This window comes from Oceanicola sp. S124 (assembly GCF_000220565.1).
GTDB lineage: Bacteria > Pseudomonadota > Alphaproteobacteria > Rhodobacterales > Rhodobacteraceae > Pseudooceanicola.
Genome location: NZ_AFPM01000037.1, coordinates 1 through 56,263 on the forward strand (window position 1 = coordinate 1; position 56,263 = coordinate 56,263).

General features: G+C 66.8%; 51 protein-coding genes and 2 tRNA genes (1 of these 53 cut by a window edge). 15 read left to right on the top strand and 38 right to left on the bottom strand.

Translation table 11 applies throughout. The features are described from left to right. Positions 1 to 415: 415 nt before the first annotated feature. The 13 genes from OS124_RS0103135 to murA form a co-directional block, all read right to left on the bottom strand. Positions 416 to 490, bottom strand: a tRNA-Phe gene (locus OS124_RS0103135). A gap of 141 nt (positions 491 to 631) precedes the next feature. Further along, the gene (locus tag OS124_RS0103140) at positions 632 to 832 is read right to left on the bottom strand and encodes a DNA gyrase inhibitor YacG (RefSeq protein ID WP_010137877.1); all 201 of its coding nucleotides are present in this window, start codon (positions 830 to 832) and stop codon (positions 632 to 634) included. Next, a complete protein-coding gene (locus OS124_RS0103145) occupies positions 829 to 1,902 on the bottom strand; it encodes a ribonuclease E/G (protein ID WP_010137878.1) in 1,074 nt (357 codons plus the stop codon). The genes OS124_RS0103140 and OS124_RS0103145 overlap by 4 nt, the downstream gene beginning before the upstream one ends. Next, on the bottom strand, positions 1,899 to 2,474 hold the full coding sequence (locus OS124_RS0103150) for a Maf family protein (protein ID WP_010137879.1): 576 nt from the start codon (positions 2,472 to 2,474) through the stop codon (positions 1,899 to 1,901). The genes OS124_RS0103145 and OS124_RS0103150 overlap by 4 nt, the downstream gene beginning before the upstream one ends. A 45-nt stretch (positions 2,475 to 2,519) precedes the next feature. Then, positions 2,520 to 2,738 carry a translation initiation factor IF-1 gene (gene infA, locus OS124_RS0103155; protein ID WP_010137880.1) on the bottom strand — a complete coding sequence of 73 codons (219 nt, stop codon included), beginning with the start codon at positions 2,736 to 2,738 and terminating at the stop codon, positions 2,520 to 2,522. A gap of 88 nt (positions 2,739 to 2,826) precedes the next feature. After that, complete coding sequence (locus OS124_RS0103160; protein WP_010137882.1) at positions 2,827 to 3,699, bottom strand: carbon-nitrogen hydrolase family protein; 873 nt, start codon at positions 3,697 to 3,699, stop codon at positions 2,827 to 2,829. Then, on the bottom strand, positions 3,696 to 4,274 hold the full coding sequence (locus tag OS124_RS0103165; RefSeq protein ID WP_010137883.1) for a GNAT family N-acetyltransferase: 579 nt from the start codon (positions 4,272 to 4,274) through the stop codon (positions 3,696 to 3,698). Before OS124_RS0103165 ends, OS124_RS0103160 begins: the two co-directional genes overlap by 4 nt. Beyond that, positions 4,271 to 4,669, bottom strand: coding sequence for a ketosteroid isomerase-related protein (locus tag OS124_RS0103170; RefSeq protein ID WP_010137884.1), 399 nt, complete (start codon positions 4,667 to 4,669; stop codon positions 4,271 to 4,273). The genes OS124_RS0103165 and OS124_RS0103170 overlap by 4 nt, the downstream gene beginning before the upstream one ends. After that, complete coding sequence (locus tag OS124_RS0103175; RefSeq protein ID WP_040606597.1) at positions 4,666 to 5,127, bottom strand: arsenate-mycothiol transferase ArsC; 462 nt, start codon at positions 5,125 to 5,127, stop codon at positions 4,666 to 4,668. Before OS124_RS0103175 ends, OS124_RS0103170 begins: the two co-directional genes overlap by 4 nt. Positions 5,128 to 5,134: 7 nt before the next feature. Then, positions 5,135 to 5,614 (bottom strand): UPF0262 family protein, encoded by a 480-nt coding sequence (locus OS124_RS0103180; protein ID WP_010137886.1) that lies wholly within the window; start codon positions 5,612 to 5,614, stop codon positions 5,135 to 5,137. A gap of 149 nt (positions 5,615 to 5,763) precedes the next feature. Further along, positions 5,764 to 7,068, bottom strand: coding sequence for a histidinol dehydrogenase (hisD, locus tag OS124_RS0103185; protein WP_010137887.1), 1,305 nt, complete (start codon positions 7,066 to 7,068; stop codon positions 5,764 to 5,766). A 64-nt stretch (positions 7,069 to 7,132) separates the two neighbouring features. After that, positions 7,133 to 7,606 carry a DUF2948 family protein gene (locus OS124_RS0103190; protein WP_010137888.1) on the bottom strand — a complete coding sequence of 158 codons (474 nt, stop codon included), beginning with the start codon at positions 7,604 to 7,606 and terminating at the stop codon, positions 7,133 to 7,135. Continuing rightward, entirely contained in the window at positions 7,603 to 8,871 is a 1,269-nt protein-coding gene (gene murA, locus OS124_RS0103195; protein ID WP_010137889.1) for a UDP-N-acetylglucosamine 1-carboxyvinyltransferase, read from the bottom strand. Before murA ends, OS124_RS0103190 begins: the two co-directional genes overlap by 4 nt. A gap of 318 nt (positions 8,872 to 9,189) precedes the next feature. On the opposite strand from murA, the gene OS124_RS0103205 reads away from it, so the two are divergent. Further along, positions 9,190 to 9,264, top strand: a tRNA-Thr gene (locus OS124_RS0103205). A 227-nt stretch (positions 9,265 to 9,491) separates the two neighbouring features. Then, positions 9,492 to 9,755 carry a hypothetical protein gene (locus OS124_RS0103210; RefSeq protein WP_010137890.1) on the top strand — a complete coding sequence of 88 codons (264 nt, stop codon included), beginning with the start codon at positions 9,492 to 9,494 and terminating at the stop codon, positions 9,753 to 9,755. A 994-nt stretch (positions 9,756 to 10,749) separates the two neighbouring features. Here OS124_RS0103210 and OS124_RS0103220 read toward each other — a convergent pair. The 3 genes from OS124_RS0103220 to OS124_RS23520 form a co-directional block, all read right to left on the bottom strand. Continuing rightward, positions 10,750 to 12,963: a hypothetical protein gene (locus OS124_RS0103220; RefSeq protein ID WP_010137892.1), complete on the bottom strand. Its 2,214-nt coding sequence runs from the start codon at positions 12,961 to 12,963 to the stop codon at positions 10,750 to 10,752. Beyond that, positions 12,963 to 14,222, bottom strand: coding sequence for a hypothetical protein (locus OS124_RS0103225; protein ID WP_010137893.1), 1,260 nt, complete (start codon positions 14,220 to 14,222; stop codon positions 12,963 to 12,965). The genes OS124_RS0103220 and OS124_RS0103225 overlap by 1 nt, the downstream gene beginning before the upstream one ends. Before the next feature lie 387 nt (positions 14,223 to 14,609). Further along, entirely contained in the window at positions 14,610 to 14,798 is a 189-nt protein-coding gene (locus OS124_RS23520) for a helix-turn-helix domain-containing protein (protein WP_010137894.1), read from the bottom strand. 357 nt (positions 14,799 to 15,155) lie between these two features. Between OS124_RS23520 and OS124_RS0103240 the strand changes: the two genes are divergently transcribed. Next, a complete protein-coding gene (locus OS124_RS0103240; RefSeq protein ID WP_010137895.1) occupies positions 15,156 to 15,500 on the top strand; it encodes a type II toxin-antitoxin system RelE/ParE family toxin in 345 nt (114 codons plus the stop codon). Further along, entirely contained in the window at positions 15,497 to 15,778 is a 282-nt protein-coding gene (locus OS124_RS0103245; RefSeq protein ID WP_010137896.1) for a helix-turn-helix domain-containing protein, read from the top strand. Before OS124_RS0103240 ends, OS124_RS0103245 begins: the two co-directional genes overlap by 4 nt. 78 nt (positions 15,779 to 15,856) lie before the next feature. Here OS124_RS0103245 and OS124_RS0103250 read toward each other — a convergent pair whose 3' ends face one another. Genes OS124_RS0103250 through OS124_RS27260 form a run of 3 tightly spaced genes read right to left on the bottom strand, consistent with a single transcriptional unit; the run spans position 15,857 to position 16,637 of the window. Next, positions 15,857 to 16,177, bottom strand: a complete 321-nt coding sequence (locus tag OS124_RS0103250; protein WP_010137897.1) for a hypothetical protein — start codon at positions 16,175 to 16,177, stop codon at positions 15,857 to 15,859. Then, a complete protein-coding gene (locus OS124_RS0103255; RefSeq protein WP_010137898.1) occupies positions 16,174 to 16,473 on the bottom strand; it encodes a hypothetical protein in 300 nt (99 codons plus the stop codon). Before OS124_RS0103255 ends, OS124_RS0103250 begins: the two co-directional genes overlap by 4 nt. Beyond that, the gene (locus tag OS124_RS27260; protein ID WP_168161428.1) at positions 16,470 to 16,637 is read right to left on the bottom strand and encodes a hypothetical protein; all 168 of its coding nucleotides are present in this window, start codon (positions 16,635 to 16,637) and stop codon (positions 16,470 to 16,472) included. Before OS124_RS27260 ends, OS124_RS0103255 begins: the two co-directional genes overlap by 4 nt. Before the next feature lie 188 nt (positions 16,638 to 16,825). Between OS124_RS27260 and OS124_RS26375 the strand changes: the two genes are divergently transcribed. Continuing rightward, the gene (locus OS124_RS26375) at positions 16,826 to 17,044 is read left to right on the top strand and encodes a helix-turn-helix transcriptional regulator (protein ID WP_237708065.1); all 219 of its coding nucleotides are present in this window, start codon (positions 16,826 to 16,828) and stop codon (positions 17,042 to 17,044) included. A 504-nt stretch (positions 17,045 to 17,548) separates the two neighbouring features. On the opposite strand, the gene OS124_RS23525 is transcribed toward OS124_RS26375, so the two are convergent. The 7 genes from OS124_RS23525 to OS124_RS0103290 all read right to left on the bottom strand — a co-directional run bounded on the left by OS124_RS23525 (position 17,549) and on the right by OS124_RS0103290 (position 23,155). Continuing rightward, positions 17,549 to 17,788, bottom strand: a complete 240-nt coding sequence (locus OS124_RS23525) for a hypothetical protein (protein ID WP_010137900.1) — start codon at positions 17,786 to 17,788, stop codon at positions 17,549 to 17,551. 288 nt (positions 17,789 to 18,076) lie between these two features. Then, positions 18,077 to 18,994: a helix-turn-helix domain-containing protein gene (locus OS124_RS26890; RefSeq protein WP_010137901.1), complete on the bottom strand. Its 918-nt coding sequence runs from the start codon at positions 18,992 to 18,994 to the stop codon at positions 18,077 to 18,079. Between the two features lie 14 nt (positions 18,995 to 19,008). After that, positions 19,009 to 19,368 carry a hypothetical protein gene (locus OS124_RS26895; RefSeq protein ID WP_138919409.1) on the bottom strand — a complete coding sequence of 120 codons (360 nt, stop codon included), beginning with the start codon at positions 19,366 to 19,368 and terminating at the stop codon, positions 19,009 to 19,011. 814 nt (positions 19,369 to 20,182) lie between these two features. After that, positions 20,183 to 20,494, bottom strand: a complete 312-nt coding sequence (locus tag OS124_RS0103285) for a winged helix domain-containing protein (RefSeq protein ID WP_010137902.1) — start codon at positions 20,492 to 20,494, stop codon at positions 20,183 to 20,185. A 107-nt stretch (positions 20,495 to 20,601) separates the two neighbouring features. Beyond that, positions 20,602 to 20,796 carry a helix-turn-helix transcriptional regulator gene (locus OS124_RS26385; protein WP_010137903.1) on the bottom strand — a complete coding sequence of 65 codons (195 nt, stop codon included), beginning with the start codon at positions 20,794 to 20,796 and terminating at the stop codon, positions 20,602 to 20,604. Between the two features lie 175 nt (positions 20,797 to 20,971). Next, positions 20,972 to 21,961, bottom strand: coding sequence for a hypothetical protein (locus OS124_RS26900; RefSeq protein WP_138919410.1), 990 nt, complete (start codon positions 21,959 to 21,961; stop codon positions 20,972 to 20,974). Between the two features lie 3 nt (positions 21,962 to 21,964). After that, positions 21,965 to 23,155, bottom strand: a complete 1,191-nt coding sequence (locus tag OS124_RS0103290) for a tyrosine-type recombinase/integrase (RefSeq protein WP_010137904.1) — start codon at positions 23,153 to 23,155, stop codon at positions 21,965 to 21,967. Positions 23,156 to 23,612: 457 nt separating this feature from the next. Here OS124_RS0103290 and OS124_RS23535 point away from each other — a divergent pair, with 457 nt between their 5' ends. The 6 genes from OS124_RS23535 to OS124_RS28145 all read left to right on the top strand — a co-directional run bounded on the left by OS124_RS23535 (position 23,613) and on the right by OS124_RS28145 (position 31,826). Further along, positions 23,613 to 24,248, top strand: a complete 636-nt coding sequence (locus tag OS124_RS23535; protein ID WP_138919411.1) for a hypothetical protein — start codon at positions 23,613 to 23,615, stop codon at positions 24,246 to 24,248. Further along, positions 24,245 to 26,632: a UDP-forming cellulose synthase catalytic subunit gene (gene bcsA, locus OS124_RS23540; RefSeq protein ID WP_237708061.1), complete on the top strand. Its 2,388-nt coding sequence runs from the start codon at positions 24,245 to 24,247 to the stop codon at positions 26,630 to 26,632. The genes OS124_RS23535 and bcsA overlap by 4 nt, the downstream gene beginning before the upstream one ends. A 22-nt stretch (positions 26,633 to 26,654) precedes the next feature. Continuing rightward, on the top strand, positions 26,655 to 28,889 hold the full coding sequence (locus OS124_RS23545; RefSeq protein WP_010137907.1) for a cellulose biosynthesis cyclic di-GMP-binding regulatory protein BcsB: 2,235 nt from the start codon (positions 26,655 to 26,657) through the stop codon (positions 28,887 to 28,889). Then, a complete protein-coding gene (locus OS124_RS0103310) occupies positions 28,886 to 29,959 on the top strand; it encodes a glycosyl hydrolase family 8 (RefSeq protein ID WP_010137908.1) in 1,074 nt (357 codons plus the stop codon). Before OS124_RS23545 ends, OS124_RS0103310 begins: the two co-directional genes overlap by 4 nt. Positions 29,960 to 29,994: 35 nt before the next feature. After that, positions 29,995 to 31,407 (top strand): hypothetical protein, encoded by a 1,413-nt coding sequence (locus OS124_RS0103315; protein WP_237708062.1) that lies wholly within the window; start codon positions 29,995 to 29,997, stop codon positions 31,405 to 31,407. 296 nt (positions 31,408 to 31,703) lie between these two features. After that, positions 31,704 to 31,826: a hypothetical protein gene (locus OS124_RS28145; protein WP_272941938.1), complete on the top strand. Its 123-nt coding sequence runs from the start codon at positions 31,704 to 31,706 to the stop codon at positions 31,824 to 31,826. Between the two features lie 314 nt (positions 31,827 to 32,140). On the opposite strand, the gene OS124_RS27860 is transcribed toward OS124_RS28145, so the two are convergent. The 10 genes from OS124_RS27860 to OS124_RS0103365 form a co-directional block, all read right to left on the bottom strand. Then, positions 32,141 to 32,458, bottom strand: coding sequence for a hypothetical protein (locus OS124_RS27860; protein ID WP_237708063.1), 318 nt, complete (start codon positions 32,456 to 32,458; stop codon positions 32,141 to 32,143). Next, complete coding sequence (locus OS124_RS23550; RefSeq protein ID WP_237708064.1) at positions 32,446 to 35,979, bottom strand: amino acid adenylation domain-containing protein; 3,534 nt, start codon at positions 35,977 to 35,979, stop codon at positions 32,446 to 32,448. The genes OS124_RS27860 and OS124_RS23550 overlap by 13 nt, the downstream gene beginning before the upstream one ends. A 3-nt stretch (positions 35,980 to 35,982) precedes the next feature. After that, positions 35,983 to 36,216 (bottom strand): phosphopantetheine-binding protein, encoded by a 234-nt coding sequence (locus tag OS124_RS0103330; RefSeq protein WP_010137910.1) that lies wholly within the window; start codon positions 36,214 to 36,216, stop codon positions 35,983 to 35,985. After that, complete coding sequence (locus OS124_RS0103335) at positions 36,213 to 37,838, bottom strand: (2,3-dihydroxybenzoyl)adenylate synthase (protein WP_010137912.1); 1,626 nt, start codon at positions 37,836 to 37,838, stop codon at positions 36,213 to 36,215. Before OS124_RS0103335 ends, OS124_RS0103330 begins: the two co-directional genes overlap by 4 nt. Then, entirely contained in the window at positions 37,835 to 38,845 is a 1,011-nt protein-coding gene (locus OS124_RS25910) for an alpha/beta hydrolase (RefSeq protein ID WP_138919413.1), read from the bottom strand. The genes OS124_RS0103335 and OS124_RS25910 overlap by 4 nt, the downstream gene beginning before the upstream one ends. After that, on the bottom strand, positions 38,842 to 39,822 hold the full coding sequence (locus OS124_RS0103345) for a TRAP transporter substrate-binding protein (RefSeq protein ID WP_010137914.1): 981 nt from the start codon (positions 39,820 to 39,822) through the stop codon (positions 38,842 to 38,844). The genes OS124_RS25910 and OS124_RS0103345 overlap by 4 nt, the downstream gene beginning before the upstream one ends. An 11-nt stretch (positions 39,823 to 39,833) precedes the next feature. Continuing rightward, positions 39,834 to 41,111, bottom strand: a complete 1,278-nt coding sequence (locus OS124_RS0103350; RefSeq protein ID WP_010137915.1) for a TRAP transporter large permease — start codon at positions 41,109 to 41,111, stop codon at positions 39,834 to 39,836. Then, a complete protein-coding gene (locus OS124_RS23560; protein ID WP_010137916.1) occupies positions 41,111 to 41,668 on the bottom strand; it encodes a TRAP transporter small permease in 558 nt (185 codons plus the stop codon). Before OS124_RS23560 ends, OS124_RS0103350 begins: the two co-directional genes overlap by 1 nt. A gap of 74 nt (positions 41,669 to 41,742) precedes the next feature. After that, positions 41,743 to 43,089: a hypothetical protein gene (locus OS124_RS0103360; RefSeq protein ID WP_010137917.1), complete on the bottom strand. Its 1,347-nt coding sequence runs from the start codon at positions 43,087 to 43,089 to the stop codon at positions 41,743 to 41,745. A 100-nt stretch (positions 43,090 to 43,189) separates the two neighbouring features. Continuing rightward, a complete protein-coding gene (locus tag OS124_RS0103365) occupies positions 43,190 to 45,457 on the bottom strand; it encodes a FepA family TonB-dependent siderophore receptor (protein WP_168161429.1) in 2,268 nt (755 codons plus the stop codon). Positions 45,458 to 46,155: 698 nt separating this feature from the next. On the opposite strand from OS124_RS0103365, the gene katG reads away from it, so the two are divergent. From katG to OS124_RS0103380, 3 genes are all read left to right on the top strand, one after another. Next, positions 46,156 to 48,330 (top strand): catalase/peroxidase HPI, encoded by a 2,175-nt coding sequence (gene katG, locus OS124_RS0103370; RefSeq protein ID WP_010137919.1) that lies wholly within the window; start codon positions 46,156 to 46,158, stop codon positions 48,328 to 48,330. Between the two features lie 499 nt (positions 48,331 to 48,829). After that, positions 48,830 to 51,094, top strand: a complete 2,265-nt coding sequence (locus OS124_RS0103375; RefSeq protein ID WP_010137920.1) for a sensor histidine kinase — start codon at positions 48,830 to 48,832, stop codon at positions 51,092 to 51,094. Positions 51,095 to 51,120: 26 nt separating this feature from the next. Continuing rightward, positions 51,121 to 51,768, top strand: coding sequence for a response regulator (locus tag OS124_RS0103380; protein WP_010137921.1), 648 nt, complete (start codon positions 51,121 to 51,123; stop codon positions 51,766 to 51,768). 61 nt (positions 51,769 to 51,829) lie between these two features. Here OS124_RS0103380 and OS124_RS0103385 read toward each other — a convergent pair whose 3' ends face one another. Beyond that, entirely contained in the window at positions 51,830 to 53,728 is a 1,899-nt protein-coding gene (locus OS124_RS0103385) for an acyl-CoA synthetase (protein ID WP_010137922.1), read from the bottom strand. Between the two features lie 237 nt (positions 53,729 to 53,965). After that, positions 53,966 to 55,750 carry an ABC transporter transmembrane domain-containing protein gene (locus OS124_RS0103390; protein ID WP_010137923.1) on the bottom strand — a complete coding sequence of 595 codons (1,785 nt, stop codon included), beginning with the start codon at positions 55,748 to 55,750 and terminating at the stop codon, positions 53,966 to 53,968. 325 nt (positions 55,751 to 56,075) lie between these two features. Between OS124_RS0103390 and OS124_RS0103395 the strand changes: the two genes are divergently transcribed. Next, positions 56,076 to 56,263 carry the beginning of a (2Fe-2S)-binding protein gene (locus OS124_RS0103395; RefSeq protein ID WP_010137924.1) on the top strand. 307 nt of this gene lie beyond the right edge of the window, so the window shows 188 of its 495 coding nt (coding positions 1-188); the start codon lies at positions 56,076 to 56,078; its stop codon lies beyond the right edge, outside the window.

Below are 56,263 nucleotides of genomic sequence, written 5' to 3' on the forward strand. Positions count from 1 at the left end.
TAAAGGACGCGCGGACGACGCACCTCCCTTTAAGGGCAAGACGTCCCGACAGGCCCCCAGCCCCGTTGGGCCATTGCATCTGGGCTCGCCTGAGCACAACCACACAGGGCGGGCAGCCCGGCACGACATTGCGGACCAGATATCTGAAGGGCTGTACCGACGGCTTTCGGGGTGTCGCGCGCAAGTTCGAAGCGGTCGCGGTCCACGACGGCTGCATCGACGGTCAGTTTGCTTGCGAGGCCTCATAAAACGGCCTGCGCCTCACGGACCAGTCTCCGCGCCCCCCTTCCACATCGCACACCGCAAGATCCATGTCGCGCGCCTGCCGCCGCTCATCAGGCGGATGTCCCGCATATCCTGCAAGCGTCCAAGGCCTTGGTGCAGGCCACGATGTCCATTCGATTTTCTGGAAAAGTGGTGCCCGGGGGCGGAATTGAACCACCGACACGAGGATTTTCAATCCACTGCTCTACCCCTGAGCTACCCGGGCACGGGCACGGCATCTGCCGTTGGGTGGAGGCGTTCTAGGCGACAGGCGCGGGAGTGTCCAGAGGGTTTTTCACAAAAAGTTCGCTGCACCCCCAAGGCCCGTCACCCGCCACAGGCATGTCCCGCAAGCGGCTGGAAAACCTCAGGAAAGACGGTCCGGTCGCGGTTGCGACGCCAGGGCCTGCTCAGTTGCGTCAAGAGCTGCTTCGACGTCATCGGGATCGGTCGAGGGCATGGCGTAGGTGCCGCTCAGCCAGCGCGCCAGGTCCACGTCGGCGCAGCGGGCCGAGCAGAAGGGACGGATCGCGGGATCGGACTTGCGGTTGCAGATCGGACAGCTCATCCCAGCAGCCTGCCAAGAAGCGCGCCCAAAGGCAAACGGGCCCGCTTGCGCTGCAGCTCGAAATTGCCGAGCGGGGTCCAGCCGGCCAGAACGGTTTCCGCGGCGTCGCTGCGGAATGCGGCGCGCAGGGCGCTTTCGAACTGGCGGCGGTCCTTCTTGCCCATGGGGGCGAGGTCCAGGAAGATCTGGCCGCCGAGACCGCGCAGACGCAGTTGCCGGGGCAGCTCCTTGGCGGTGGCCAGGTTGGCGCGCAGGCCCGCCGCAGGGCTGCCGTCGGCGCCGGTGTTAACGTCGACCGCGACACAGGCGCGGGTCACCTCGATGAACAGCGAGGCGCCGCCCGGCAGGGCCACCTCGGCGCGCGACAGCGCCTCAAGGTCGCCGTCCAGGCCCATCTCGGCAAAGCGCCCCTCGCCGTCCAGCACGGGGGCCTCGGGCCAGTCGCGCCAGGCCAGCTCATGCGGGCCGGGGCCGTCCAGCAGCTTCTCGGGGCCAGACCCCGAATCCGCCAGCACCTGTGCGGCAAGCTCGGCGGTGGCGGCGATATCCTCGGCGATGGCCTCGGGGTCGGCCCCTTCGCAGGCAGACCGCAGGATCAGCCCGGCGGGGTCCTCGCCCTGCATCAGGGGATGGTCGTCCAGCACCTCGTGGGCCACTTCCAGCGCCGCCTCGCGGGCCTCGTCCTCGCGGATCGCGCGCGAGGCGTTGAGACCGGGGGCGCCGGGGGTGACGATGCAATAGCGGCTCTTGAACAGCACCTTGGCGGTCAGCGGCAGGGCCTTGCCCGGCTCGGGGTAGCCGGTGACCTGCACCAGCAGGGACTGACCCGGCGCAAGGCCGCGCACCTGGCGCAGAAAGCCCATGCCCTCGGGGGTCTTGACGAAGACGCCGCCCTGCCCCTTCACCGGCCGGTCGACCACGGCGCGGTAGATCGTGCCGGGGCGCACCGTCTCGGGGTCGTCCAGCAGCAGGTCCGACGGGCGGCCGTCTTCCAGCAGCAGCGCGGCCTCGACCGGCGCGCCGCCGGCGGGATCGGCCAGTTGATCCAGAACGATCTGCAGACCCTTCATGCGTCCCTCCAGAGCGGCCATCCTGCCGCCCTCAGCAAATGCGCCGTCTCGGCCACGGGCAGGCCCATGACGGCAGAGAAAGAGCCGGAAATCCAGGGGATGAAGGCACCCGCGGGCCCCTGGATGCCGTAGCCACCTGCCTTGCCCTGCCAGTCGCCGGTCGCAAGGTAGCCGTTCACCTCGTCATCCGAGAGGCGCTTCATGCGCACGTCTGTGACCACGTCGCGTTCCCAGACCCGGTCGCCGGTCTTGACCGCAACCGCGGTGATCACCCGGTGACGGCGCCCGGACAGCGCGTAGAGGAACTGCGCCGCCTCGCCCGCATCGGCAGGCTTGCCCATGATGCGGCGCCCGAGGGCCACGGTGGTGTCGGCACAGAGCACGATTTCCCCGTCACCCGCCGAAACCGCCTCGGCCTTCTGGCGGGCGATGCGACGGCAATAGTCGCGCGGAAGCTCGCGCGGCGCGGGGGTTTCGTCGATGTCTGGGGGACGGATATCAGCGGGAACGACCCCCAGCTGGGCCAGAAGCTCCAGCCGCCGGGGGCTGCCCGATCCGAGGACGAGTTTCAAGTCAGGCCCTCTTTGTCAGCAGGGACACCGCGCCAGGGCGCGATGTCACTTGAAGCGGTAGTTGATCCGACCCTTGGTCAGATCGTAGGGGGTCATCTCGACCTGCACCTTGTCGCCAGCCAGAACACGGATGCGGTTCTTGCGCATCTTGCCTGCCGTATGTGCGATGATTTCATGGCCGTTCTCGAGCTCGACCCGGAATGTCGCATTGGGCAGGAGTTCCTTCACGACGCCGGGGAATTCGAGAATGTCTTCCTTGGCCATGTGGTCTCCAGTTTTCCGTGAAAGCCGCGTCCAGGCGCGGCCGTGCCGCGTAAATGGTCGCTCTTCGTCAAATATTCAAGGGAATTCTCTAGCGCAGGTCACAAGTTTCAAGAGAGCGGTCGTCGGACTGCTCGTCCCAATGGGCGAGGTTGCGCACACGGCCCTTCTGACGCACATGGCGGATGGCTGCAAGGTCGACTTCGGCGAAGGTCCAGCCGGGTTGGTTCATCACCCCCTCGGCCAGAACGCCCGTGGGCGGGAAGCCCTCGTCGGGCGGGCCGAAGATGCCGCCCATGCCCCAGCTGACGTCGACGGCCTCGACCAGGGGATACTCGCCCACGATCGAGGACATGACCGAGACGCACTGGCTTTCCAACGCCCGCGCCATGGCGCCGATACGGACCCGCCAGTACCCTTCCAGCGCGTCGGTGGCCGAGGGCACCAGCAGCAGTTCAGCGGCGCGCTGCGCCCGGGCCTGGAGGGGGAATTCGCTATCGTAGCAGATGTTGATCGCAAGGGTGCCGATCTCGGTCTCGAAGACCTTCAGCGGCCCGGCCCCCTCGACGCCCCAGGGATCCCGCTCCCACAGGGTCATCACCTGCTTGTCCTGGAACCCCATCCGCCCGTTCGGCGCGTAGAGGTACGCGCGGTTGACGATCCGCACGCCCTCGATCACCGGGCCCGAGGCGCCGAGGATATGCACCCCATGCGCCGCAGCCAGCCGCAGGTGCAGCGCGTTCACATCGCCCATCAGCTCCGAGATATGCCGGCTGGCGGACTGAAGATCCGCGCAGATCGCCTCTCCGCCAAGCGAGGCCAGCTCCATGGCGCCGTATTCGGGAAAGACCAGCAGCGCGGCCCCCTGCCCTGCCGCCTCGGCAACCCAGTCCGACAGCTTCGCCTCGTAGGCGGCCCAGTCGGGGAAGACATCCAGCGGATAGGCGGCGGCGGCAAGTTTCATAGGCTCTTCATCCAGAATTGCAGCTTGTGGGGACTTTGTTCGCTGTCACCGATATCGGTCCAGCGGAACTCGGCCAGAACGCCCGGCAGCGGTGCATAGCCCCGCTTGCGCCAGAAGGGATCCAGCGGGCGATACCCCTCGGGCCGGGCCGGGTGGTCCTCGGGGCGAACCACGCTGCAGAAGGCCGAATGGCGACGGCCGAGCGCCTTTGCATGGGCTTCGCGCGCGTCGAAGAAGGCATGGCCGATCCCCTGTCCCCGGTAGCCGGGCAGCAGGACCGACTCGGCGCAATAGAAGATTTCTTCTAGCGCCTCGGGGCGCCCGGCGAAGGGGGCGGCGAAATCATCAGCATGGGCCTCCATGGCCATGCCGGTGGCAACGCCGACAATACGGTCGCCGTCCCGCGCGGCCACCACGATGGCCGAGGGAGCGAGGTAGTCATTCAGGTACTGCCGCTCGTAGGCCAGGTCGCCATCATAGAGATAGGGCCAGTCGCGGAAGACCGCGATGCGCAGCCGCGCCACGTCGTCCAGCGCCGCTTCCAGCGCGGCGCCGGTCAGGACCTCGACCTTCATTTCGAGACCTGCGCCACCCAGTCGGCGAGGTTGTAATAAGTCGTCACGCGGCAGATCAGACCGTCTTCGTCGATGTCGAAGAAACTGCCTGCGGGCAGGCGGTAGGTCTGCCCCCGGGCCTCGGGCAGGCCCTCGTCGGTGGCGAGATAGGTGCCGTTGACGACGAATTCCGCCGCTGCACGGCGCCCGCTGTCGGAGACGAAGATCACCATGTCGGTGAGATGTTCCCTGTAGCAGCGGGTCATATGGTCGTTGAACGCGGCGAACAGCGCCTTGCCGGTGCGGATCTTGCCCTCGTTCACATGGTGGGCCACGTCCTCGGACAGGCACTCGAGCATGGCATCGGTGTCGTCGGCATTGAAGGCGTCGAAGTAGCGCTGGATGATATGGGTCATGCGGCCTCGGATGGGGGACCGAACCGGTCCTGCAGTTTCGTGATGATCTGGTCGCGGCTCTGCCGGTAGGCGTTCAGCTTCTGCTCGCGGGTCTCGCCGATGCCGGTCGGATCCATGATCGGCCAGTATTCGACGGTCAGGTGAAAGAAACGGGTCAATTCCAGTGCCGCGCGCTGGCTGGCGGGCGACAGCGCCACCACCAGATCAAAGGAGGACAGGTCATCCCCCCATTGCTGCATCTCTTCGAAAGAGCGCGAGCGGTGACGGGCCAGCTCGACCCCCAGCTCCTTGCAGACCGAGATGGCGAAACCGTCGATCTCGAGGTCGTTCTTCACGCCGACGGATTGCACGTAGGTGTCCATGCCGTAGAGCTTCTTCATGATGCCCTCGGCCATGGGGGACCGCACCGCGTTGTGGTCGCAGCAGAACAAAACCGATTGCGGACGTTCCGCTGGCAAGACCTCTTTACCCCCCGAAGTGCAGCACGCAGATCAGCGTGAAAAGCCGTCGCGCCGTGTCGTGGTCGACGATGGCCTTGCCTTCGAGTCGCTCCACCAGCACGCGCGCGCCTTCATCATGGATGCCACGGCGCGCCATGTCGATGGTCTCGATCTGCGCGGGAGGCAGATTCTTGACCGCATCGAAGTAGCTTTTGCAGATCGCGAAATAGTCCTTCACCACCTGCCGGAAGGGCCCGAGCGACAGCAGGAACTGCGCCGCCGCCGCGCCGCTTTCGTCCTGCACGTCGAAGACCAGACGCTTGTCGCGGATCGACAGCCCCAGCCGATAGGGGCCGTCGGGCACGCTGCGATCCTCGCGCTTGGGCAGCGTGAAGGAGTTCTCCTCCATCAGGTCGAAGATCGCGACGCGCCGCTCCTGCTCGATCTCGGGGGTCGGCGGCGGCAGGTTGCGGTCGTCCAGCTCGATATGCGCAATACGGGACATGGTCATTGTTTCCCTCGATCTCCGGCCGAGCTCCCCTCACCCCCGGAGACTATGCTGCATCGCAGAAATGCGCCACAAAATCTTTACAGAAGATTAATCTAACGAAGCGTCAGACTGGCGCAATCCCCGTGTTGCCCCCCGCGATGCGGTCAGCCCTCGTTCAGCTTGTCGAGGCGCGCGCGGACGGAAAGTCCGTGCGCCTCAAGGCTTTCCGAGATCGCCAGCCGTTCCGCCGCCGGGCCGATGGCCTTCAGCGCCGCCGGGGTCATCTGGGCCAGCGTGGTACGCTTGAGGAAGTCCATGACCGAGAGGCCGGAAGAGAATCGCGCCGAACGTGCAGTCGGCAGCACGTGGTTGGGGCCGCCGACGTAGTCGCCGATCGCCTCGGGGGTCCAGCCGCCGAGGAAGATCGCGCCCGCGTGCTGGCATTTCTTCGACAGCTCCAGCGGATCGGCGGTGCAGATCTCGAGGTGCTCGGGCGCAATACGGTTGGACAGGGCGGCCGCCTCGTCCATGTCGGACACGGTGATCACCGCGCCGAAGTCGCGCCAGCTGGCCCCGGCGATGGTGCGGCGCTCCAGCGTTTCCAGCCGCTTTTCGACTGCCGCCGCGACCGCCTGCGCCAGCTCGGGGCTGTCGGTGATCAGCAGGGACTGGGCGCTTTCGTCGTGCTCGGCCTGGCTGAGCAGGTCCAGCGCCAGCCAGTCGGGATCATTGTCGGCATCGGCGATGACGAGAATTTCCGACGGCCCCGCGATCATGTCGATGCCCACCTTGCCGAAGACCCGGCGCTTGGCGGCGGCGACATAGGCATTGCCCGGCCCGGTGATCTTGTCGACCGGCGCGATACTGGCGGTGCCATAGGCCAGCGCGGCAATCGCCTGGGCGCCGCCGATGCGATAGACCTCGTCCACGCCTGCCAGCCGCGCCGCCATCAGCACCAGAGGGTTAACCTTGCCGTCAGGCGTTGGCACGGCGATGGCCAGACGCTCGACCCCCGCCACCTTGGCCGGGATCGCGTTCATCAGCACGGAAGAGGGATAAGAGGCCAGACCGCCCGGCACGTAGAGCCCGGCCGCCGAAACCGCGCTCCAGCGCCAGCCCAGCGAGGCGCCGTCGGGATCGGTCCAGAAGGCGTCCTCGGGCATCTGGCGGACGTGGTAGGCCCGGATACGCTGCGCGGCGGTTTCCAGCGCCTGCTTCTCGGCCGGGGGAACCCGGGCGCAATGAGCATCGATCTCTTCGCGGGTGAAGCAGAGCGTTTCGGGCTCAAGCTCCAGCCGGTCGAACTTGGCCGTCAGCTCGATCAGCGCCGCATCGCCACGGGCGCGGACATCGGCGATGATCGCCGCGACGGCCTCGTCCACATCCGGCGAGTCCTCGCGCTTGGCGCCCAGCAGGGCGGTGAAGCGGGTTTCGAAATCGGCGTCGCGGGTCGACAGGAAATGCGGCATCAGGGTCCCTCCGGGGTTCGGAACTCTCTAGACCGAAGCCCGCCGGGGGTTCAAGACGAGGCCGCTATGCGCCGTGATCGGGCACCTTGCCCGAGGGGGCAAGGTAGGGGCGCGTGACATCCTTCAGCACCGCCTCCAACGCCTCCACCCTCAGGCGGATTGCCCCATCCCCGGCCAGGGTGATCAGCAGCTGCCCCGAGGGCGGTTCCTCGTCGGGGATGAACTCCAGCGAGAGGGTCGACAGGATCATCTCGGGATCGGCCCGGCTGATGCCCTGGCTGGCCACCGTCTGCACGTTCTCGAAGACGAGAACCGAGCGCACCCGCTCGGCCCCGTGACGATCCCGCGCGCCGTCTTCCCAGCGGAAGCGGTTCAGCAGCATGGCAAAGCGGCGTTCGTCGCGCATGAAGCGCATCTCGGTCACCGGCAGCACCGCGTCCTGGATCAGCGCAGAGAGGACCTGCAGGTCCTCCCCCGTCAGGGCGCCGAGGTTCAGCGGGGCTTCGCCGCCATCTTCGAAACGTGCGTCTTCGGTCATTCCTTGATCCGTTCGATCTTGGCCCCGCAGGCCGACAGCTTCTGCTCGACGCTCTCGTAGCCGCGGTCGAGGTGATAGACCCTGCTGACCACGGTTTCGCCCTCGGCCGCAAGTCCGGCAAGGATAAGAGAGACCGAGGCGCGCAGATCGGTGGCCATCACCGGCGCGCCTTTCAGCCGTTCGACACCATGCACCGTCGCCTGGCCGCCGTGCACCTCGATGCGGGCGCCCATGCGGGTCAGCTCGGGCGCATGCATGAAGCGGTTCTCAAAGATCGTCTCTTCCAGCATGGAGGTACCCTCGGCGGTGCAGAGCAGCGCCATCATCTGCGCCTGCAGATCGGTGGGGAAGCCGGGGAAGACCTCTGTCCTGACGTTCACCGCCTTGATGCGGTCGCCGCGACGCCTGACCTTGACGCCCTTCTCGGTCGCCTCGACCGAGATCCCGGCCTCGTCCAGCTTCTCGACGAAGGCGCCCAGCAGGTCCAGCGAGCCGCCGATGCATTCGACTTCGCCACCGGCGATGGCCGGCGCCAGCATGTAGGTGCCCAGCTCGATCCGGTCGGCGACGACCTGGTGGGTCGCCCCGTGCAGGCGGTCGACGCCCTGGATCTCGATGCGCGAGGTGCCCTCGCCCTCGATCTGGGCGCCCATGGCGCGCAGGCATTTCACCAGGTCGACGATCTCGGGCTCGCGCGCGGCATTGGTCAGCACCGTGGTGCCCTTGGCCAGCGTCGCCGCCATGACGATGTTCTCGGTGGCACCGACCGAGGCGAAGCGCATCTCGAACTGCGCCCCCTTCAGGCGGCCGCCGGCCGTCTTGGCGTGCAGGTAGCCGTCCTTCAGCTCGATCTCGGCGCCGAGCGCCTCGAGCCCCTCGATATGCAGGTCCATCGGCCGCGCGCCGATGGCACAGCCCCCCGGCAGCGATACCTGCGCCTGCCCGGTACGGGCGAGCAATGGCCCCAGCACCAGGTTCGAGGCGCGCATCTTGCGCACGATCTCGTAGTCCGCCCAGCTTGAGGTCAGGTCGTGGCTGGACAGCGCCAGCACCTTGCCGTCCTGCATCCGCGAGACTTCCCCCCCGAGGCTTTCCAGCAGCGCCGTCATCGTCTTGATGTCGGAGAGCCGCGGCGCATTGGTCAGCGTCAGCGGTTCATCCGACAGAAGGGTTGCCGGCATCAGAGCAAGGCAGGCGTTCTTTGCCCCCGCGATCGGAATGCTGCCGCTCAGCGGGCCATTGCCCGTCACCAGGATCGAATCCATGCCTCTAGTCCTCTTTCTGCTCGTCGGACCCTTCGGGGCCCTGATTGTCCGTCGTGGCCGCCCGCGCGCGGGCCTGTGCCTTCCTGCGGGCGAGATTCGCCTTCAGGGCGGATTTCAGCCTCTCTTCGCGCGTCAGCGCGTCTTTTGCGACGTCCCGTTTCCTTGCCATAGGCCTTCTGTAAAGCAGCGGGAAAAAAGCGTCCAGTTTGTGCTTGCACCCTCGGCGGTTTGCGTCTAATCACCCGCCCACGGTCGCCGGAGACGGCACCGGGCCAGCGGGTCGAAGCGGTTCAGGAACCAGCGAAAGACCCCGGAGATGCCGCAGTAGCTCAGTGGTAGAGCGCACCCTTGGTAAGGGTGAGGTCGGGAGTTCAATCCTCCCCTGCGGCACCATCAAATCCCGAAAAATTCATTCGAATCAAGACAGTAGCCGCCGCCGTCCTGTCTCAATCCCCCTTTTCACCCACCTTTCGGCGGGCGCGTTCGGCTATTCCCGGACACTTCAAGAGGCTCGATGCCACGGTTACTCTAGTTCCGAAACCTCTTCGGATATCTCCTTGCATTCGAGGAACCTCCCTCCTCCTTCATGCTGAGCTGAGAGAGCAGAAAAGGAGATTCTCATGAACATGAATGACGGTGATATTGTGCTGTGCCCTTTGTGCGACCGGCCAGCCCTGGAGGGGACGCTGCCCTACGCAGAGGAATGGCGGATCCCCATGTGCCTGCGCTGCGAGAACAGCTCAACAACTGAGGGCCTTGCTGGTAGCGCGGCTGCCAGGGTCATTGCCCGCTGCAAGGAACTCGGCCTGCCAGCGCCGAAGCGAAATGACCGCGGCTTCGTCTGCTTGCCAGTTTGCATCATTGAGATCCGGGAAGCTCGCTGAGGCGGCCGGAAAGGTCTCGCTCTGAGGGCGGGCCCTGCCCCAGCCCGCGCTCTGCGGCAGAGACTTGGAGAGGCGACAATCGAATTTTCGATGTCAGGTTTTGTCAGGTTCACGGGCCTTGTGCGCTTATCGGCAGCTTGCTCAGAGCGCACCGCCCGGGCTTCAGCAATTGCCTTTTCGATCTGAGGTTTTCTGAGGTTCTCCTGGGTAACGCTAGAGCGCGTTGCGCGTGGTGAAGATGACGCAATCGACGGTTGGTTGCTCCACTCGCGTGCAGACTGGGAAAAAATCTTCCAGCTTGGCGTAATTGTCCCAAGTCGGGCGGCTGATATCGAGGAAGTTGCATAGGCCGTCGATAGGGTCGATATGGCCTCCGCAACCTCAACATTTATCAACATGCGGCTGCCCTGCTGGGGCGGCTGTCTTCTTGCTGTCCCAGACCCGGTTGCTCATCTGGCAAGCTCGATAATATGGGATCAAGGCTTTATTGCGGGCAAATCGAGCTTTCACGAGGAAGGAACCTCGCGCCATGCGGCATGATTAGATGGGCCGCCCCAGGCTCCGAAAGCTCATCAACCCGGGCACCATTGCTTTCATTTGCTGTCAATCGGCTTCCGCTCCGAGAGTCGAGCTCGCCGCCAAGAAGCAATGTGCAAGCCTGGGTCGCAGAAGGTGGACCATCGTCACCACACAGCGCGAGGCCAGGAGCGCTTGATAGTCCAGAGAGCTATTGTTGACGGCAGGCTCTAGCGCGGCCCTATCAGGCCAGCTATCTTGTGGGCATGGAAAACTCCTTGCAGCTCGTGGCAATCCCACACTTGCCTCTTCAAATCGCAAGTGGAATCTTGATTGCGGCCGCCGTCATTGCCTGCGCCCGGGGTGCGCCGGTCCTGTATCGGCGGGGAAACGAGCTTGCCGGATTTCTCTGTGGTTTCTTCGCTGTGTTCTTCGGGATAATCCTGATTCTCGGCGGGTTTGGAGTCGGCAGCCCCTACTAACGCCCCACCTGATCCTGTGCGGACGCCGCGGCGCCAACACCAGCGCCGACAGAGGCGGGAATGCTCGGGGGGCCGGGCACGATGCCCTTGGTTGCTGCACGGGCTGCGACAGCCCCGGAGAAGTTCCCTGAAGCGTTCACCGCGCCAGAGGTCGCCATGCCCGCGAATGGGCCTCCGGCGGCCCCTCCGGCGAGGCCTGCCATGCTCTGCATCATCTGCTGCGCGAACCGCTGCATCTCGTACCCCGACCCGCTCGGGTTCGTGGCCTTTGCGGGCGGGATCAGCACCTTCATCATGTCCCGGAACTCCGCCATGACGCGCAGCTCGTCAGGCGTGAAGAGCTCTCTGCCCAGCGTCTTGCCCTTGCCGTCCAGAAGCTCGGAGATGTTCGACACGATGCGCTGCGGGCCGTAGGGCTGCCGGCCCTCGGTCGCGGTGGTCACATGGTCCCAGGCGGCCCGGCGGACCGCGCCCCACTCGGGGCTGTCGGGGCCGAGGATATCCTTCACCCGTCGCGCAAGCACAGACGTCGAGCCGCCGCCGATCTTGTCGCTTGCCCCGAACATCCAGCTTGCAACCTGATCCGGCGCCAGATCATCCTCCACGATCTTGCGGATGAAGTTGGCGGGGCCGTCCTTGCCGAGGAAGGTGGAGCGATACTGCCCCCAGAGGGTCCGGGCCTGCTTCACCTGGTCCAGGACCGTGTCGTCACCGGACATGAGCGCCTCGCTGATCGTATCGTCAAGCCACCCATCGAACTCGCGCACGGTGGCGTCCATCGACACCTGGTCCGCACCATTCGAGCCCCGCGCCGCGGCGCGCTGGAGGAACACGAGGCGCTGCCGAGCGCGCTCGATATCAGTGAACGGGATGGCGCCGCGTCTGGAGCCGTCGAAGACGTTCTCCAGCACGTTCATGGCGGCAAGCGTGTTGGGGGTGCCTCCGTCGATGGGGAGGCCCTCGCCTCGCACGGCTGTGGTGATCCTGTCCATCAGGCCGCCGGCGCTTCGACCGCTGATAGCGGCGCCAGCGTCCTCAACGGCCTGGTATGCGGCGCTGCCAGCCTGTCTTGCCGCCTCGGCCTCACGGCGGACCCCGGAAATCACTCCCTCGGCTGCGTCGATCTTCCCGGACGGATTGCCCAGGCCTGCGCCGATGCCGCCCCGGGCCGCCTCCACAGCATTGCCTTGAAGCCGGTCGAAGCCGCCGATGGTCTGAGAGGCCATGCCGCCACGAACACCCGCGCGCATGCCTTCTTCCGCAGCGATCTGGGATACCTCGCCCGTCGCCTGACCCTTCGTCAGAGGGACGCCGAACCGCTCCGCTTGGCCGAGCCGCCCGACCGCAATGGCCTGATCCGCAACGCTGCCCGTGTCATCCACCTTCTCGGCTGCAATCCCGAAGGCCCGCTGCATCTCGTCGGAGAGCGTCTGAGCATCATAGCCGAGCTGGGCGAGGCGCTTCTTGCCCGCCTCGGTCAGGGCCCCGGTGTTGCGGTTGAACATCCGGCGGTTGGTGAAGACGGCGCGCAGGGCCTTGCCGCCCATCCGTTGCGCCACCTGCCCCAGCTTGCCCACACCGAAGCCGACAACAGGCGCGAACACAGCCCCGACACCCGCGCCCACGCCTGCCGTTTCCGCCCGTGACCAGACCCCGGCCTCGCCAGAGTTGAAGCCCTCGACCGCGCCGCCAACTGCGCCGCCTGCCACCATCTGAGCGGCACGGCCTCGCGCGGTCGGGGCAACGGTCGTCAGCGCTTTGGGCAAGGCCTTGGTCGCACCTGTTGCGCTGAGCGCCCGGGCGCCCGTGACGGTGCCGGCGACAGCGCCGCCGATTTTCGCCGCTGTCGAGGCGATGGGGTGCTCCTCGTCGTACTCGCCCATTTCCGAGCGGATTGCTTCCAGAGCGGTGCTGTAGCGCTCCCCCATGCCCTTGAGGAAGCCTTCGTCATACTGCCACCAGTCGGCGCTGCCGTTGCCGTCGGGCTGGACTCCAAGAACTGCGGAGAGCCTGGCCAGGTATTCGTCCCCGGCCCCGAGCAGGAAGCCCTGAGTGAGGGAGCCTGAGATGCCTCCGGCGTGGCCCACTTCCTTTCTGGCCTCCGGCACCTGCATGCCCTTCAGTGCGTTCGCGATTGCCCGCGCTGCCTCAGCATCGCCAGCCGCATGCGCGTTCTTCAGTGCCGATACGGCTCGTTCAACATCGGTCATCAGTCAGCATACCTGTCGATGAGGGACTGGACGTCCGTGGAGAAGCCTTGCCCGCCGACAGTGGTGGCGCCTGCTCGGCGATAGATCTGAAGCGGGTTCTCCAGCTCCGACAGCGCGCGACGGGCATCTGCCGGGGAGATTTCCCGGTTTGCCACCGCTGCTGCGATCTGGGCTTGGGCGGCCTGGTAGCTGGCGATGCCGCGCATCGTGCGCATGATCTGAAGGTTGCCCTCCCGCGTGTTGATGAGACGCGGCAGGGAGGCCTTGAAGAGTGCCAGGTCGGCATCGGACATCGTGCCCGAGCCCGGCGCCCTCTGCCCCGGTACGAGCTGATTGATGATGGCTTGCGCCGCCTGCAAGTCCGACAGGCCCTCGGTGTTGATGCCGAAGTTTCCGGCCACCGTTTTGAGGGCCGCTTCGAGGCCTTCCGGGGTGTTCTCGTTGCCCAAGATGGCTTCCATCTGGTCGATCTGCGCCATCCGCGTCGGGATGTTCACCCCCTCCTGGAGAAGGCCTGCGAACATATCGCCCTGCGCCTTGTCGAGCGTCTCGTAGAATTTCTCTCCTTCCGATCCGCCCATGGTATTGTTGACCGTGACGCCTTCTCCACGCAGCGGCGTCCCCTCAGGCAGGAAGCCCGCTGCGATATCTGCCTGGACCTTGCCGGGGCTGGATTGCGGCTTGGGCGGCTCGGGCGCATCCCGGTAGTCTCCGAGGATTTCCGAGGTGCGCGGGTTGACCAGTTGGCCGTTGATGACGATGGGGTCCGGCTCCCGGCTGTTCTTCAGGATATCCGCGAAGGTCATGTAGCGGTTCGCCAGCGCCTGACGGTTCCCGAACTGCCCGACAAGATCCGGCTGGTTCTCGCCCATGAAGGTGTCCCAAGTCGCCTCATCGGGAAGGCCGAGGCCCATCTTCACCGCATCCTCGATCTCCTGCGCCGCGGCGCTGCGACGTGCTGCCGAAAGGCTGGCGGCATACTTGGCCGCCGTCCTGCGCTCCTGGGCGTCGAGAATGTCCATCTGCTGCCGGGTCTGCTGGATGCCAAGGGCGGCGCCGGGGTCATAGGCGGCCAAGGCGTTGATCGACCCCTGATCACCTCCGATTGCGCCCGCTCCGTATTGCTGAAGCGCGTTGCGGTAGTTCGAGGTGTGGCGAGTGTCGTTCGCCATGCTGGCCGCCTGGATGCCGCCCGACAGCGCATTCAGCGCGTTGACCGGCTGGCCAGCGAGGATGATGCTCGGGTTCATGTCTGCCATCAGTAGAGCCCTCCCTTAGTGGATCCGGTCAGTGCGCGGATCAAACGGCGCCTTCATCATCTGTTCCCACCGCAGGAACTCCCGCCAGCCACGCTGGAAGAGCTCGGGGAACAAGGGGGAGGCGCCGCCTGATTGGCGGGCTTCTTCGCCGGAACGGCGTTCGCAATCTGGGTGTTTTTCGGACATTGCCTGCAATCCAAGTCTGACGATGAAAGTCAGCAGCAGTGTAAGCTAAAACCAGCAGATTTCCCACAGTATGTTGTCTATATGGACCCTTTTTGATCGCAAATGTTCCTGCCTTGAGGCCCTCTTTGCCAGGCTCTTCCCTAGACCACCGCGCCAGGCGGGAAGATTTTCTGGGAGTCTGCACGCGAGCGAAGGTTGCGTTCAGGTCGCGCTCGCATCCGCACTATCGCCGGTGATGAAATCGACCACCTCGGCGGTTTTGGCGAAGGTCATCGCGCCCCTGCGGTAGAGCTTGATGTGCCCGGCTTGAGCCCAGCGGTAGAGCGTGGCGCGCGAGATGCCGACCACAGCCTTAGAATCGGCAGGGCGGAAGGTGACAGGGGTGGTCATGGGTTTTCCTCGATGGCTTTGGTGTTCCGGTGAGCAGGGCTGGAGACGCTGAGCTGCGAGCAAGCAATTGCTTCTCTGTTTCGGCGTCACCGCTTGGAGAAGCCCTGTTTGTCACTCAGGTCTTGGGATATGGCCACCGCTTCGACGAGCGACCCGCCTTCCAAGTGCGGCCAGCTGAGGGGCTTCCGATATTCCGGGGGGCTGCCCCCATTCCGTTCTGAAGCGGGCAAGTGATGAGCTAATTGCGTTGGGCCACGTAGCGCACGTCGAGGCTCGCGCAATTGCAAGCTTGTCGAGGTGTGACCCAATGGGTCAACTTTTGGTTGACCGATGTGACCCAATGGGTTACATATCCATATGCAAACCGTGATTGAACTGGCTGCCTACCTGGGTCGCGCGAAAGACCTTCTTACGGAGGCCGAGAGAGCAGAGGTTGTGAACTTTCTCGCCGCAAACCCGGAGGCCGGGGACGTCATGCAGGGCACCGGGGGCGTCAGGAAGGTCCGCATTGCGATGCAGGGGCGCGGCAAGAGTGGCGGCGCCAGGGTGATCTACTACTACCACGACGAAACGATGCCCCTGTTTCTCTTCGCGGTCTACGCCAAGAATGAAAAGGACAACCTCTCGAAAGGCGAGAGGAACGACCTGAAGAAAGCCGTTCACGCCATCACAACGGCAGCCAAGAAAGGAGCCAGAGAATGAATGACCTTGCCCAAGACCTCATCGCAGCCGCCGAGGAAGCCGCAGCATTCATGCGCGGCGAGGAAACCGGCGCCGTCGTGCATCAAGTCCCCAGCCCGAAGGAAGTCCGCCAGAAGGCCGCTTTCACGCAGCAGGAGATGGCCCCTCTCTTGGGAATGAGCCTCTCCGGCTACCGCAAGATCGAGCGCGGAGAACGCTCCATCAGTGGTGCCGCAGCCATTCTACTCAAGGTCCTCGACAAAGAGCCCGACGCGGTGAAGCGGGCGCTGGCCGACTGATCCTTTCCAGGAAAGCGGCCCGCAAAATGCAGGCCGCCCCGTTCGCTGTTTCGATTATGGTCTGCGGCCTTGTCGCGCTCAGACCAGAGTCACGCCCTTCCGGCGCCAGCCGAACTCGGGGCGGTAGTTCTGCAGCGCCCCGAGGCCCTCACGGCCCGTCGCCCAGACACCGGTCGGCTTCCCGTCAAGCCAACGTAGCTGGATGCCCTGCATGTGGGTCACGCCGTCGGGCGCATGTTCCAGAAGAACCTCGCGGATCGCCTCGATGTGGTAGGCCAGTTTCGTGTTCAGGTCGTCCCATGCCCAGTCTTCGGGAATGTTCTGGACTTCAACGGCCGGCGCAGCGACGGGCGCCAGAGCAAGGGCCGCGCTGGCGGCGAAAAACTCGCGGCGCTTCATGCTGCACCCCCCTCGGCTTTCCAACCACGACCATGGCGATAGTTCGCGGTCATGTCGCCTTCCTGCCAGGTGCGCATGTCGGCGGCGCCGGGGAAGGCGGTTGCGATCAGGAACGCCGGGGTGATGACAACCTGCTGCACGTCCTTCGCGCCATCCGGGGCGCTTTCGGACAGGAGGCGCACCAGCTCATCGGCATGGTGCTGGATCTGGTCGGTGACGCTCGGCTCGGCCGACTTGGAGGGCCTCGGTGCGATGGCGAGAGCCGTTGCGGAAGCGATGAAGGCGCGACGTTTCACACTGCACCCCCGATCCGGCTGAGGGCAGCCCGCAGGTAGCCCCGGGCTTCGATCAGGTTCTGTTCGCGCGGGCTCGGCGCGCAGATCGCGTCCAAAGCCAATGCGATACAGTCATGGAGTTCGCCAAGCGGTTCACGCGCGATGGGCGGGGTATTGGTCGGCATAGTCTTTCCTTCCTGGTCTCGGAGTGAGGTTCCCTAGGCTCATGAAGAACGAGCAACGGCGCGCTCTGAACATCCCATAGACGAAACGCTAACCGTGTTATACATATGGAACATGGTTAGCCCCATGTCAACAACACTGTAACCGTTTTAGCATACAGGATAGTCGAATGACCCCAGAACAGGTGAGAATGGCTCGTGCAGCGTTGGGCCTCGGCGTCCGGGAGTTGGGCGAGGCTGCCGGGGTTTCTTTCACAACGATAAGCCGCTTCGAAACCGGCAAGAGTGGGCTTCACTTGAGCACCGCACAAGCGATCCGTTCTGCTCTTGAGGCCCGAGGGGTCCAACTTCTGGAAGCCGGGCAGCCTGCTACTGGACCAGGGGTAGCGCTCGGCAAAGCAGCTGATTAGCACAACCCTGTGCAGCATTTCTTGCCTGACGCGGTGAAACCGAGTTTATGGTGTTGACCGGATCCCATGGGAGAAGGTCATGAACTGGAAAGACTGCGCCGCACTCGTAGAAGCTGATTTTCCGGGTTGGCGGCTCCGCTGGCCGCCACATGGTGTCAACGAGTTCGACTGCTCGAGCGCTTTCACCATCTCGGATATCTGGGGGGCTATCTCTTGGGCATGGACGTGGCCCGGTGATTGGGTCCTATCTCAGCCAGGTATTCGAGAGTTCTTCGAGATCGGCGGCGCTACAGCCATAAGTACCACAGGATCGACTGTCTTGGGATGGCTGCTAATCGTGGTGTTTGTGAGCTGCGTTCCGCGAGCTTAGGCGCTGTTTCATCTCCAACTCGCCTAGGTATGGGGCCCGACACCACCCCATTCGCCTTCGCGCAAGTCTCAGGGTCACCTCAGGGTCTTAGGGTCATCTTAGGGTCCAGGACCGCTGCGGCTGGCTGCCAAGCCTCAGAGGACCAGATCCAGCACGGGCCCCCAACCTTCGCGGGCGCAGACCTCGGCCTCGAAGATTGCCGCTTCATAGGTGGGCCCATCCCAGAGCGACACGCGCCCCCCATCTGCCTCCACCGCATCCACGAAGAACCAACGCTCCCCGATGTGCTTGAACAACATTCGCTTGCCTTGGGCGCTGTGATGCTCTTGCGAACTGATGATGCCCGAGGCGATCTCAACGTGTCCTGGTGTCATTTCAATGTCCTTTCGGTCTGCTCTGAGACTACGGCTTCCGTCACCGTAATCGCTGAATCGATGTCAGGTTTTGTCAGGTTCTCGGCGCCCGTCGCCCTGGCCGTCCTTTCGCTCTAACCGGCCCGGATTGCCGCCTCCAAGGTGTCGGCTCGCGCGCGCGTATTGGTAACTCAGCCTCGCGCGCGCGTGCGCGTATTGGTCGCGCAACGTCTCGACTGAGCCTGACCGACTTGGGAAACGGTCCGCGTATCAGATTGAGGCACGGGTCAACTCGAGCGATTTGCCGTCTCACGAATGCCCCTTCGCAAGGCGCCGGCGCCAGTTCCCTGCTGTCTGAGGGCTGCACCCGATGCGCCGCGCTATCTCGCGGTCCGGGAGGTCAGGGTGAGCGCGCAACATGGACACGATTTCCGTTTGCCGCTCTGCTCTGCTGGCACGCCGCGTGTTTTTCCCGCGCGATCGGGTGAACAGCTCGAAGTCTGCCTGCAACGTCGCAGCAAGCTCCTGGTCGAAACCGGGGTCGCGAGCAATCTCGCTGTGGGCGACAGCAGCAATCCACTTCAAGCGCGCCCTTATGCCGGCCTCAGTCGGATCCGACATGCCGTCCAGAAGTGCAGTGAGGGCCGATATGCGGGCGTAGACGTGGTCTCCCTCGGAATAGTCCGGGAAGAACGCACAGCGGGCATCAGTGAGCCCTTCCAGGCCCCTCAGTTCATCGAGGGCCCCCTGTGCGGTCTCCGGGAACGGCAGGGCGGCGCCCATAGCCTGCCACATGGCCTCCGTTGGCCGGCCGCTGACCCAGCCATCGAACCCAGAGAAACCCTTCGTCTTGTCCGCGAGGGGCGCCAAGGCCTTCCGAAGCGCCGCCTCTTCAGCCGTCTCGGCAAACACGGCCTCTTCTGAGCCGAATTCACGTAGAAGCTCCTCGCACCGCTTCAGGCGTGCGGCTTCGCGCTGGGCTCTCTCGGCTGCACTGCGAGCCTTCCAGCCTGGCTCCTTCGCCTCCATCCAATCATCGAAGCCGTCGAACATTCCCTTGGGCTTCGCGGCGGGTTGTTCGTCCAGTTTGGACAGGGCGTCGCTTAGTGAGAGCCCGGCGCGCTGGGCCAACATCTCTGCCCGCCCCCGCGCTGCGCTTCTCTCTCCTTCGGTGGCCCCCCTGGCCATTAGGGTTTGGAGACGACGGAGCTTCTCGGTGTCCAACATGGATGAACTATCTTTCATGCGAGCCACTGCTCTTCTACTCGCGCCGAGCGCGGCTGGGTGGAGATGCGGGTGAAGGCCAGACCGCTTGCGGAAAGGTGGCGGTGGTCAGCGTTCGGGTGGCACTTCCTCGAGCGTTCTCCGGGCGCCGAACGGCCTCCGGGCTTGGGAGAGGTCTGGATGCAAGTTCCTGTACCCCCTGGTAGATTAAGGATGTCATCAAAATGAAGACAGGAGAGGGGGCAAAAAGTGCCGTTTCCGTCATCAAAACGATGACAGTGCGTCATCAAAACGATGACAGGAGAGGCCGTTTCCGTCTCAAAAATGATGACAGCACCGTCATCGAAATGATGACGGGGTTTTGTTTTTGCCATCATCGGCTTCCGCCTTTGATTGGAACCACGTTGGCGGTGGACTTCCGGCCATTACGGCCACCTGGGTTGTTCGAGGGAATGGTCTTCACTGGGAAGTCATGTCCTTCGACCCAATCCCGATACAGGCGACGACCGGTTGTGTTCCCCGGCGTTGCGAGCTCGGTGATTTCATAGGACGGGGACTTGGCTTTCCCCCCAACCCCGAGGCAACCGGGTTCGGTCTGCACAAGAAAGCCCTTCTTTTGGAGGTCCTGAAACGCGTGGGACGCAGTGTTCCTGCTCACCCCAAGACACTCTGCGGCTTGGCGAACCGACAACCTCAGTCGGCCATTGTTGTTCGCGCTCACCCCTCGCCACTCAAGCCTGATCCAAGGGTAGAGCGCCTGAGCGGCAGTCCCCAGTGCTTTCCACGCAGCGGTTTGCATCAGGGGGCGCACCATCTTCGTAAAGTGCTCGACCTTCTCCTCGTTTCGCTTGTCACGCCCCATCGCCAGCGCCCCATTTTTTAGGGCGCCGTGGCTCCGTTTTTCCATCATGCTCGGTCATGAGAATACCCTTCGATCTGTGGTAAGGGCAGCTTCGCCTCAGCGGCATGGACCTCCAATGCACGCCGGTTTCGTTGGGGTTTCGGGCCGCCCACGACGGGCAGCAGCGAGGCAATGAAAGGCCGGGCCGCGTGACGGTCCGCCTGGTCGAAGGGCAGGGAGGGCTGAGGGGCGCCATCAATCAGCATCCCCGTAGATGAGAGCGGCCAAGAGTCCCGCCGCGGATTTGCTCAAGCCATGGCGGTGGCGAAGGCGGGCAATGCGGAGCGCCATCATTCTGCGGCCTCCTGCTGGGGGATGGGGCGGATCTCGCAGCCCAGCCACCAGCGCTTGTGGCGGCCTGGATGTTCCCCTTCATGAGGTTCCCAGGTGTCGTGGATAGGAATGCCGTACTTGCGCTTCGCCGTGAAAACGTAAGCAGCCCATCGGGGGCCCAGGGCCTCCCGCCCGGTGCGTCCCGTGCGGCCAGCCTTCCGCAGTTCTTCGATGCACCAGCGAACCCGGCCATGCAGGACTACGGTCTTGGTGGTGCCACTTTCATCAGTGAATTCATAGGGGGTCTTGCCCCAGCGTTTCTGTGCCATGCTCGGCCTCGTGCATATTGAAACACGAAGGGCGTTCGGCTATTGTTCTCAAGCATCCAAGCGCCGAAAACAAAGTCCCGCCGCCGCCCCTCGGGGTGGCGGTTTTGTTAGGCGGCAGCTCGTGCCGCCTTTGCGTTCTCGATGACTTGAAGGATTTCCGACTGAGGCCAGCGCGACAGTGCGCCGAGCTTGAGGGGCTTCGGGATCGTGCCGTCAGCAACGCGACGATGAAATGTCGGCACGCTGACTTGCAGCAGCGAGGCAGATTCCCGGACGGTCAAAAGGGGGTCGGTGATGTTCATGGCTCTCGGCTCGTATACTTGTTGATACGAGGTGAAGCATGAAGATACCTCTCCGAATTGTTAATGTTTAAAATCAATACCTTATGCGGATCGTCTGTTTTCGCATAGGTGGCTGAGCGGTTGCTTGTCTGCCACGAGGTCGCATAGGCGACTTTAGGCCCGCTACCTTAACCGCCTATGCGGTTTTCGCGGGGAAGAGTTGATGATAGCGCTCCTTTAGTGAGCTGCCCGCTTCACCACGGCGGATCTCGTCTAGGTAGTCTCTTGCTTGCCCTTCTCCCTGCGCCCAAAGCGTTGGGTTGGCCGATTTTGCTTCTGGCAAAGCGACGGTGAGCAGATCTTTAGGGCCAAGTATCGGCGCGATGGCCGGGTTTTCGGCTGCAACTTTTTCAAGTGCGTCCATCAGCGCAGCCCTCCGTTTCCTTCTGGCCCGGGAGGAGCTTTCACTGCCCTTTGCTCCAGCATTCCTGCGCCTTGCCATGGCTTTACTTGCCTCGACCTCAATCCCGGCCTCAAGAACCTCCAGGTCACGGAGAAGGTAGCCCGCAGAGAAAGCTTCACCGGTGATGAAGTAGTGGTATCGACAGGCTGCCGCGATGTAGACCGGAGAAGTCTGAGGAAGGTTCACCCAGCAGTACTCATATTCCGCGGCAGCTGCCCAATTCGCGCCGAACTGTAGTTGGAGCTCTTGGGTTCTTTCCTTACCAAGAGAGTCGAGAACCAGTTGAGAAGGACGAAGGCCAGCTTCGTCCGTCACACTGGATGCCGCCAAGATCGAAAAGGGAAGCCTCAAGTCTTCATCGCCAACAGTGAGAAAGCGTGAAAACAAAACGTCACCGCACATCGCTTGCCGCACAAACTCTTGGCGCGTCATCTCGCGGGCAAAGAGTGAGAAAGCCCCTTCTTCTCCAGGCACTTCAGATCCCAATGGATATCTGTTGGCAAATGCAGTGGCTTCCTGCTCATTTGAGAAAGCTGCAACAAAGCTCGTTTCCGGCAGGTAGCCGGTTCTGGTGCCGACTTTGACGTACCATGGAGCGGCCGTCTCATCGTCGCGGCCCTCGAGGTCGCCGCGATAGAGCCTTGCGACCGGAGAGCCCGGCGCAAAAATCTGGATGCCTGTTACGAGACATTTCCTTGCTGCATCCTCAATGCTCTCGGTCATTCGTCATGCCCCAACCGCTTTTAGTAGAACTCCGGACTGGCCGGTCACATGTTTCGCCCAGCGCCCCATGAGAATGCGCCTTTGCTCTAGGAAGTCTGTTCGCCGGTAGGCTCGAACCACGGCGCCGTCAGTCCGGTGCCCCAGGCAGGCCTCTGCCACCTCGTGCGGTGCGTCCGTCGCCTCAGCCAGCCAATCCCGGAGCGAGGAGCGGAAGCCATGCGGCCGTTCCACCATGCCGCGCCGCTCCATCATCCGGGACATGGTGGCGTCCGAAATCACCCCTTTTCGGGTGCTCGGGAACAGGTAGCCATCTCGAGAGTGGCGCCGGGCTTCCTCAATGACCGCCATAGCCTCGGGCGGCAGGGGCACCCGGAAATCGCTGGTCATGCCCTTCCGGCCCTTCATGTACTCCCCCGGCACAGTCCAAATGTCGCCGCCCAGATGGTCTTCATGAAGGAAGCGCAGAGGACGCGACCGCACGCCGGTCAGGATGAGCAGACGCATGGCAAGGTGCGTAACGGTCCCGTCGCTCAGTGTCTCATAGAAGCCTGGCACGTCCTGCCAGTGAACAGCGGGGATGTTCTGCACCTCGTGACGCTGTTGCCCGAGAAGGGCTCGGGCCTTTTCGGTCGCCTGCAAGTCCACGTCCAACCCCAGCGCGGCGGCGTGTTTCATGCAGATTGCCAGCCGGTTCATAGCCTTCCGCGCCGTGTCAGCCTTTTCGTGCCAGATCGGGGCGAGGCAATCACGAATATCCTTCTGGTCCAGATCCGCCACGGGCACCTTGCCCAGCTTCGGCAGCACGTAAAGCTCCAGAGGGCTGAACCAGCGCCCGGCCTTCCCGTCGCCCTTCAGTTCGGCTTTGCGGCTCTCGAAGGCATCCGCCGCCACGTCACTCAGCATGTACAACTTGCTGGACGCCTCACGCCGGGCACGTTCGCGCTCCTTGATCGGGTCCAAGTTCTCGCGCACCTGGGCGCGGGCCTCATCGGCCTTGCGCCGGGCATCCGCCAGCGAAACAGCCGGATAGGCTCCCAGCCCCATTTCACGCCGCCTGCCGTGAACGGTGACGCGCAGCACCCATTGCGCACCGCCGTCCTCGCGCTTCACCAGCCACAGGCCCGCGCCGTCCGCGTGCTTGCCAGCGGGCAGGCTCGGGATGGCTCGGGCACTCAGTCGGTTCATGGCGGGCATTGCAGGGGCTCCATGCGCGAGAGAGCATTTCAATCCCCCTCTCTATCCACCCCGAGATATAGTATTCTCCAGGCGCCCTTGATACCCCCTGATTTCATTTGATCCATGTTTTTATGAGCATATGGGAATGCCTGAGTGCGCATGAATGCCGCTGAAATCCAGATATTGAGGAATTCATCGCCCCCCTGCGGCACCATAATTCGCCACAAGATCGCCATGATGAATGCACGGCTGCAACAGTGCCGCGCGAAACCGTAGCATGTTGTCCACGCTTGGTTATCGAGCGGGTTCAGAGCATTGCGTCACCCCGGGTCAGGGCATAGGGTGACGCGAGGGTCTGCTGAAGGCGCACGGCTTCCATTCAGAAGAGGTTTGCCTTTCGCGGGACCGAGGCAAGGTATGGTGGTAGATGAGCAGGTATTCCAGCAGTAGAGAAGCCGCGACCAGGGGTCGCATGATGCGCGCCCTGCTGGCAGGCGCCCTGGCCTTTGCGCTTGTGGCCTGCGACGATGCCTCCTTCCCGCAGATCCATATCCAGCGCCGCCCGGTCGAGACGCCCTACGCCCAGCAACCGCTTTCCGCGGCCTGGATTCGCGCCGAGAAGATCCAGCTGGTGCTGGAACGCACCGCCGGATCGGTGACTGAACAGCGCATCCTGCTGAACAACCCGACCTCGCTGCGGGGCGAGAACGTCGTGCTGCTGCTGGCCGATCGCTCGTCCCATGCCATCGAGACGCGGTTCCAGCCGACCCAGATGCTGGATGAGACCGAGGGCACGCCCTACCCGTTCGAAGCCTTCGACAAGCTCTCCTTCAAGACCCGCGAAGACTCGCTTGGCGTGATGAACTGGGCGCGCTGGACCAACCATGCCGGGCTGAACTGCGTGCTGGCCTTCCGCCGCATCGACAAGACCGACCGCACGCTGGTGTCCGGGGCCGTCATCATGGACATGATGCTGCGCAACTGCGTCATCGGCAGTGAGGACGAGGCGCTTGAGCCGATCGGCCCGGATGCGGTCGCCTTCGCCGCGACCCGCGCCCCGCGTGGCGCGGCGCCGCAGATGCTGTCGCCGCTGGCAGCGCCGCTGCCATGAGCGGCGCCTCCGCCCCGAAATCCGCCACGAGGATGCTGCTGCTCGGGATCTGGATCGTCCTGGCGATCCCCTTGCTGTTCCTCGCCTCCATTCCGATCTCGGTCGGCACCCAGGGCCTGCTGGCGCTGTTGACCTGTGCCATGATCTACGGGCTGAAACCGATGGTCGGCTCGAAGATCTCGGTCCGCATCATCGTCATGTCGATCGCCGGGGTCTTCGTTCTGCGCTACTGGCTGTGGCGCCTGCTCGAGACCCTGCCGTCGCTGGACGATCCGATCTCGCTCGCGGCGGCGCTGGTGCTTTTCGGCGCCGAGACCTTCACGGTCGTCCTGTTCTTCCTGACCGCGTTGATCACCTCTGACCCGGTGACCCACGCGCGCCCCGAGCCGATCAAGCTGACCGACGTGCCCTCGGTCGACATCCTCGTGCCAAGCTACGACGAAAGCCCGGAGCTGCTGGCCGTGACCCTGTCGGCGGCCAAGCGGATCACCTACCCTGAAGGCAAGAAGACCGTCGTCCTGTGCGATGACGGCGGCACCGACCAGCGCTGCAATTCCAAGGATCCCGCCCTGGCGGCCCGCTCGCAGGAGCGGCGCAAGACCCTGCAGGCGCTCTGCGCCGAGCTGGACGTGGTCTACTCCACCCGTGCCAAGAACGAGCATGCCAAGGCCGGCAACCTGAACGCGGCGCTGCAGAACCTGACCGGCGAGCTGGTGCTGATCCTCGATGCCGACCACGTCCCCACGCCCGAGTTCCTCGCCCGCACCGTCGGCTATTTCGCCGAGAACCCGCGCCTCTTCCTGGTACAGACGCCGCACTTCTTCACCAACCGCGACCCGATCGAGCGCAACCTTGCCCTGCCCGAGGACTGCCCCTCGGAGAACGAGATGTTCTATTCCGAGATCCACCGGGGTCTGGACCGCATGGGCGGTGCCTTCTTCTGCGGCTCGGCCGCCCTGCTGCGCCGCCGGGCGCTGGACGAGGTGGGCGGCATCTCGGGCGAGACCATCACCGAGGATGCCGAGACCGCGCTGGATATCCACTCGCGCGGATGGGAAAGCATGTATCTCGATCACGCGATGATCGCCGGGCTGCAGCCGGAAACCTTCGCCTCGTTCATCCAGCAGCGCGGACGCTGGGCCACCGGCATGATCCAGATGCTGATCCTGAAGAACCCGATGTTCCGCTCGGGGCTCTCGCTGACGCAGCGCCTGTGCTACCTCAACTCGATGAGCTTCTGGCTGTTCCCGCTGATCCGCATGATCTTCCTGCTCAGCCCGCTTCTCTACCTCTTCTTCGGGCTCGAGATCTTCGTCGTCGATTCCAGCGAGGTCTTCGTCTACATCCTGCCCTATCTGCTGATCGGCTTCATCGTGCAGAACGCGCTGTTCTCGGATGTCAGGTGGCCGCAGATATCCGAGGTCTACGAAATCGCGCAGACCCCCTACATCCTGCTGGCGCTGATCGAGACCGTGCGCAATCCACGCGGCGCGACCTTCAAGGTGACCGCCAAGGATGGCACGCTTGAACATGCCTTCCTGTCGCCGATCTACCGTCCGCTCACGCTTCTGGTCGGGGTGCTGCTGGCCGGGCTGCTGGCCGGGGTCTACCGCTGGTATGCCTTCCCCGGCGACCGCTATGTCGTTCAGATCGTCGGGGCCTGGGCGCTCTACAACTTCATCCTCGCTGCCTTCTCGCTGCGCGCGGTCTTCGAGCGGCCGCGCCGTCTGACGCGGCCCCGCACGGCGGTCTCGACACCGGCGCGGCTGACGCTTGTCCCAGCCGAGTCGGACCAGTCACCGGCGCCGTCCGGCGAACCGCGCGAGGCGACGATCCTTTCGGCCAGCCCCGAGAGGATCCAGCTGCAACTGACGGAAAGCGGCCAGGAAAGCTGGACGCCCGAGCAGGTCGGCGCCGAAGTCGTGCTGCTGCCGATCCTGCCCAAGGCGGCAGATCTCGAGGTTCCGCTGACCCTGACCCTCGCGGGGGTGCGCCCCGGCGTCGAAGGCACCCGGGTCGATCTCGCGGTGCCCGCGGACAGCATGATCGGCGCGGCGCGGCTGACCGCGCATGTGGTCTACGGCGACAGCCGCCGCTGGCAGTTCTTCCGCAAGTTCCACGCCCAGGGCAGCACCCTGGTCACCGGGCTGCTCTACGTGCTGGCCAAGAGCGCCCTGTCGGTGCCGCAGACGATCTACGACTTCCTGCGCGAGTTCTCCAAGCACGAGGCAGTGCCCGTGGCCGATGACGACACCCCCTTCGAGGACGCCTTCACCGGCGCCGCCAGGGAGACCGATGCGGCCCCGGCCCTCGCCGGCGCCCCCGGCGCACCGGTTGCCGCCGCGGCCAATCCGCAGGACGAATACCTCAGGATCGAGGACTAGCACCATGAAGAGGACGAGGGCCATGAAACAGACCACCGCCTTGCTTCTCTGCCTGCTTCCGGTCCTCGGCCTTCAGGCGGGCGGGGTCTCGGCGCAGCAGATCCTCTTCGACAGCCCCGGCGTGTCCGGCCGTCCCGAGCTGTCCCCCGCCACCCGGGCCCCCGCCGAACCGTCCCGCGCGAATGAGCGGCAATGGGCGGCCCCCGCGGCCGAGGAGGCCGATGCCGAGGTCCGTACCCGCGATGTCCTGTTGCCGCTGCGCCCCCGCAGTCCGCAGGGCGGCGAGACCGCCGGCCACCGGATGCAGGGCGAATACCCTGAAGAGGGCTTCTGGATGTTCCTGCCCCGGGCGCTCGGCGAAGCGCGGCTGGACCTCACGACCCTCAGCTCGATCAACCTGCTGCCGGGGCGGTCCCGGGCGACAGTCCTGGTCAATGGCACCGAGGTCGGCACGCTGGAGCTGGACAACTTCTCGGCCGCCGGCACCGATGGCCTCGATCTGCCCGCCGGGCTGCTGAAGGCCGGTCGCAACCTCGTGGAGCTGAAGCTTGAACAGGTCCACCGCGTCATGTGCGGGCCCGATGCCTCTTTCGGGCTGTGGACCGACGTCATCGCGCATCAGAGCGGCATCACGGTGCCCAGGTCCGAGCTTGGCCGCGATCCGCTGAGCTTCATTGCAGCCGCCGCCGCCCAGCTTGGCCAGGGCAGCACCTTCTCGCTGACCAATGCGGACAATGCCAATGTCATCGGCGCATCGCCTTCCGTCGCGAAGGTAGAGAAGCTTTTCGGCGGCCTGCCCCCGGAAATCTTGGTCGAGGACTACTACACCGTCTCTGCGACCAATCCCCAGCTGGCACGGGTCACGGCCCTGCCCCAGCAGGTGACCATGCCAGAGCTGCCCGCCTTCCGCATCGGCGGTGACGGCGCAATCGTGCTGCTGACCAACAGCGGCGAGGCCGAGAAGATCGCCACCCTGCTGACCGATGCCCTCGGCCCGGGCGAAACCGGCACCGCCCCGCCCCTGATCAGCCCGGGCGCCAGCCGCACGCTGGCCTCAATCGGCATCCCCACGGTCGAGGGGCATGGTCACTACATCCGCAAGTCCGTATCCTTCCGGCTGCCCTGGGACTGGCTGGTCCTGGCTTCGCAACGGGCGCAGATGCGCCTGGACTATGCCTTCGACACCGATCTTCCGAAGGGCTCGCTGCTGCTGGTGAAGATCAATGAGCAGACCATCCGCCTGCTGCCCCTCGACGATGTCGAGGACGCCGGGCGCCGTCTGGATCCGCTGCTGATCACCTTTGCCGCCAACCAGCTGCAACCGGGGGCCAACGAGATCTCCTTCGAGGCCCTGATTCCCGGCGAACCCTCGGATGCCGCCTGCGTTCCGCGTCAGGCGCCCGCCTTCCAGGTCTTCGACAGCACCAGCCTGAACATTCCGGAAAGCCCGCGGATGACCGTGCCCCGCATCGACCGCACCCTCGCGGCGGTCGATGTCTCGCGGATCTCGATGAGCGAGGCCGCAGCCCGGACCCTGCCCCTTGGCCTGCTGGCCCAGGTCGCCTCGATCTACGCCCCCGACGAGACGGCGCAGCAGGTTCCCGGCCAGCCGCCCCGCACCGGCTCCATCCGGATCGGCATTCCCGCCGACCTGTCGCAGATCCCGGGCGACATCGTCAGCAAGAACGTCCTGCAGCTGGAAGAGGTGCTGCTGTCGGCGCCTACGCCCGACGGTGGCGGCGTTGACCCCTGGGCCACCCTCGAGACTGAAAGCTGGCTGTCCATCCTGCTGGACCGGCGCAAGGCCGCCGACCGGCTTCGCGAGCTGAAGGGCAAGATCGCCGCCCTCGGGCGCGGCCCGGAATCCGACCTGGACAGCTGGCTGCTAGGCCGATCCGCCGAGGCGATGCTGATCCAGCCGACGATGGAGAGCCCCGAAAACCTCTGGCTGGTGGTACGGCCCAACACCGATACCGAACGGCTGGTGGCGTCGCTGGTCGACATGCACCGACGCTCGGAAGGGCCGAAGGGCCAGGTCTCGCTGTTCGGCTACGACGGCAAGTGGCAGGTCTGGAGATCCGCCAACCGCCCCCTCACCCTGCATGAGCCGCTGACCATCACCAATGCCCGCGCGGTCGTCGGCAACTATGTAACACTCTCACCCGGTCGCTACATTGCCCCACTATTCCTGCTCGCCTTTGTGTGCGCACTTTCGGCAATGGGACTTCTGATCGTGAGCCGACGGAGAAAGAAATGAACCGGCGCAGCGTACTTTCGGGAATGGCAGCCCTGGCCGGGCTGATCGGCAGCGCCCCAGCCTCGCTGGCGCAGAACCCGGGCCTGGAAGCCAAGCTTCAGGACGTGTGGCAGGCCTGGCGCGACGCCAACCTGGATGCCACGGGCCGGGTCATCGACCAGTTCCAGAGCAACGCCAGCCACTCGGAGGGCCAGGGCTACGGCATGCTGCTGGCCGCCACCATGGGCGATCAGCGCAGCTTCGACCGGATGGAGACCTGGACCCGCCTCAACCTGGCGATCCGTCCCGACAACCTGATGGCCTGGCGCTGGTTCCCGGATGAACCGATCCGGGTGCCCGACCTCAACAATGCCAGCGACGGCGACCTGTTCCGCGCCTGGGCCCTGCTGCGCGCCTCGCAGCGCTTCAACGTGCCCAGCTACCGCGAGACCGCCCGCCAGATCGTCACCGACCTGATTGCCACCTGCATTGCCCGCCATCCCGGCGGCGAGGGCTTCGACCCACTGCTGCTCCCCGGCGCCGAGGGCTTCGGTACCGCCGAGGGCTTCATCTACAATCCCTGCTACGCCATGCCGCTGGCAATGACCGAGCTGGCAACCGAGTTCGACGCCCCGGTGCTGGCACAGGCGGCCCGCGGCGCTGTCGAGGTCTCGCGCAGTCTCGCCCAGACCGGCGTCGTGCCCGACTGGGTCGAAGTCACCCCGGCCGGGCTGCGCGCGGCGGAAGGCTTCTCGTTTGACGCCGGCTATGAAGCGATGCGGATTCCGCTCTACCTGATCTGGTCCGGCCTCACGGATCACCCTGCCATCCTGCGCTATGCCGAGGCGCAGGAAAGGGTCAGCGCCGGCCTCGTCGCCACGGTCATCGACCGCGACACGGGCGCCGCCCTGTCGACCAGCGACGACCCCGGCTACAAGGCGATCTCGGCCCTGGCCACCTGCACCGCAAGGCGCAGCGTCGGCTCCGATATCCCGCCGTTCTCGGCAAGTTCGCCCTACTATCCTGCCACGCTTCAGCTCTTCGCCATGGTGGCGCAGATCGAAGCCTCTCCGATGTGTATTCCGATATGAAACCTCTGCTGCACTCTTCCCGGCTCGCGCTTTTGGTGGCGTGCAGCCTTCTCGCCTCTCCCGCGCTGTCCCAGGCGCCGAGCGATGCCGACCTGCAGGCCCTGCGGTTCTACCTGTCGGAAGACAACCAGCAGGCCGTCAACTCGGAGCTGCGCCGCCTGCAGCTGCAGTATCCCGACTGGGTGGTGCCCGAGGACCTCGGCCAGATGGAACAGGGCGTTCCGGGCGAGAGGATCGACAGCATCTATCGTCAGATCGAGGCGCGCGATTTCGACGCCGCCCGCGCCACCATCGACGAGATCAGCCGCACCTATCCAAGCTGGTCGCCCTCGTCCGAACTGCTGGAGACCCTGGCCAGCTCCGAGGCCCAGGAGAACTTCAATACCGCGGTCGATGCCGGTAACGCCGAGGTGGCCATCCGTATTGCCCGGGGCAACCCCGCGTTGCTGCGCTGCGAACGGGTCAACAACGCCTGGCTTCTGGCCGAGCAATACCAGGCCACCGGCGACGTGGCCTCGGCCTATGGCGTCTACCTGGGCATCGCGCGCAGCTGTACCGATCCCGACATCCTCGTCGCCACGCTTGAGAAATCCGCCGCGATCAGCAGCCTCGACCAGCTTGCCGAGGTGGCCGAGCAGGCCCGGGGCCAGGCGCCCGGCAGCGCCGAGCGCCTGAGCGCGGTCGAAAGCCGCCTGCGGGCCGGCATCCTGGCCCAGGATCCCGACGCGGTCACGACGACAGCCACCGGCAACGGCACCCCGCCGCCCGAGGGGGCGGAATGGCCCGAGGGGATCAGCCCCAAGGTCAGCCTGCGCCCGCTCAGCCGGGGCGAGACACCCGCACCGCCGGCACGTGCAGCCAGCGGCGGCTCCGGCACCGGCGGAGGCAGCGCCGCCCCCGCGGCCTCGTCGCGCAGCACCGCTGCGGCACAGCGCGGAGACTGGGCAGGCTGCCTTGCCGCCAGCGCCTCGGCCCGTGACGCGGCCACGGTTGCGCAACGCGGCTGGTGCGCCCTGAACGCCGACCGTCCGATGCAGGCGCTGTCCGATTTCAACGATGCGGCCAACCGCGGCGGTTCGGCCGCGGCCCGCCGGGATGCCCGCTACGGGCAGGCGATCACCATGCTGCAGCTCGACATGGTCGATCAGGCCTCGGCCATCGCCGCAGCCACCCCGTTCACCGCTGAACAGCGCCTTGAAGTCGAGAGCCTGATCCTCGACAAGCGCGGCGTCGCCGCCTACGACCGCGGCGACTATGCCCGCGCCATCGCCTATTTCGACGAGCTGGAGCGGATCACCGGCGTCGTGCGCCGCGATCTGGCGATGTTGCGCGGATATGCCTACCTGAACTCGGGCAAGAAGGAACGGGCCAAGGCCGAGTTCCAGCGCCTGCATGACCAGATGGCCACCACGGCGTCGCGTCGGGCCCTGTCGGACGCGCTGCAATAGGCTTCGGGCCCGGCGAATCACGACTGCCCTTTCTGTCCCCCGCGCCCTGCACAGCGCGGGGGATCGTCGTTTCAGGCCCCCGCCCGGCGGAAATGAGGCGCAATTGCGGCACTCTCATGGCCCCTTAAAGATGCCCCTATCCCAAGGGATAGGGCCGCCCAACCGCCTGTCCCAATCCGCGCCGGAAGAGATATCCCGCGTCCCCCAAAGCGCCCCGGATTACCCCCCCGCAGCCCTCCCCCCTCAGGGTTAACGACGGTATGGTTAACTCACACTTTCACAGAGGAAACAGCGACATGAGCAAGCACGAAATCGAACTCGCCAGCCAGCAGAAGAACCGCCGCTGGGTCCGCGCTCAGGCGCTCGAACTGCTCGCCGGTGCCGCCATCTTCCTCGCCGTGGTCCACTACCTGGCCTGATCCCGGGCTACCGAAGACCGCCGACCCCGACTTTCCGTCGATCGGGGTGAACGGCACCGGATCCGGCCAAGCAAGGCGGCACGGGTCAGGACCATCAGACGAAACCGCGCAGATCGGCCCGCCGCTTCCGGGGCTGACGCGCAGCCCCCCACCCCTCAAGATCCCATTCGCGCATCCTCCTGCCCTGCCCGTGGTCCGTCTCTGGTCCGGCGTCCCTGCCGGCCCCGGCGACGACCGGGACGCAGCGAACGGCAGGCAATCCCCGCCCCTACGCCTCCCCCGGCAGGCATCCCCGCCCGGGGTCAGCTGCGGGGTCAGCCCTCTGCCGCGCGCATTCGCGCCTGCAGCAGCGGCGCCAGGCGCCCCACCATCGCGGCGCTCACCATCTGCCCGTGCAGGCAGGGCAGCCCCGCCAGTTCCAGCTCGGCGCACAAGGGTTGCCACAGCTCGGGCCGTACCCCGCTTTCGCCGTGATCCAGCTCGGCCCGCACATGCAGCAGACGTCCCTCGAGGCGCTGCTCGTGATGGCCGTGCACCAGCCGGTTGACCTGCTGGACCGAGCGGATGACCCCCTCAAGCGCCGCCTCGGGCAGTTGCGCCAGGGTGGCGCCGCGCCGCTTCAGGAAGGCCATGATCTCTGCGCGCGAGCGCACCTCGGGCTGGGGCCTCGGGGATCGACACCCGACATCGCCAGAAGGGCGCGCAGCGCCGCCTCGGGGCCGGGGTCGGGCTGGTTGCGCCAGCATTCGGCCGGATAGGCGTCCAGCAGGGCGACCAGTCCGGTCGCCGGTCCCGCCGTTCCGGCCGCCTGCAGCTGCACGGCCACCTCCTGCGCGATCAGCCCGCCCAGTGACCACCCCGCCAGATGGGCCGGGCCATCGCCGCACAGCGCCGTGATCCGGGCCGCATAGTCCCGGGCCAGCGCCGAGAGGCTGTCGGGCACCCCGGCCCCGGGATCCAGCAGCGGCGATTGCAGGGCGATCACCGGGCGTCCGGGAAGACTTTCGGCGAGGCTGCGATAGCACCAGCCGATCCCGCCCGCGGGGTGGATGACGAAGAGCGGCGCGCCCTCTCCGCTGGAGAGGTGCAGCACCGGGCCAAGCGCATCCGAGGCCTCGCTGGCCGCCGCGATGCGCCGGGCGAGGTCCGACAGCACCGGGGCCTCGAAGATGTCGGCCAGGCCGCAGGGCCGCCCCGTGCGCTCCTCAACCGAGAGCGAGAACTGCACCGCGCGCAGGCTGTCCCCGCCCATGCGGAAGAAGTCGGCCCCCGCGCCGGGGATCTCCGGCAGGGCCAGGATCTCGGCATAGAGCGCGGCCAGCTCGGCTTCCAGCCCCGGCGCGGCGGCCCGGCCCCGGGCCGTGAAGCCGGGACGCGGCAGCGCCTTGCGGTCAAGCTTGCCGGTGGCGCCCAGGGGGAACTCGGTCAGCGCGAGGATCGCGGCGGGCTGCAGCGCCGAGGGCAGCCGCGCGGCCAGGGCCTCGGCCAGCCGGTCGGTGTCGACCTCGGGGGTGACCCAGGCCAGCAGCCGCGCCCCCTGCCCCGGCGCCGCTTCGGCCTGCACCTCGGCCTGCGCAACGAGGCCCGTCGCCAGGATCGCCGCGGCGACCTCTCCGGTCTCGATCCTTACGCCACGGATCTTCACCTGGCCGTCGGCGCGCCCCTCGTAGGTCAGTTCCCCCGCGGCGGACTGGCGCACGATGTCGCCGGTGGCATAGATGCGTTCGCCGGGGTGGAAGGGATCGGGCAGGAAGCGCTCGGCCGTCAGATCGGGCTGGCCCAGGTAGCCCTCGGCCAGCTGCCTCCCGCCCAGCCAGAGCTGCCCCGGCGCCCCGTCGGGCACCGGCCGCATCCGGGCGTCCAACACGTAGCAGCGGGTGTTCCACACCGGGCGCCCGATCGGCACCGAGGCACCGGCCTCGCGGCCCGTCGCCTCTTGCGCGGTGACATCGACGGCGGCCTCGGTCGGGCCATAGAGATTGTGCAACCGGGTGCTGAGGCGCGTCAGGCAGAGGCGGGCGAGGTCGGCGGGCAGCGCCTCGCCACTGGCGAAGAGATGGCGCAGGCGCAGGCCCGCGCTGTCAGGACAGGCCAGGAAGAGCGCCAGCATCGAGGGCACGAAATGCGCCACGCTGACCTCCTCGGCGCGGATCAGCCGGGCCAGCTCGACCGGGTCGCGATGCGCGCCGGGCGCGGCGATGACCAGCGGCGCCCCCGAGAGTACCGGCAGGAAGAACTCCCAGACAGAGACGTCGAAGGTCGCCGGGGTCTTCTGCAGGATGCGGTCGCCGGGGCCGATGGCATAGGTCTCGCGCATCCAGAGCAGACGGTTGACGATGGCCCGGTGCGAAACGGCAACCCCCTTGGGCCGCCCCGTCGATCCAGAGGTGAAGAGCACATAGGCCAGGTCCTGCGGCGCGATGCGGACCGCCGGGGCGGTGCCGCTTTCGGGCCAGTCTTCGGGGGACAGCACGCTGTCATGGGGGAAGTCCGCCCCGGCCAGCACCAGCACCGGCGCGGCGCGTGCCAGCATGTCGGCGCGGCGGGCGCTGTCGTCCTCGGGATCCAGCGGCACATAGGCCGCCCCGGCGCGCAGCACCGCAAAGAGCGCCACCAGCAGCTCGAACGAGCGCGGCAGGGCGACGGCCACCCGGCTGCCGGGCCCCACCCCACGCGCCGCCAGCGCGGCGGCAAGAGCGGCACTGCGCCTCTCCAGCGTGGCGTGATCCATCGACTGCCCGCCGAAGATCAGCGCCGGGGCGGCCGGGTCGCGGCGCAGCCCCTCTTCGATCAGCGCGGTCAGGGTCGTCTCGGGCACCGGATGGCCGGTGGCGTTGCGCGTCTCGACATGCAGCCGCGTCTCGGCACCGGTCAGGGTCGGCACCTCGGCCAGCGTCCCGGCCCCAAGTGCGCGGCGCAGGAAGGCATGCAGCCGGTCGAGGCAGGCGCGCACCTCGTCGGGCGCATAGAGCGCCGGATTGGCATCCAGTTGCAGGCGCAGCGGTCCGCGCCCATCCCCCCGGAAGGCGAAGGTCAGGTCATCGACCGAGCCCGCGCCGGTGATCTCGAGCCGCGCGGCAAGGCCAGGTGCGCGAGGCGTCGGATCGAAGGGCAGCACGTTGATCAGCGGGCCATGCAGCCGCCGGCCCGCGCCGATCAGCCCGAGGTCGCGGCGCATCGCCTCGCCCCGGTAGAGCCCATGCCGCCGCATCTGCGCCAGTTGCGCGGCGACACCGCCGATCCAGTCGACCAGCGGGGCGTCCTCGTCCACCCCGGCGAGAAGGGGCACCACGTTGACCTGCGTCGAGACCAGCGTGCCCAGCCCCCCGCCGCCGCGGTTCATCAGCGGGATGCCAGGGGCCGAGACCCCCTCGGTCATCCGGGCGCAGAAGGCGGCGGTCAGGGCGGTGACGCAATCGGCCCAGTTGGTGCCCGCCGCCTGCGCCAGTGCGCGCAACCCCTCGGGCAGCGCCGCATCCGAGATCACCTCGGCGCGCAGGAAGTCGCCCTGCGCCACCGCCGCGCCGGGGCGAAAACCGTTGGCGCCGGGATGGTCGCGCAGCTGCTCGGCCCAGAAGGCACGGTCGGCGGCCTCCTGCGGGGCGCCACGGTAGGCGGCATCGGCCTTCAGGGCCGCGTCATAGCCGGCGACGGCGCGCGGCTCGGGCCCCTGCCCGACGGCATGGGCATAATGGGCCGCGATGCGCCGGGTGAGAAGGGTATTGGCATAGCCGTCGGCGACGATGTGATGCAGGTGCTGGCTGACCGCGTGACACCGGGGAGAGATCTGCCAGAGCGTCACCCGCGCCAGCGGCCCCTCGCCCAGATCGAACCCCGCCGCGCGCTCGGCGGCGATGCCGGCCTCGGCCTCGGCGCGGCTCACCTCGCGGCGCGACACCTCGGGCGCGGGGCCTGCAAGCGCCACCGGGCGGCCCTCGGCGTCAGCGGTGAAGCGCAGCCGCAGCGCCCCGGCCTCGTCAACCGCGCGCCGCACCGCCTGCCAGAGCGCCTCGCGATCCGCGGGCCCCTCGAGCCAGAGCACCTGCCCGGTGGTGAAGGTCGCCGGATCCGGGCTGCGGGCCTCTGCGTACCAGACGCCCTCCTGCGCCAGGGTCAGCGGTTGCGGCACCGCGACGGCCTCGAGCGCCGACATGGCTCAGGCGCCCTGCAGGCGGTCGACCACCGCCCACCAGTCATCCAGCGTCGTGCCGTCGAACAGCTCGGTATAGTCCAACCCGGCGACCTGTTCTTCCCACAGCGAGGCAAGGTCCATGGTCTGCATGGAGTCCACGCCGAGATCGCGCAGGTCGTCGCGATCGGTGACCTCGTCCAGCTGAAGCCCCGCGATCTGCGCGATATCGGCGCGCATCCTGTCCTTGGTCAGGGTCATGCCTGTTCCTCTTCGTCCATGTAGCTCTTGCGCAGCGCGGCCCGCAGGGCGCGGCGGTTGATCTTGCCGACGGCAGTGGTGCCAAGGCTTTCGACCAGCCGGATCTCGTCGGGGATCTTGAAGGCCGCGATCTGCCGCCCCCGGATGAACCGGCGCAGCTCGGCCGGGCGCGGTGCCTGCCCTTCGCCCGGCAGGACGAAGGCGCAGATCCGCTCGCCAAGCTGGCTGTCGGGGATCGAGACCACGACGGCGTCCAGCACCTCGGGGTGGGCCAGCAGATGGTCCTCGACCTCTTCGGCCGAGATCTTCTCTCCGGCGCGGTTGATGTGGTCGGTGGCGCGCCCCTGCACCTCTAGGTGGCCCGAAGGCAGCCGCCGCACCACGTCGCCGGTGCGATAGAAGCCGTCCTCGGTGAAGCTGCGGGCATTGGCCTCGGGCGCGTCATGATAGGCGCGGATCGTGTAGGGGCCACGGGTCAGCAGGTTGCCCGGCGCGCCCTCGGGCACGTCGCCGTCGAGGTCATCGACCACCCGCACCTCGTCCAGCGCCGAGATCGGCCGACCCTGGGTGGTCACGATCACCTCTTCGGGGTCATCCAGCCGGGTGTAGTTGACCAGCCCCTCGGCCATGCCGAAGACCTGCTGCAGGGTGCAGCCCAGCACCGGGCGGACACGGCGCGCGGCCTCGGGCAGGAACTTCGCCCCGCCGACCAGCAACACCTCGAGCGATCCGATCTCGGGGCGCAGCCTCTCGGCGGTCTCGATCCACTTCAGCGCCAGCGGCGGCACGAGGGCGGTGATGGTCACCCCCTCTTCGGCGATCAGCCGGAAACCGGTCTCGGGGCGCGGATCGGGGGCCATGACCACATGTCCGCCCGCGTGCAGCACGCCCAGAACCCCCGGTGAACTCATGGTGAAGTTATGCGAGACCGGCAGCACCGTCAGGTAGACAGAGGCCGGCGAGAGGCCCGAGATCACGGCGCTTTCGCGCACCGAGTAGAGATAGTCATCATGGGTGCGCGGGATCAGCTTGGACAGCCCCGTGCTGCCGCCCGAGATCTGCAGGAAGGCCACCGCCTGCGGATCGGGATCGGCGGGCAGCTCTGCCGCACCGGAGGACAGCGCGGCCAGCCCCTCGCCACCGCCGGTCTCGCAGATCAGCACATGGGCAAGGTCGGGCAGATCGGCGGCCAGCGCCTCGGCCATGGCGGCATGATCATGTCCGGCGATGCGCCGCTCGGTCAGGATGGCGCGGACCTGTGCGCCGCGGGCAAGGTGTTCCAGCTCGACACGGCGGTGCGCCGGCAGCGCGAAGACCGGCAGCAGCCCGGCAAGGAACAGGCCGAAGGTGGCCGAGAGGTACTCGGGCACATTGGACATCTGCACCAGCACCCGGTCGCCCGGCGTGAGGCCGCGGGCCAGCAGGCCACGGGCCAGGGCCTCGGCGCGCTCCAGCAGCTCGGCGTAGTTCCAGCGCGCGCCGGGGCCGCTGACGGCGGTACGGCCGGCAAAGCGGGCGGCGCGGTCGCGCAGCATCGCGGGAAAGGTCTCACCGGTCCAGAGACCCTCGGCACGGTAGCGTGCGGCGAAGTCATCGGGCCAGGTCTGGGTCACGGGGTTCATTGCAGCCCTCCTGCCAGCAGGTCGCCCGTCAGCACATCCTGAAGCGAGCGGACAAAGGTTTCACCATGGCTGGCACCGTCATAGAGACGCCGCTCGCCGGGGATGCCGACACCACGCAACGCGGCCGCGAGCTGATCCAGCGCATCTTCGGGCAGCGCGTCGCGCATCCGCACCAGCCGTTGCGCATCCTCGGCGGCGGGGCGGCTGGCGCGCTGGCGCTCGGCACTGCCGGAATGCAGGTCGAGCCGAGGCAAGAGCGCCGGGCCACCCGCCGCGATCCGCGCGAGGCAGCGGTGGAAATAGGCCCCCTCCTGCCACCAGAGCGAGGGGCTGGCGGCGACGAAACGGGCAAAGGGCGCCCCGCGGAACAGCGCCGCCTCGAGCACCAGCAGCCCGCCGAAGGAATGCCCCCAGAGCAGTCGCCGCGCCGGGTCGAGCGGCGCGATGGCCTCGACCTGCGGCAGGATCTCGGCCGCGAGCCGGTCGAGGTACTGCGCCGCGCCACCACCGGCACGGCCACGCGGATCGGTGACCGGCTCTCCGTCGGGACCGGGGGGCGTGTAGGCAAGGGCGCGCTCGCGGGTGGCGAAACGCTCGTCCCGGTCGTGACCATGGGCGATGATCGCCGGGCCGCCTGCGGCCGCAAGCCGTTCCAGCAGCGCCTCGTCCAGCTGGGCGGCGACGGCATGGCCATCCATCAGGTGCAGCGCGGCAAAGCCGCCCTTGGGCACCGGCCCGCGCGGCCAGGCGATGCGGATCAGGTGATCGGCCATGCCATCGGCGCCAGCCCCCCCGCCTGCGCCTTCACCTCCGCCTGTGCCCCCCGCACCGCCTGCACCGGAGAGCGCGAAGGGCAGGCGCAGCTCGGCGCTGTGGTAGAACTGCGATCCTGTCTCCAGCACCGTCGACACCTCCATCTGCTGTTTCGGCTTGGCCTGCAGCCGCAGTGGCAGCCCCGCCATCCCCAGCGATGCTGCCAAGCCCGAGACGACGGTTCGCCGCCTCACCGGCCTGCCTCGGCTTCCAGCGCCGAGAGCATGGGCGCCTTGTCGCGCCAGCTTTCGTACCACTGCGGGCCCGCCGCACCGAACCAGGCCTCGTCGACCTGCTGCACCGGGACGCCGGCGGCCTCGATCTCGGCCAGGTAGGTGGCGTCGATCTCGCCGTAGCGCACCACCATGGCATCCACGGCCTCGGCGAAGACCTCGTCGATCACCGCACGGTCGGCGGCGTCGATGCCCAGCCAGCTGCGTCCCGAGGCCACGGCGGCCATCGGGAACATCATGTGATCGGACCGGATCACCTGCCCGGCATGCCTGTAGTAGCCCGCATTCCAGGTGCCTTCAAAGTCGATCTGCATGCCGCTGACCTGGCCATTGGCGAAGGCGCTGTAGAGCTCGGGCAGCGGCATCGGTGTCGGCGCCGCGCCCAGCAGGCGCCAGAAGTCCAGCTCGGGCGCCAGCGGCACGGTGCGGATCTTCTGCCCGGCCAGGTCGGCGACCGTCGCGGCGGGCTCGGCCAGGGCGATCTGGCGCAGGCCGGCCATGCCCCAGGCCAGCCCGTGCAGGCCGAAGTCGGTGAAGCCGTCCAGAAGCTGACCGGCCACCTCGCCCGACAGCAGCTCCCGCGCCGCCTTGGCGTCGGGCGCGATGAAGGGCGCGAGGAAGATGCCGTAATCGGGATTGCGGTTGGCGAATTCGCCGACGGTGAACATGCCGAAATCCAGCGAACCGGACTGGAGCTGTTGCAGCATCCGCGCTTCGTTGCCCAGCTGGCCGCCGGCCATGACCAGGATGTTGACCCGCCCCTCGGTGCGCTCGGCCAGGGTGGCGGCGATCTCTTCGGCGGTCAGGGTCCACTGGTGCGACGGCGGGGTGATCAGCCCCAGCCGGTAGTCCCGCGCCTGGGCGGGATCGGTGCCGGCCAGCAGGGCCAGCAGGCCGGCAGGAAGGGCAAGCGCCCGGAACCCGGAAGAGCACGTCATGTCGTATCCTTTCAGAAGATCAGCGAGACCGCGCCGGTGGTCAGCTCCGGCACGAGGATGAGAAGCACCAGCACCGCGAGGGTGCAGGCGAGATAGGGGGCAAGGCAGCGCACCAGCCGACCCGGAGCCACGCCTCCGAGGCGGGCGGCGGTGAACAGCCCGGTGCCGACGGGAGGCGTCAGCAGGCCCATGGTCAGGTTGACGCAGGTGACGATGCCGAACTGCACCGGGTCGATGCCGTAGCTCTGCTGAGCGACGGGCAGGAACACCGGCACCACCAGGATCAGCGCCGGCATCGGATCCAGCACCATGCCCGCCAGCAGCAGGCCGAGGTTCAGCAGCAGCAGGAAGACCAGCGGATCCGAGGTCAGCGCCAGCAGCGTTTCGGCCATGCGGCCCGGCAGGTTCTCCCATGCGGCGATCCAGCCCCAGAGCGAGGCGGCGGCGATCAGCATCAGCACCATGGCGGCGGATTTCGTCGCCGCCAGCAGCACGCCGGGCAACTGGCGCGGCGAGAGGCTGCGATAGACCAGTCCGCCGACCACCAGCACGGCAAGGATGCCGAAGATCCCGGCCTCGACCGCAGTCGCAAGGCCGGTGGCGATGGCGCCGATCATCGCGGCGGGGATCAGCGCGGCGGGCAAAGCCTCGGCCAGGGTGCGCACGGGCCCATGGGGCACCAGCGCGGCCAGCTGATCGGGCGCGGTGGCGGGGGGCGCGCTGCGGGCGGTCAGCACCATCATCGCGCCCAGCATCAACAGGCCCGGCACCACCCCGGCGACGAACAGATGGCCGACCGGCACCTGCGCCAGCACGCCGAAGACGATCAGCATCATCGAGGGTGGGATCACCGGCGCCAGCATCCCCCCTGCCGCGACGAGGGCGGTGGCGCGCTCGGCCGGGTAGCCCGCGCGGCTCAGCGCGGGCACCGCCAGCCGGGCCATCAGGGTGATCTGTGCCACCGAAGAGCCCATGACCGCCGCCAGCCCGGCATTGGCCAGCAGGGTGACCTGCGCCAGCCCGCCACGCAGCCGCCCGAACCACAACACCATCAGCGCCAGCAGCCTGTCGGCGGCGCCGCTGACGCTCATCAGCTCGCCGAGGACGAGGAAGACCGGCAGCGCCAGCAGCCCGTAGCTGTCCACTCCGGCGAAGATCTGCGCCGGGGCGTCACCAAGCAGCGCCAGCTCGCCGCTGGAGGCGATCTGCACGAAGGCGCCACCGAGGATGGCGAAGGCCACCGGCACGCCGAGCAGCAGCAGCAGGACAAAGAGCAGCAGGCTGAGCATCAGCGCGCCCCCTGCGCCAGCCGGATCAGCCGGGTCAGCACATGCAGGCAGGCGCCGAGGCAGAAGAGCGGCAGCGCCAGCCAGAACCAGAGCCGGCGCAGGCCCAGGGTCGCCGTCGGCTCGGAGTAGAGGAAGTTGGGGAACATCGGCGGCTCGGCCCCAAGCATCGGCGTCAGCAGATCAAGCGGCGCGAACCAGCGCCAGACCAGCACCGACAGCGCCAGCAGCACCGCCAGCAGGGCGAGGTCCGAGAGGATGGCCGCGACGCGGGCAGCCCGGGGCGGCAGCATCCCTGCCAGCAGCGGGATCTCGACATGCTCGCGGCTGGCGATCAGCGCCGAGGCGGCGGGGAAGGTCGCCGAAGCCATCAGCAGTGCGGCCGCCTCGTCCGTCCAGATCAGCGGCATGCCGAGGCCCCGCGCCAGCGCGCCGAGCGCCACGACGCAGAGCAGCGCCGCGACAAGGCATGTCGCGACGCAGAGCTCCGTCCTGAAGACGAAGCGGTCGATCCGGTCCGGAAGGGACCGATCCGGCGGGGGCATCCCGAGGTCACTCATCAGTTCAGCTCATCTGGTCACGGGCAGGGGGCTGTCACGGGCCCCCTGCCCGTCTTTCGGCAACGGGCCGCGGCCTATTGCTTCGGCGTGATGGCGCGCAGGATGTCGCCCTCGGGATCTTCCTCGCCGCGCGACTTGTTCACCGCCAGCACCGTGCCGTCTTCCAGCACGTCGAGGTAGTTCGGGAAGGTGCCGCCGTTCAGCACCGCTTCAACCTCGCCGGTCTGGCCATTGAGCGCGGTCAGCGTGCCCGACATGCGGTTGGACGAGAAGACCTGGCCGTTGAGCGCATCGAAGGCGAGGTTCAGCGGGAAGCTGCCCACCTTGGAGTCGAAGAGCACCTCGCCCTCGGCGCTGAGGCCGACGACATTGTCGCTCTGGCCGCCGGCGACGTAGATCGTGCCGGTGGCGGGGTCGACGGTGACGCCGGTGCCGCTGATGATCGGCGCGGCCAGCAGGGTGATCTCGCCCGTGGCGAGGTCGATGCGGGCCACCTCGGGGGTCGAGCGGGACACGGTGTAAAGCTGGCCGTTCTGTGCGTCCAGCTCCAGCGCCATGGCACCGAAGGTGCCGCGGCGCACGTCAGAGCCGACGTTCAGCGGCTCGACCGCGTCGAGGGTCTCGGTGTCGAAGACGACGATCTCGCCGGTGAAGGAGGTCGAGACATAGGCGCGGTTGTTGGCGCTGTCGATCACCACGTCGCGCGGATGGCCGACGGTGTCTTCCGGGAACTGCTTGACCAGCGACAGGTCGTCCTGGGCATAGACCGCGACGGTGTTTTGCCGGGTGTTGGTGGTCCAGACGTTGCCATGGGCGTCGTCGACCGCGATGCCGTAGACGGCGAAGACACCGCGCGAGGCATCATCGGGGGTCACCTCGGCCAGCACCTCGAGGGTGTCGGCGTCCAGCTTGGTGATCTGGCTGACCTCGACCGGCGGGCGGCCGACGGCCGACGCGGTGAAGATCGTGCCATTGGCCGCGCTATGCGCCACCTGGTAGAGGCCGCGGGCGAACTGGGCCGTCTTCTCGTCGTAGGCCTCGGCGCCGGTCAGCGCGAGATCGGGCGAGACCTTCAGCTCGACCACCGAGGCGCTGTCGGGGCCCTCGGTCTGCACCACGATGGGATGCAGGCCAAGCGCCGCATCGGCGGGCAGCTCGAAGGACCAGGCAATCGCGCCCTCGCCATCGGCGGTCAGGGTGGTCAGCACCTCGGCGCCGCGCAGCAGGCGGACGTCCTGGCCGGCAACGAAGCCCTGGCCAGAAACCGAAACGGTGGCGCCGGGCACGACCGCACCACGGTCAGGCCCGGAGAGGCTGACATTGGCGTCGAAGGGTGCGGGCGTATCGAAAACCTGAGCCATCGCGGCCCCCGGCAAGGACAGGATCAGCGCCGTCACAGCAGCGCGGGAAAGAGAAGCCATGGAAAAACTCCGATAGTTCGGTCCTCGAGGGGACACTGGGAACAGGCGGGGGAAACCCCTCGCCAGGGGACGGGCCGCCGGGACGCGGCCCGCCACAGGCTCAGAAGGTCTTGCTGAGGCCGACGTAGTAGGCCCGGCCCGGCTCGTTGTAGGTCTCGGCACCGAAGCCGGTGCGGTCGACCGAAGTGTCGAAGAGGTTGGTCACGCCACCGGTGATCACCAGCCCGCTTTGGGTCTCGTAGCGGGTCGAGACGTTGACGATGGTGTAGGGATCGACATCGCGCAGGTCCTTGGCATCGACCGGATCGCCGGTGGTGACCGAGTATTCCGCCGCCTGGGTACGCCCGTAGTGGGTCAGCGCCGGGATGACGGTCCAGCGGTCATTCACCTGCCATTCCAGCGAAGCGTTGATCGTGTAGTCGGGCACCAGGCTGAGACGGTTGCCGGTCGACTTGTTTTCCGAGATCGGCATCCAGGTGAAATTGGTGCTGAGCGCGAGGGTCTCGGAGAGCGGCGCGGTGAAGCTGCCCTCCACGCCGCCGACCACGGCTTCGGGGATGTTCTCCCACTGGAAGATCTGGCAATCACGGATATTGCCGTTAACCTCGCAAGCGCCTGGGATCACGCCTGCCACCTCAGTGCCTGCCTGAATCTTGTTGCGGTAGTTGTTGTAGAAGGCCGTGATCGCCGCTTCGAAGCCATTGGCACCGGAATAGGCAAGACCCAGCTCGTAGTTCATCGAGGTTTCGGCTTCGAGATCAGAATTGCCCAGTACGTAGCAGGGCCCGGTCACGCCCTCGGGGCAGCCGTTGCCGCGCGTAGTGTAGATGTAGTTCGGGCTCAGCTGGTAGACGTTGGGTGCCTTGAAGGCACGCGCGGCACCGAACTTGGCAGTCCAGGCATCATTGATCTGGTACGAGGCATTGATCCCGCCCGAGATATTGCTGCCGAAGGTATCCGCCCAGTCCAGGCGGGCACTGGCCGCGATGTCGAGACGGTCCGTCGCCATCCAGTTCGCTTCGCCGTAATAGGCCAGATTGGTCTGGGTCAAGATCGGATCACGCTGAGATGCATCGCTGACCGTATCGCCATAGTCGAAGTCGATGTCGCCGCGCGCATCGATGCTGCCCTGATCGTCGATCCGCTCGTAGCGCAGCTCTCCGCCGAGGGTATAGGTCACCGGACGCCCCAGAAGCTCTCCCCAGATGTCGAACTCGGTCTTGGCCGTGACGTTGTCGAGCAGCGTCGTGGTCGGCTCCATGTTCTCGTTGATCTGGCCTTCGCCGCCCCCCGAGGCACCCTCGCCAAGACGCCAGTTGTCGGTGTGCTCGTACTGGATGTAGCTGAAGCTCTCGCCCCAGCCGTAGCTGCCATAGTGGGTCAGCGCCGCGGTGCTGCGCTGCATCACGTTGGTTTCCGTGCCGACCAGCGAGGTCGTGTAGTCGTTGGATCCGCCCAGCTGGGAGTCGTTGGCGAAGATGTTGCCCTGACGCGAATAGCCGAAGTCGAAATCGATGCGGTTGAAGTCATCCGGCTCCCACCGGAGCTGCATCTTGACGTCCTTGTTGACCACGCCCTCGCTGCCTGCGTAGACGCGGCAGGGGGTTTCGGCGCCGTTGCTGTAGCAGGTTTCATCGGCCGCGGCCTCGGCGTTGCGGTCCGCGCTGTCGCCGTCGGTCTTGTTGTAGTTGCCGGTCAGCTGGAAGGTCAGGGTCTCGGACAGGGGCTTCGCCCAGAGGACGTTCAGCCGCCGGGTATCCCCTTCCAGGTCGCTCTCGGGGGTGTCGTACTGGGCCGAGACGGTGAAGGTATCTTCCTGCGGGGCCTTGGTGATGATGTTCACCACGCCGCCCGCCGCGCCCGAGCCGTAGCGCGCAGCCGCCGGGCCGCGAATGACCTCGATGCGCTCGATCATCTCGGCGGGAACCCAGTTGGAATCGCCGCGGGTGTCGCGCTCGCCGGCGCGGCCCATCTTGACCGAGTTGCGCGACAGCACCGGCTTGCCGTCGATCAGGATCAGGGTGTTTTCCGGGCCCATGCCGCGGATGTCGATCTGGCGCTGGTTGCCGCGTTGGCCCGAGGCCGAGGCGCCGGTAAGGTTGACGCCCGGCATCTTGCGGACGATCTCGCTGATGTCGTTGGTGACCGGCTGCTCCGAGATCTCCTGCGCGCCTATGGTCGAGGTGCCAAGCCCCTGCAGCACCTCATCCTCGTAGCTGCGCACCTGGATCGTATCGAGCGTGTAGGTCTCGTCCCCGTCCACGATCAGGATCTCTTCGTCGCCGCTCAGATAGAGCGCAAGCCCGGTCTCCGCTTCGCTCTGTGCCCAGGCTGCGCCGCTTGTCGCGACCAGCAGGGCAGACGTCATCATAAGACGCTTTACGCCATTCATAGCCGATTATCTCCATGGACTGATTTTCGGCTGGCAAGGCTGGGGCCTGCTGGCGGCAAGGCGGCCGGAGTGGCCGCGTGTGGTCCCCATCCCGGTGGTCCGGCCGAGCGCCTTGCGGCGCGCGAGCCCGTATGCGGCTGCCCCTGAACATAGCCGCGGGATGGATTGCGCGCTTGCTTGCACGCGACCAGGGGGAGGACAAGCAATCCCGATAAAATTTGTCAGTTAACTCTGACAACTGACCGCGGCGTGTCCCCCGCGCCACAGAAGGACGTGCCGGATAACCCTGGGTTATCGGCGTCCATAACCAATCTTCATGACGCGTGCTGGCGCCGCCCTGCCCCTCAGATCCCCGGGCAGGTGAGTCGCCCCGGCAGGGGTCTCCTCGCTGCCAACGGCTGGCCGGGTCGCGGGCTCTCGGCCCGGCTGCCCGGCCTGTCGCGACAGGCGTGCGATAGAGGCAGCAGAGGCACAGACCCCTCAAGCTATAATCAAATCCTATTTAGAACTTTTATAAATTCAATTGTAAGTTATTGCTGGCCGCTGGTATCGGTTGGCTCAGATGAGGAGGAGGGATCGGGCCACGCCCTCTCGCCTGCGCCCTTCTTGCGAAGGGCGGCAGGCCGCAGGCCCGACCCAGCAACGAGATTCGCAGCCTAACCCGGAGAAGACCAATGGATGGAAATGACGTGAGCTCTGCCGGCAAATGCCCGGTGATGCACGGTGGACAAACCAAGCTCGGCACGACGGTGACCGACTGGTGGCCGAACGCGCTGAACCTGGACATCCTGCACCAGCACGACACCAAGACGAACCCTCTGGGGCCTGATTTCAACTACCGCGAAGAGCTGAAGAAGCTGGACGTGAAGGCGCTGAAGGACGACCTGCGCGCCCTTATGACCGACAGCCAGGACTGGTGGCCCGCCGACTGGGGTTCCTACGTCGGCATGTTCGCGCGTGTGGCTTGGCATGCCGCCGGCTCCTACCGCCTGGCCGATGGCCGGGGTGGTGCGGGCACGGGCAACCAGCGGTTCGCACCGCTGAACTCCTGGCCGGACAACGTCAACACCGACAAGGGCCGTCGCCTGCTCTGGCCGATCAAGAAGAAGTACGGCAACAAGATCTCCTGGGCCGACCTGATGATCCTCGCCGGCACCATCGCCTATGAAAAGGCCGGCCTGAAGACCTTCGGCTTCGCCTTCGGTCGTGAAGACATCTGGCACCCGGAAAAGGACGTCTACTGGGGCGCCGAGAAGGAATGGCTGGCGCCGTCGGACAATCGCTACGAAGACGTGACCAAGCCCGACACGATGGAAAACCCGCTGGCCGCCGTCCAGATGGGGCTGATCTACGTCAACCCGGAAGGCGTCAACGGCCAGCCCGATCCGATGAAGACCGCCGCCCAGGTGCGCGAGACCTTCGCCCGCATGGCCATGAACGACGAGGAAACCGCGGCCCTGACCGCCGGTGGCCACACCATCGGCAAGTCGCACGGCAACGGCAACGCGGATGACCTCTCGGCAGATCCCGAAGCCGCCGACCTGGAAGCCCAGGGCATGGGCTGGATGAACACCAAAGGCCGCGGCATCGGCCGTGACACCGTGGTGTCGGGCATCGAGGGCGCCTGGACCAAGAACCCCACCCAGTGGGACATGGGCTGGTTCGAGCTGCTCTTCGGCTACGAGTGGGAACTGGTGAAGTCGCCCGCAGGCGCCTGGCAGTGGGCCCCCATCGACATCAAGGAAGAAGACATGCCCGTCGACGTGGAAGACCCGTCGATCAAGTGCATGCCGATGATGACCGATGCGGACATGGCGATGAAGGTCGACCCGACCTACAACGCGATCTGCCAGAAGTTCATGGCCGATCCCGAGTACTTCTCGGAAACCTTCGCCCGCGCCTGGTTCAAGCTGACCCACCGCGACATGGGCCCCAAGGCCTGCTATCTCGGCCCGGATGTGCCCGCCGAGGACCTGATCTGGCAGGACCCGATCCCCGCCGGTGAGACCCAGTACGACATCGGCCACCTGAAGGCGAAGATCGCGGCCTCGGGCCTGAGCGTCTCCGAGATGGTCTCGACCGCCTGGGACAGCGCCCGCACCTTCCGTGGTTCGGACAAGCGCGGCGGTGCCAATGGTGCCCGCATCCGCCTGGCCCCGCAGAAGGACTGGGACGGCAACGAGCCCGAGCGCCTGGCAAAGGTGCTGTCGGTTCTCGAACCGCTGGCCGCAGCAGCCGGGGCCTCGCTGGCCGACACCATCGTTCTGGCCGGCAATGTCGGTGTCGAACTGGCCGCAAAAGAGGCCGGCATGGATCTCTCGGTGCCCTTCGCGCCGGGCCGTGGCGATGCCACCGCCGAGCAGACCGATGCCGACAGCTTCGACGCGCTCGAGCCGCTGGCAGATGGCTTCCGCAACTACCAGAAGGCGGACTACGTGGTCTCTTCCGAAGAGATGCTGCTGGACCGGGCCCAGCTTCTGGGCCTGACCGCAGCCGAGATGACTGTCCTGATCGGCGGCATGCGGGCAATCGGCACCAACCACGGTGGCACCAAGCATGGTATCTTCACCGACCGCGAAGGTGCCCTGACCACGGACTTCTTCGTCAACCTGACCGACATGGCCAACTCCTGGGTTCCCAGCGGCAAGGGTGTCTACGAGATCCGCGACCGCAAGACCGGCGCCGTAAAATGGACCGCCACCCGCGTCGACCTGGTCTTCGGCTCGAACTCGGTGCTGCGTGCCTACGCCGAGGTCTATGCCCAGGACGATGCGACCGAGAAGTTCGCCCGCGATTTCGTCGCGGCCTGGGTCAAGGTGATGAACGCCGACCGCTTCGACCTGGCCTGATCCCGCTCCGGCCCCGATGAGGGGCCGGGCCTCCCCAACCCGGGGGCGCAAAATATTACCGGGAGCCGTTTTGGGGAACGGCTCCCGGCACTTCTATAAAAATGTCTTGGTGCTGAAAAATCCGGGCCGCGACGGCCGTTTGCCTACTGTCGGGATGGAACTGGCCGTATCGCCACTCTGGCACCGGATTGCGAAAGGGTCGGCGGCATCGGCCTGCGGACAGGCCCTGGCGGACGTGCGGCGCAAGGCGTCGCAGGGTTCGTCACCAACTGCATGAAGCTGCTTCCCCAAAGACGTGTTCAGGTCCGGTCCGTGAAATGACGGGCGATTCCGTACCTGCCCCGATCATTCCCCCGAAGCCCGCCCCGGTCAGCCCCCCGAACGGGGGATGACGCACTGCGACCACAGCCCGGCCCCCGCCCGACCGCTCCGGGGGGTGACAAGCCGCGGCAGTTGCGCTTTCGTGGTTCGGCGCCCGGGGTCCGGGCCGGGAGTTTTCATGTACAGGTACGCCACGCCGGTTCTGCTGACCCTCGCAGTCGGTCTTCTCAGCCTCTTCATAGCGGTCGCCGCCATCCTCGCGGCGCTGCAGACGCCACAGCTTGGCCTGCGGCTTGCGATCCCCGAACAGCGCGCGGCGCAGGCCCCCGGACTGCTGATCGAACGCGACTGGCTCACCGAGGGCGCCCTGTTCGAAGGCAGCCGCCTCAGGGCGATCAGCGCCACCGACCGCGGCACCGTCGCCCTGGGACCGCAGACCCTTGTCGAAGAGCCCGACACCCTTGCCGACTTCGCCGCCATCTCGCTGTTTCGCGAAGAGCAGCAGACGCTCTGGCATATCCTGCATGCGCCGCGGGTCGTCCTGCACCTCGTCCTGCCGGATGGCCACGAGCTGCGCCGCAGCCTGCGCCCCGAGCCCGGTCGCGATCTCGCGACCCTGCCGCCGGTGTTCTGGGTCCAGATCCTCAGCGGACTGCTTGGGCTGGGGCTGGGCGGATGGGTCTGGGCCCTGCATCCGACCCGCATGCCGCAGCTCATGCTGCTGACCATGGGCATCGGGCTGCAAATGGCAGCCACCTCCGCCGCCATCTACAGCACCCGCGAGCTGGCGCTGCCCGAAACCGCCTGGGTCTGGCTGAGCGGCGCCAACCAGCTCGGCGCGCTGATCCTCGGAGCCGGGATCCTCGGCCTGTTCCTGTGCTACCCGCGCCGCATCGCCCCGCGCTGGATGACCCTCGTGCTGCTCGGCGCGATCCCCTTCTGGACCCTTGCCAACCACGCCGGGCTGATGCCGTCGAACGCCATCGGCTACCAGTTGCCGACGGTGACGATCGCCGCCGCGACCCTGCTCTGTGCCCTGCTCCAGATCCGTGCCACCCGGGACGACCTGCCGGCCCGCGCCGCGCTCTGGATCGTGGGGATCTCGACCGGGATCGGCGCCGGCGGCTTCGTCCTGACCCGCAGCCTGCCCGGACTTCTGGGCCTGCCCGAGGCGATGTCCCAGGGCTATGCCTTCGCCCTGCTCGGCGTGCTCTACCTCGGGCTGGCGCTGTCGGTGCTGCGGTTCCGTCTCTTCGACGTCGAGCGCTTCGCCTACCATACGCTGTTCTACATTTCGGGCGCGGTACTTCTGCTGGCAGTGGATGCCACGTTGATCCTGCTGCTCTCGCTTGATCGCCTGCCCGCGCTCGGGCTGTCGCTGTTCCTCGTGGCGGTGATCTACCTGCCGCTGCGCGATGCCGCGGGCCAGGCGCTGCGCAGCCGGCGCCGCCGCAGCCAGCCGATCTCGGCCCTGGTGCGCGCCGCCGACGAGGTCGCCTTCGCCCGGGATGACTCCTGCCGCCGCCGCCGCTGGGAAAATCTTCTGGCCCGGGAGTTCGGCCCCCTCGCCATTGATCCCCTGCCCTTTCCCGGCCCGGAAATGCCCCTGCTGGACGAAGAGGGCATCGCGCTGCTGGTGCCTGCCGTGCCCCCCCTGCCCGCCTATCGGCTGCGCTGGCGCGACGATGGCCGCCGCCTGTTCTCCGGCGCGGACCTTGGGCGGGCGGAAGAGGTCTGCACCATCCTCGGCCAGCTGCTGGAGGGCCGTCGTGCCTACCGCGCCGGAGCGACGGAAGAGCGGGCCCGCATCGCGCGCGACATCCACGACAATATCTCGGTGCACCTGCTGGGAGCGCTGCACAGCGACCGCCCCGAGCGCAAGAACGAGCTGGTCCGTGAGACCCTGGCCGATCTGCGCCGCATCATCGAGGATGGGGACGACACGCCCGAGCAGGACCTGGCCGAGATCCTTGCAGAGCTGCGTCACGACCTGGCCGAACTGCTGGCGGCGAACGGCATCGCGCTGGACTGGCCCGCCGCGCCCGGCCCGGCGATCCGGCTGCCGAACCCTCTGGCCCATGCCCTGCGCTCGTTGCTGCGCGAGGCGGTCAACAATGCCCGCCGCCATGCCGGTTGCCACCTCGTGCGAGTCCGGATCGGCACCGATGACGCCCGCATCCTGGTCTCTGTCGCCGATGACGGCAGCGGCCTGCCACCCGCGGTCGCGACCCAGTTCGCCATCACCGGAACCGGCCCCGAAGGCTGGGGCCACGGGCTGGGCAACATGAGATCGCGGGTTGAAAAGCTGGGCGGAGAGATGCAGATCGGCGTCAGCCCCGAGGGCGGCGTGCTGATCGAGGCCTCGCTGCCCTGCGAGGCCGCAGGCCACCCTGCGGGGACGCAGCCCCTGCACCGGACACCCAGGACCCGGGCCGCAGAATGAACGACGTAGGAAGGAGGCCCGCCGAGATGCGACGTGCCCTAGTGCTGGAAGACGTGCCCGAGACCCGCAGCTGGCTTTGCGCCATCGCCCGCGAGGCCTTTCCCGGCATCGAGGTGACCGAGGCCGGAAGCCTGCGCGCCGGTCGCGAGGCGCTGCGACGAGAGGCCCCGGACCTTGCGCTGATCGACCTCTCGCTGCCCGATGGCACCGGGCTGGACCTGCTGGCCGAGCTGCGCCAGAGCCATCCCGAGGCAACCTGCGTGATCGCCACCGTCTCGGCCGACGATGCCAACGTGGTGGCCGCGCTGGCGGCCGGGGCGCAGGGCTACCTGCTGAAAGACCACCCGGCCGAGCTGCTGGCCAGTCAGCTGCGCCAGATCAGCCATGGCATCCCGGCGCTTTCGCCGGTGATCGCCCGGCGCATCATGACCCATTTCCGCAATACCGGCCCGGTGGACAGCGCTGCCCGGCTGACGCCCCGCGAAAGCGACGTGCTGGCGCTGATCGCGCGGGGCCTGCGCAACGCCGAGGTGGCGCAGAACCTCGAGATCGCCGAGACCACGGTGGCCGGCTACATCAAGACGATCTACCGCAAGCTGGGCATCTCGTCCCGCGCCGAGGCCGCCTGGCACGCCACCCGCATGGGCCTGGCACCGCAGCGCGAGGACCGCTGAACGAAAGACCCCGGCCAGCGCGGGCTGACCGGGGCGAGTAGGTGTCTTCAGTGTCGCGGGCTCAGGCCGGCTCGACCACCTCGGCCCAGTCCCAGGGGGTGGCGAAATTGCCCAGCAGGGTTTTCAGCGCCACCTCGTCGACATCGCCGCGCCGGGTGATCAGGGCGGTCAGGCCACGCTTCTTGTCATCCACGACCGAGGTCACCTCGGCGGGGATTGCGGCCTCGGACAGGGCCTCATTGAAGACCCGGGCGATGGCAGTCTTGCGCAGGGCGGGCTTGAAGACCTTGCCGACGGCGGTCTTGGGCAGTTCGTCCAGCACTTCGATGTACTTCGGGATCGCGGCACGTTCGTGCACATGGACCTTGCAATGGGTCAGCAGCTCCTCAGGAGAGACCTCTGCCCCGGCGACCAGCTCGACATAGGCGCAGGGCAGTTCGCCGGCGCGCGGATCGGGCTGGCCGATGGCCCCTGCGAAGGCGACGGCGGAATGGGCCAGCAGGGCTTCCTCGATCTCGGCCGGGTCGATGTTGTGGCCGCCGCGGATGATCAGATCCTTGGCCCGCCCGGTGATGAACAGGTAGCCATCGGCATCCAGCCGGCCAAGGTCGCCCGTCCGCAGGTAGCGGTCGTAATGGAACAGGTCGCGGTTCTTGGCCTCTTCGGTATAGGTCGAGCCGGCGTAGACACCGGGATTGGCCACGCAGATCTCGCCCACCTCGTCGACGGCGCATTCCCGCGGCTCGCCGTGCGAATTGTCCAGGATGCGGACATCCGTATAGGGGAAAGGCACCCCGACCGAACCGTTCTTGCGCTCGCCCTGGTCAGGGTTGCAGGAGACGAGGCAGGTCGCCTCGGTCAGCCCGTAGCCTTCCAGCACCTTCAGACCGGCGGCGGCCTCGAAGCGCTTGAACAGCTCCACCGGCAGCGGTGCCGAGCCCGAGAAGCACAGCTTCACCGTCGAGACATCGGCATTCACCGGGCGCTGCATCAGCGCCGAGATCGCCGTCGGCACGGCGACTATGAAGGTGGTCTTCCAGCGTTCGCAGAGTTTCCAGAAGTTGTCGAAGACACCGTCGCCGCGATAGCCCGCCGGGGTCGGGAAGACCACGTGGGCGCCCGACATGCAGGCCCCCATCAGCATGACGTGGCTTGCGAAGACATGGAACAGCGGCAGAGGGCACATGATGCTGTCCTCTTCGCTGAACAGCAGCGTGGCGCCGATCCAGCCGTTGTAGACCAGCCCGGAATGCAGGTGGCGGGCCACCTTCGGCATGCCCGTGGTACCGCCGGTATGGAAATAGGCGCCGATGCGGTCGGTCTCGCTGTCGGCAAAGGTCAGCTTCGCGGGATGCTTCGCCATCTCCTGGGTGAAGCTCTTCACGTCCGCGTGGTGCTTGCCCGGCATCTTCGGCCGGATCAGCGGCACCAGCCAGGATTTCGGCGGGCCGAGATAGCGGTTCAGGTCGACTTCCAGCACGGTATGCACGCCCGGAGCATGGCGCACCGCCTCGGCCACCTTCTGCGCCACGTCGGTCTTGGGGAAGGCCCGCAGGGTGACCACGACCCTGGCCCCGGTCTCGCGCAGGATGGCCGCGATCTGCTCGGGTTCGAGCAGCGGGTTGATCGGGTTGACGATGCCGGCGGTCATGCCGCCCAGTGTCGCCACCACCGTTTCCAGCGCATTGGGCATGACCAGCGCGACCACGTCGCTTTCGCCGATACCGAGCGAGCGGAAGAGGTTCGCCGCCTGGCCGATCTGATCGTGAAGCTGCTTCCAGGTCAGGGTCTGGGCCGGATCGCGCGGGCCGGATTCAAGCTGGTAGCTGACCGCCTTGCTGTCGGGATAGCTGGCCGCCGTACGCGCCACCATCTGGTAGACAGTTGTCGGAACGTCCCGGGCTTCCCAGGGCATTTCCTCGGTAATCCGCTTGGCATCCGCCACGCCGCCGAAGCTCATCTTCTCTCCTCCCATCTGCTTGCGCGCCTCCCTGCGCTCCACGCTAGATTTTCCGAGACCTGCCCGAAGGCAAGCATGACGCTGCGTTGACCTCCCAGAACGCAGCGTATCCAAGAGCCTATCACGGCAGGAGAAAAAACAAGACCGAATGTGAAACAGGTCATCGGCGGCGTCCCACGGCAGGGCGGGACACCCGAGGGACGGCGCGCGGCAAGAGGCAGGGCCGCGCGATGCCGCTCAGGCGGGCCCGGAACCGTCGGTGAATTGCAGACGCGCCAGCCGGGCGTAAAGTCCGCCCTCGGCCACCAGTGCGTCATGGCGTCCCTGGGCGACGATGCGCCCCTCTTCCATGACGATGATGCGGTCGGCCTGTTTCACCGTCGCCAGCCGGTGCGCGATGATCAGCGTGGTGCGCCCCTGGGACACGGTCTCGATGGCGCCCTGCACCAGGCGTTCGCTTTCGGCGTCCAGCGCCGAGGTCGCCTCGTCCAGCAGCAGCACCGGGGCGTCGCGCAGGATGGCGCGGGCAATGGCGATGCGCTGCTTCTGACCGCCCGACAGCATGACGCCGCGCTCGCCCACGGGGCTGTCGAAGCCTTCCGGAAGAGCCTCGATGAAGCTTTCGGCGGCAGCGGCGCGGGCAGCGTCCAGCACCTCTTCGTCACTGGCGCCGGGCCAGCCGAAGCGGATGTTCTCGCGCGCCGAAGCGGCGAAGATCACCGGATCCTGCGGCACGAGGGCAATCGAGCGGCGGAAGTCGGCACGGGTCATGTCGCGCAGGTCGACCCCGTCCAGCAGCACCCGGCCCGCGTCAGGGTCGAAGAAGCGTAGGATCAGCTGGATCAGCGTCGACTTGCCCGCCCCCGAGGGGCCGACCACGGCGACCGTCTCGCCCGGGCGGATGGTCAGATCGACCTGGTCCAGCGCGGCCGTTCCGGGGCGCGAGGGATAGAAGAACGAGACCCCCTCGAAGGTGATCTCTCCGCGTGCGGGATCGGCCGGCGGCACCGGCTGAGCGGGATCCTTCACCGCATCCTCGACCTGCAGCAGCTCCACCAGCCGCTCCGTTGCCCCGGCTGCGCGTTGCAGCTCGGACCAGATTTCCGACAGGGCGGCGACCGAGCCGGCGACCATCACCGCGTAGATGACGAACTGCACCAGCCCGCCGGTGGACATCTCGCCTGCCCGCACGTCGTTGGCCCCGATCCACAGCACGCCCACGACACCCGCGAAGACCAGGAAGATGACGATCATGGTCAGCACGGCGCGGGTCAGGATGCGGCGCATGGCCGAGCGGAAGCTTTCCTCGGTCACCTTGTCGAAGGCGGCACGGCTCTGGCCCTCGTGGGTGAAGGCCTGCACGGTCTGCACCGACAGAAGCGCCTCGGAGGCATTGCCGGACGAGGCGGCGATCCAGTCCTGGTTCTCGCGGCTCAGCTTGCGCAGCCGTCGGCCCAGGGTCAGGATCGGCACCACCACCAGCGGCACGATCAGCAGCGCCAGCCCGGTCAGCTTGGCCGAGGTCAGCAGCATCATGACAAAGCCGCCGAAGAAGATCAGGATATTGCGCAGCGCGACCGAGACGGAGGAGCCGATGACCGACTGGATCAGCGTCGTGTCGGTGGTGATCCGGCTGAGCACCTCGCCGGTCATGGTCTTCTCGAAGAAGGCCGGGCTGAGGCCGATGACCCGCCCGAAGACCGCCTTGCGGATATCGGCCACCACCCGCTCGCCCAGCCGGGTGACCAGCGTGTAGCGCAGCCCCGTGCCAAGGGCGAGCAGCGCGGCGATGCCGATGGCGGCGGCGAAATACTGGTTCAGCAGCTCGGCCGAGCCACCCTCGAAGTTGTCCACCACCCGGCGCACCGCCAAGGGCAGCACCAGCGAGACCGAGGCCGTCAGCACCAGCGCCAGCAGGGCGCCGATCAACATGCCGCGATAGGGGCTGAGGAAGGGCCAGAGTTCCCCCAGGGCGCCGACACGTCGCGAGGTCTCGCGATCCTGCAGGCTGGGGTCGGTCACGGGGCTACGGGCCAAGGGCTGCTCCTTCGATCTTCCCCGGAGGTGCGGAACTGCCGCCGGGCCAAGGGCTTCATGCCGCCCCCGTCCCCGGGGGTCAAGGCGGGGGTCAGGGCGGGGGGCGGAAATGCCGCGCCCGTGACCCTGGCCCGCTGCCCGTCCACTGCACAGTCCGACGGGAAACTTGAGATCGCGCGGCAATGGTGGCTCAGTTTCTCTGGCGTTTTTGCCAAGGCCGCGACATTGTTCGTGCGCAAGCGACTTTTTCGGGCCAGTCCGGCCCGGAAGCAAGCACACAGAGAGGCGCCCCAAGGCGTCCGGGGACGGGATGGTGCAAGACGATCTGGAGCTCACGCTCAATGGCCGCGCGGTGACCTGCCGCCTGTCCGAGGGGCTTTCCCTGCTGGACCTTCTGCGCGAAGACCTGGGGCTGAACGGGCCGAAATACGGCTGCGGGCTGGCGCAATGCGGCGCCTGCACGGTGCTGGTCGACGGCGCGCCCGCCCGCGCCTGCGT

Bases quoted from the DNA above. Each gene is read 5' to 3' on its own strand.
- OS124_RS0103140 (WP_010137877.1), bottom strand. From the start codon at position 832: ATGAGCTGTCCGATCTGCAACCGCAAGTCCGATCCCGCGATCCGTCCC.
- OS124_RS0103145 (WP_010137878.1), bottom strand. From the start codon at position 1,902: ATGAAGGGTCTGCAGATCGTTCTGGATCAACTGGCCGATCCCGCCGGC.
- infA (WP_010137880.1), bottom strand. From the start codon at position 2,738: ATGGCCAAGGAAGACATTCTCGAATTCCCCGGCGTCGTGAAGGAACTC.
- OS124_RS0103160 (WP_010137882.1), bottom strand. From the start codon at position 3,699: ATGAAACTTGCCGCCGCCGCCTATCCGCTGGATGTCTTCCCCGACTGG.
- OS124_RS0103165 (WP_010137883.1), bottom strand. From the start codon at position 4,274: ATGAAGGTCGAGGTCCTGACCGGCGCCGCGCTGGAAGCGGCGCTGGAC.
- OS124_RS0103170 (WP_010137884.1), bottom strand. From the start codon at position 4,669: ATGACCCATATCATCCAGCGCTACTTCGACGCCTTCAATGCCGACGAC.
- OS124_RS0103180 (WP_010137886.1), bottom strand. From the start codon at position 5,614: ATGTCCCGTATTGCGCATATCGAGCTGGACGACCGCAACCTGCCGCCG.
- hisD (WP_010137887.1), bottom strand. From the start codon at position 7,068: ATGCCGCATTTCCTGTCGACCCGCGACGCCGATTTCGAAACCCGCTTC.
- OS124_RS0103190 (WP_010137888.1), bottom strand. From the start codon at position 7,606: ATGACCGAAGACGCACGTTTCGAAGATGGCGGCGAAGCCCCGCTGAAC.
- murA (WP_010137889.1), bottom strand. From the start codon at position 8,871: ATGGATTCGATCCTGGTGACGGGCAATGGCCCGCTGAGCGGCAGCATT.
- OS124_RS0103210 (WP_010137890.1), top strand. From the start codon at position 9,492: ATGAACATGAATGACGGTGATATTGTGCTGTGCCCTTTGTGCGACCGG.
- OS124_RS0103220 (WP_010137892.1), bottom strand. From the start codon at position 12,963: ATGACCGATGTTGAACGAGCCGTATCGGCACTGAAGAACGCGCATGCG.
- OS124_RS0103225 (WP_010137893.1), bottom strand. From the start codon at position 14,222: ATGGCAGACATGAACCCGAGCATCATCCTCGCTGGCCAGCCGGTCAAC.
- OS124_RS23520 (WP_010137894.1), bottom strand. From the start codon at position 14,798: ATGACCACCCCTGTCACCTTCCGCCCTGCCGATTCTAAGGCTGTGGTC.
- OS124_RS0103240 (WP_010137895.1), top strand. From the start codon at position 15,156: ATGCAAACCGTGATTGAACTGGCTGCCTACCTGGGTCGCGCGAAAGAC.
- OS124_RS0103245 (WP_010137896.1), top strand. From the start codon at position 15,497: ATGAATGACCTTGCCCAAGACCTCATCGCAGCCGCCGAGGAAGCCGCA.
- OS124_RS0103250 (WP_010137897.1), bottom strand. From the start codon at position 16,177: ATGAAGCGCCGCGAGTTTTTCGCCGCCAGCGCGGCCCTTGCTCTGGCG.
- OS124_RS27260 (WP_168161428.1), bottom strand. From the start codon at position 16,637: ATGCCGACCAATACCCCGCCCATCGCGCGTGAACCGCTTGGCGAACTC.
- OS124_RS26375 (WP_237708065.1), top strand. From the start codon at position 16,826: ATGGCTCGTGCAGCGTTGGGCCTCGGCGTCCGGGAGTTGGGCGAGGCT.
- OS124_RS23525 (WP_010137900.1), bottom strand. From the start codon at position 17,788: ATGACACCAGGACACGTTGAGATCGCCTCGGGCATCATCAGTTCGCAA.
- OS124_RS26890 (WP_010137901.1), bottom strand. From the start codon at position 18,994: ATGTTGGACACCGAGAAGCTCCGTCGTCTCCAAACCCTAATGGCCAGG.
- OS124_RS26895 (WP_138919409.1), bottom strand. From the start codon at position 19,368: ATGATGGCAAAAACAAAACCCCGTCATCATTTCGATGACGGTGCTGTC.
- OS124_RS0103285 (WP_010137902.1), bottom strand. From the start codon at position 20,494: ATGGCACAGAAACGCTGGGGCAAGACCCCCTATGAATTCACTGATGAA.
- OS124_RS26385 (WP_010137903.1), bottom strand. From the start codon at position 20,796: ATGAACATCACCGACCCCCTTTTGACCGTCCGGGAATCTGCCTCGCTG.
- OS124_RS26900 (WP_138919410.1), bottom strand. From the start codon at position 21,961: ATGACCGAGAGCATTGAGGATGCAGCAAGGAAATGTCTCGTAACAGGC.
- OS124_RS0103290 (WP_010137904.1), bottom strand. From the start codon at position 23,155: ATGCCCGCCATGAACCGACTGAGTGCCCGAGCCATCCCGAGCCTGCCC.
- OS124_RS23535 (WP_138919411.1), top strand. From the start codon at position 23,613: ATGCGCGCCCTGCTGGCAGGCGCCCTGGCCTTTGCGCTTGTGGCCTGC.
- bcsA (WP_237708061.1), top strand. From the start codon at position 24,245: ATGAGCGGCGCCTCCGCCCCGAAATCCGCCACGAGGATGCTGCTGCTC.
- OS124_RS23545 (WP_010137907.1), top strand. From the start codon at position 26,655: ATGAAACAGACCACCGCCTTGCTTCTCTGCCTGCTTCCGGTCCTCGGC.
- OS124_RS0103310 (WP_010137908.1), top strand. From the start codon at position 28,886: ATGAACCGGCGCAGCGTACTTTCGGGAATGGCAGCCCTGGCCGGGCTG.
- OS124_RS28145 (WP_272941938.1), top strand. From the start codon at position 31,704: ATGAGCAAGCACGAAATCGAACTCGCCAGCCAGCAGAAGAACCGCCGC.
- OS124_RS27860 (WP_237708063.1), bottom strand. From the start codon at position 32,458: ATGGCCTTCCTGAAGCGGCGCGGCGCCACCCTGGCGCAACTGCCCGAG.
- OS124_RS23550 (WP_237708064.1), bottom strand. From the start codon at position 35,979: ATGTCGGCGCTCGAGGCCGTCGCGGTGCCGCAACCGCTGACCCTGGCG.
- OS124_RS0103330 (WP_010137910.1), bottom strand. From the start codon at position 36,216: ATGACCCTGACCAAGGACAGGATGCGCGCCGATATCGCGCAGATCGCG.
- OS124_RS0103335 (WP_010137912.1), bottom strand. From the start codon at position 37,838: ATGAACCCCGTGACCCAGACCTGGCCCGATGACTTCGCCGCACGCTAC.
- OS124_RS0103345 (WP_010137914.1), bottom strand. From the start codon at position 39,822: ATGACGTGCTCTTCCGGGTTCCGGGCGCTTGCCCTTCCTGCCGGCCTG.
- OS124_RS0103350 (WP_010137915.1), bottom strand. From the start codon at position 41,111: ATGCTCAGCCTGCTGCTCTTTGTCCTGCTGCTGCTGCTCGGCGTGCCG.
- OS124_RS23560 (WP_010137916.1), bottom strand. From the start codon at position 41,668: ATGAGTGACCTCGGGATGCCCCCGCCGGATCGGTCCCTTCCGGACCGG.
- OS124_RS0103360 (WP_010137917.1), bottom strand. From the start codon at position 43,089: ATGGCTTCTCTTTCCCGCGCTGCTGTGACGGCGCTGATCCTGTCCTTG.
- OS124_RS0103365 (WP_168161429.1), bottom strand. From the start codon at position 45,457: ATGACGTCTGCCCTGCTGGTCGCGACAAGCGGCGCAGCCTGGGCACAG.
- katG (WP_010137919.1), top strand. From the start codon at position 46,156: ATGGATGGAAATGACGTGAGCTCTGCCGGCAAATGCCCGGTGATGCAC.
- OS124_RS0103375 (WP_010137920.1), top strand. From the start codon at position 48,830: ATGTACAGGTACGCCACGCCGGTTCTGCTGACCCTCGCAGTCGGTCTT.
- OS124_RS0103380 (WP_010137921.1), top strand. From the start codon at position 51,121: ATGCGACGTGCCCTAGTGCTGGAAGACGTGCCCGAGACCCGCAGCTGG.
- OS124_RS0103385 (WP_010137922.1), bottom strand. From the start codon at position 53,728: ATGAGCTTCGGCGGCGTGGCGGATGCCAAGCGGATTACCGAGGAAATG.